This window comes from Sinomonas sp. ASV322 (assembly GCF_030908245.1).
In the GTDB taxonomy this organism is placed as follows: Bacteria; Actinomycetota; Actinomycetes; order Actinomycetales; family Micrococcaceae; genus Sinomonas.
Genome location: NZ_JAVFJJ010000004.1, coordinates 338998 through 396668, shown reverse-complemented (window position 1 = coordinate 396668; position 57671 = coordinate 338998). Strand labels below are relative to the sequence as shown.

Below are 57671 nucleotides of genomic sequence, written 5' to 3'. Positions count from 1 at the left end.
CTCCGCGTGCAGCGCGCAGACCTCCTCGCGCAGCCTCGCGATCTCGGCCTCGAGCGTGGTCCTGGTCATGACGTGGCTCCCTTCAGGGCAACTGCGCGTTTCAGGTCGATGGCCTCGGCGGCGGCCCGCTCGACCGCCAGGCCCGCACGGTACTGCTCGAGGTACGACGCGAAGCCCGCGACGTCGTCGTCGTTCGGGTCTGCCGTCTCGACGGCAAAGGCGCCGAACACGCGCCGGGACAGCCAGGCGCCAAGGCCGGAGCCCCCGCCGCCTGCTGCCTGGGCGGCCGTGAGGTAGGCGGCGAGCACCGCGATCCCCCACGCGCCACCCTCCGAGGCGGTCTCGGCAACCGACACGGGCGCGTCCAGCGCGCCGGCGAGGAGCCGCTGCGCGACCCCGGCGGTGCGGAACAGGCCCCCGTGCGCGTACATCCGGTCAAGGCCGACCCCCTCGTCCGCGAGCACCCGCATCCCCAGGGCGAGGGTTCCGACGACGCCGTAGAGCTGTGCACGGACGAAGTTGGCCAGGGTCAGGCGGCTGTCCGGCGTCCTCACCACGAGGGGGCGGCCGCGCTCGAGGCCCGTGATCGGCTCGCCGGCCAGGTAGTTGTAGGCAAGGAGTCCTCCGGCGTCGGGCTCGCCGTCGAGCGCCTCGGAGAACAGCAAGGTGTAGACCGCATCGGCGTCCACGGGCGAGCCGGCGATGGCCGCGAAGCGGTGGAAGAGCCCGGCCCAGGCCGCGAGCTCGCTCGCGCCGTTGTTGCAGTGAACCATGGCCACCGGATCCCCCGCCGGGGTCGTGACCACGTCCAGCTCGTGGTGGACGGCGGCGAGCGGGCGCTCGAGCACGACCATCGCGAAGATGCTCGTTCCGGCGGAGACGTTTCCCGTGCGGGGCGCGACCGAGTTGGTCGCGACCATGCCGGTTCCGGCGTCGCCCTCCGGCGGGCACAGCGAGACACCCGAGCGGAGCGCGCCCGTCGGGTCCAGCAGGAGCGCGCCCTCGGGGGTGAGCTCGCCAGCCGGCTGTCCCGCGCCGAGCACCTCGGGGAGCAGGTCCAGCAGCTTGGGCACCCGCCCAGCGCTCACCTCGTCGTAACGGGCGACCAGCTCGGCGTCGTAGGACTTGGTGTCCGGATCGATCGGGAACATTCCCGAGGCGTCCCCGACGCCCAGGACCTTCCGGCCCGTGAGGCGCCAGTGGACGTAGCCGGCCAGCGTCGTGCAGAAGCGGACGCGGGCCACGTGCGGCTCGGCGTCGATCACAGACTGGTGCAGATGCGCGATCGACCAGCGCAACGGGATATTCACCCCGAACAGCCCGGTGAGCTCGGAGGCGGCCGGCCCGGTGCTGGTGTTCCGCCACGTGCGGAACGGGACGAGCAGCCCGCCGTCGGCATCGAACGCGAGATAGCCATGCATCATGGCCGAGACCCCGATCGCGCCGAAGGCCTCCGGGCGCACCCCGTGGCGGCGCTCGGCGTCCCTGACAAGGCCCGCGTAGGCAGCTTGCAGGCCGGACCAGACCGACTCCAGCGAATACGTCCAGACCCCCTCGCCGAACTCGTTCTCCCACTCGTGGCTGCCCACTGCCAGCACGAGGGAGGGATCGTCGACGTCGACGAGGCACGCCTTGATGCGCGTCGACCCCAACTCGATACCCAGCGCTGTGCGGGCTTCCAGGATCGCGCTGCGGGCGGGCGCCGGCTCTGGCGTCATGTCGATGTTCCTCACGTGGTTGGCTCGATGTGACCGGTCACATCGTTGCCCCAATGTATGCCGCAACCATCACAGGTGGCAAGGGTCAGGCGGACTCGCGCACGATCAGCGCCGGCGGAACCGGCTCGGCGAACGCGAGCTCGCGACCCTCGACCATTGCCACGAGGCGGGCGACGGTGCGGCGGCCGAGCTCGGCGAAGTCCTGCCGCACCGTCGTCAGCGGCGGCGCGAAGAACGCGGCCTCGGGAATGTCATCAAAGCCGACGACGGCGAGGTCCCCCGGAACGCTGCGGCCCGCGCGTCGTGCGGCGTGCAGCACCCCCAACGCCATCTGGTCATTCGAGGAGAAGACCGCCGTAATAGTCCGGTCTGCGAGGAACTCGGCAGCGATCTCGGCGCCCGAGGCCGCCGTCCAGTCGCCCGCGCGCGAGACGATCGCCCCGGCTCCGGCGACCTCGCACTCGAGGAGGAACCCCGCGCGACGGGCCCGCGCCTCGGCCCAATCCAGCGGCCCGCACACGTGCAGGATCCGAGCGTGGCCCCGGCCCATAAGGTGCCGGACCGCGAGCCGCGCCCCCTCAACCTGGTCCACGACGAGGCCAGCCTCCTCGCCCGTGCCGGCGCCGTGCAGCTCGACAGCGGGCACGGCGAAGTGCACCGACAACATGGCATCCTGCACACGCTGCTGCGGCGCGATCACCACAATCCCGTCGACGGATTGGTCCATGAGGTGGTCGAGGGCTGCGAGAATCTCCTCCTTCTCGGCGGTGAACGCATGCGCGACGGTCACAAAGTAGCCGGAATCCCGCGCGGCGTTCTCCACCGCGTCCAAGCTCGAGGCCGGCCCATACAGCGCCGACGCCGACGACGCGAGGACCCCGATGGTCCTCGAACGCGCCGTCGTGAGCATGCGCGCGGCCCGGTTCGGGCGGAACTCAAGCTCAGCCATCGCCGCCAATACCCGCTCGCGGGTCTCGGGTCGGATGCTCGGCGAGTCGTTCAGCACCCGCGAGACCGTCTGCCGCGAGACACCTGCTGCCGCCGCGACCTCCCGGACCCCAGGAAGGCGCGCAGAGGATGCCGATTCAGCCATGGCCACCACTCTAATTCCCCCTCCCAACCAAGAAGGCTCGTGTCCTGTGGGTACCATGTGCTTCAAGGCTAGGAGGTTACAGTGGCCACGCTGCGCGATGTCGCGGCCTTGGCGGGGGTGTCCGTCAAGACCGTTTCTAACGTTGTCAACGGTTTCGAGTTCGTCCGCCCGAGCACCCGCGAGAAGGTGAACGCCGCTATCGCCGAGCTCGGCTACCAGCCGAACCTCGTAGCCAGAAACCTGCGAGCTGGGAAAACCGGTGTGATCGGACTCGCCGTGCCGGAGCTGAGGTTCAGCTACTTCGCGGAGCTTGCGGGCGCCGTCCTCGATGCCGCTCGACGGCGAGAATACGTGGTCCTCATCGAGCAGACCGGCGGTGAGCGATCGGCCGAGATCGAGCTGCTTCACGGATCACGCATTTCCATGATGGACGGCCTGCTGTTCTCGCCCTTGGGGCTGTCTGGCGACGATGTGCGGGAGCTCGAGGTGGACTATCCGCTCGTCCTTCTCGGGGAGCGAATCTTCAACGGCCCAACCGACCACGTCGCCATCCAGAACGTCGAAGGAGCGGCGCTGGCAGTGCGGCACCTCTTGGCTTCCGGACGAAGGCGGATTGCAGTACTCGGCGCACACGAGGGCGAGAAGATCGGTTCGGCGGCCCTCCGGCTCGGCGGATACCGGAGTGCATTGGAGCAGGCAGGTGTCCCCTTCGACCCGAGCCTGGTCGTGTACCGGGAAGGCTGGCATCGAACAGACGGGGCCGAGGCCATGCAGGAGCTCATCGGGCGCAACGTTCAGTTCGATGCCGTTTTCGCCCTCAACGATGAGCTGGGCCTCGGCGCACTGCGCACGCTGTTCCACTCGGGCAGGCGCGTCCCCGAGGACGTGGCGGTCGTCGGCTTCGACAATGTCACGGAGGCGCAGTTCGCCATGCCGAGCCTCGCGACCGTCGACCCCAATAGGGCCAAGATCGCCCAGATCGCCGTCGATGCCCTCCTCGAGAGGATCGCCTGGCGCGGCAAGGAAGACGATCCCAGTCCGCGCGCCTTCGAAGTCCCGGCGACGCTCGTGGCGCGGGAGTCCGCGCCTGCCGCGGTCCGCAGCGCCGTCGCCTGAGATTCTCCGTTGACGCATGTGATCGGGGTCTCTATACTCCAATTTACAACGTTGTATTTCTATCGTTGTAAAGATTCGCTCCGGTCGGTGTCCCGATCGACCCCAGAGAGGCATTCAATGAAGAAACTCCTTGCAACGCTCGCGGTGTCGGCCGTGGGCACGGCCCTGGCACTGACGGGCTGCTCGAACTCCTCAACGGCAGCCGATACGTCCGGCCCCGTCACCCTCACCTTCTGGCACGGATACACCGAGGCAGATGGCAAGGTCCTCGACCAGATCGTGGCCGACTTCAACAAGTCCCAGGACAAGATCAAGATCACGACGACGACGAAGCCGTGGGCGGTGATCGGCGACACCCTGCTCACGTCCCTTTCCGCGAAGAACGGGCCCGACATCGTGGCGCTTCCGGCCGAGAACCTCCCCGTGTACGCGTCAAAGGGAGCGCTGCAGAAGCTCGACGATTACTACTCGTCCTCTGCCCAGAACGCGTCGCTCAACCCGCGCGCGGTGGAGATGGAGAAGATCGGCGGCGACTACTACGGCGTGCCCACCGGCTTCGTGCCGCTGTCGGTGGTCTACAACAAGACTCTGTTCCAGAAGGCCGGAATCGCAGCCTTCCCCACGACGTGGGATGAGTGGGTCGCGGACGCGAAGAAGCTGACCGTCGGTGCGGACAGCGGGACGCCCCAGCAGTACGGGCTCGCGCTTCCCGATCACGCGACCGTGGGCAACGGGGTCTGGGCCAGCCTGTTCTACGGCAACGGCGGCGCGATCGTCGACGGGAACAAGTCGGTGCTCGACTCTCAGGCCAACCAGCAGACTCTCGCCTACTGGGCCAAGGCGGTGCACGACGGCAAGATCTCGCCCACCGGCCTCGACGGGATCGCCTCGGACAAGCTGTTCTCCTCCGGCAAGGCGGCCATGGAGATCGGCGGTCCGTGGATGGCCAGCGTGGCGAAAGAGAACAACATCGACTACGGCATCGCGGCCATCCCGGCGGGGCCGAAGGGCCCGGCCGCCTCGGCCATCGGGATCTCGGCGGCTGTGACCTCCCAGGCCGATGCGGCGAAGAAGGCGGCGGCGGAGAAGTTCTTCGACTACTTCTTCTCGAAGGACAATGCGACCAAGTGGTCGCTCGGCTCCGGCTGGCCCGCCCTGCGGACTGACGTACCGTCGTCGGCCGTCTCCTCGAACCCCGTCGTGGCCTCCCTCACGGACATCGTCGGCACCGCGCGTCCCCTGCTCCCCGGCGTCGCCGACAGCACCGATGTGCTGACCGCGGTAGACGAGGCGACGCAGAAGGCCCTCAGCGGAGGGGATCCGGCCGCCCTGCTCAAGACCGCCTCGCAGTCCGTCCAGCAGGCCCTCGGCAAGTAAGTCAGAGGTGGCCGCCGCCTGGGCGGCGGCCACCTCTCACAGAAGGAACACCCAACATGACCGCAACCACCCGTGAGCGAGCCCCCTATCGGGCACCGGCCCCGCTCGGCGGACGCCCCCTTCGCCGGCGCGGCCTGGCTGCCAAGGCATTCCTGTTCATGCTCCCGGCCCTGGTCATCCTCGTCGCCTTCGTGTTCTGGCCGATGGCCTCTGCCCTGCGGCTCTCGTTCACCAACGCCTCCGGATTCGGGATCGAGGAATGGGTAGGCCTCAGCAACTACGCGAGGATCTTCACGGACCAGCGCATCCTGGCCACGCTCGGCAACACGGCGCTGTACACGGTGCTGTTCACCCCGACGGCCTTGGTGGCGGCGCTGGCCCTCGCGCTCCTGCTGAACAACCGGCTGCTGATCGCCCGCGGATTCTTCCGCACGGCCCTCTTCCTGCCCTTCGTCGTATCGCTCGCCGTCGCAGCGTTCGCGTGGACGTACCTGCTCGACCCGCAAGTCGGCCTCCTCACCTACTGGCTGCGCGCACTCGGCATCCAGATCGGCAACGTCCTGCAGGACCCCGTGCTCGCCATGCCGACTGTGGTGGCAGTGGCCATCTGGAAGAGCTTTGGCTTCTACATGGTGATCTTCATCGCCGGCCTCCAGGAAATCCCCGAGTCTCTCTACGAGGCCGCGACCATCGACGGCGCGGGGCCTTGGCGGCGATTCACCCACGTCACGCTCCCGCAGCTGAGCAACACGCTTGCGTTCGTGGTGATCTTCGCGATGATCGCCGCGCTGCAGGCCTTTGACCAGATCTACGTGATGACAGGCGGCGGCCCCTACCGAAGCACACAGTCTGTCGTGATGGAGCTCTACCAGGAGGGCTTCAAGAAGCTCGACTTGGGCATGGCCTCCGCGCTGTCCTATGTGCTGCTCGCCGCCACCCTCATCCTGAGCCTCATCCAGTTCCGCTTCTTCGGACGTCGCGAGAAGGACACCCTCTGATGACCACCTCCACCACAGCTGCCGGACGCCCCCGGTCGGGCCGCACCCTGTCGCGCTGGCTGCTCGCCGCGGCCGTGCTGTTGCTCACCGCGATCGTGCTTCTGCCGGTGGCCATCATCGCCTTCACCGCATTCAAGCCGACAGCAGAGATCAATGCCTTTCCGCCGACCCTCATGCCAACAGGCTGGACACTGGCGAACTTCACCCGCATCTTCACCGACCTGCCCTTCGGACGACTGTTCCTCAACAGCTTCCTGTTCGCGGGCGGAGTGACGTTGTTCGCCCTCGCCTTCGACTCGCTCGCGGCCTATGCCCTGGCCCGGCTCGACTTCCGCGGCAATCGGTTCATTCTGGTGGCCATCGTCGCCAGCCTCATGATCCCCTTCCAAGCCACCCTCATCCCGGTCTACCAGCTCGTGGCACAGCTGGGCTGGGTCAACACCTTCGCAGGGCTGATCATCCCCCGGGCGGCGGACGCCTTCGGCATCTTCTTCCTCCGCCAGTTCTTCGTCTCGCTGCCGCGGGACCTGGACAACGCTGCGCGCATCGACGGTGCGAGCGAATTCCGAGTCTTCCGCAGCATCATCCTGCCCAACGCTGTGCCGGCGCTCCTCACCTTGGCGATCTTCACTTTCGTGAACAACTGGAACGACCTCCTCTGGCCCCTCGTGTTCACCACGACCCCGGACATGGGCACCATCACCTCCGGACTGACTCTCCTCACGGGACCCGGCGGGATCATCCCGTACGGCACCATGATGGCCGGATCCCTCATCGCGGTCCTGCCGCTGGCCGTGATGTTCCTGATCATGCAGCGCCGCTTCATCGAGTCGGTCGCGACGACGGGGCTGAAGTGACCGCGGCTCCGCGCTGGTTCGAGGACGGGCGCCTGCACTTCGCCCTCGGGATCGAGGACACCTTCGTGCCGCAGTCCCGGAAGGGCGAGCGGGCGATCGACGAGTACGAGCTGACCGAGCACTACGAACGTTTCGCCGAGGACTTCTCCTTGGCCGCCGAGTGCGGCGCCGAGCTCCTGCGCTGGGGCGTGCCCTGGTACCGGATCGCACCCGAGCCGGGACGATGGGACTGGTCCTGGACCGACCGCGCCGTCGACGCCCTCCTCGCGAACGGCCTCAGGCCCATCATCGACCTTCTCCACTACGGCACGCCCCTCTGGCTCGAGGGCGAGTTCTCCAACAAGGACTACCCGCACCACGCCGCCGAGTTCGCCCAACGCTTCGCCGCGCGGTACGCCGACCGCATCACGGACTACACCCCGGTCAACGAGCCCGTGATCCATGCCCTCTTCTCGGGCGAGTACGGCTACTGGCCCCCGTACCTCCACGGCGCAGGCGGGTTCGCCGAGATCGCCGCCAACCTCGCCCGAGGGTTTGTCCGCAGCCAGCAGGCCATCGCGCACGCCGTGGGGCAGCGGGCGGCATTCGTCCACGTCGACGCCGCGATGAGCTTCGTCGGCGACGACGAGGCCCCCGAGCACAGGGAAGAGGCAACGAGGCTCAGGCACCAGGTTCATCTGGTCGAGGACCTCGTCACCGGCATGGTGGATGACCGGCACCCGCTCCGACGACGCCTGATGCCCGCCGTCGACGACGACGAGCTCGAATGGTTCAGCTCGAATGCCGTGCATCCAGACGTGATGGGGGTCAACTACTACCCCCGGCATTCCACCGAACTGTTCGAACCGGGGGTTCGCCATGCCGGCGGATTCGCCGACCCACGCCCTGCGGTCGACCGCGGCACGCGTGGGCTCCAAGACGCCGTCGCCCTCTACTCCGAACGCTATGGGGCACCGGTCATGATCACCGAAACGTGCGTCACCGGGTCCGTGACCGAGCGGCTCCGCTGGTTGGACGAGTCGGTGGCGCTTGCCGATCGGATCCGCGCCGACGGAACCCCCTTGGTCGGCTACACGTGGTGGCCGCTCTTTGACATGTACGAGTGGACCTGGCGGCACAGCGGCCGGCCACGCGCCGATCACCTGCTCACCATGGGCCTGTATGACCTGACCGAGAGCCCCGACGGACTCCTGCGGGTGCGCAACCCGGTTGCCGACCGGTACCGGCACCACGCCTCCCTGCACAGAACAACGACCAACTGACGGAAGACGCATGCCCACTGCACACCTCACACTCCGACCCCAAGCCCTCATCGGGGCTATCAACCCCCGCATCTACGGCTCGTTCATCGAGCACCTCGGACGCGCCGTCTACGACGGGATCTACGAGCCGGGCCACCCGCTCGCCGACGCCGCAGGGTTTCGAACCGACGTCATCGAGCTCGTCAAAGAGCTCGGCGTCTCAGCCATCCGCTACCCAGGAGGGAACTTCGTCTCGGGGTTCAAATGGGAAGACAGCGTCGGACCCGCCTCAGAGCGCCCCACGCGGCTCGACTTGGCATGGCACTCCACCGAGACCAACCAGGTCGGCCTGCACGAATTCCACGACTGGCTGGAGCGCGTAGGCAGCGAGCTGATGCTTGCGCTCAACCTCGGAACCCGCGGAACCGCCGAAGCGCTCGAACTCCTCGAATACGCCAACCTCGATGCGGGCACCGCCCTCGCCGAGCGGCGCATCGCCAATGGCCGCACCGAACCGCTCGACGTCAGAATGTGGTGCCTGGGCAATGAAATGGACGGGCCCTGGCAGCTAGGGCACCGCTCCGCCGACGACTATGGCAAGCTCGCCGCCCAAACGGCGCACGCCATGAAGCAGTTCGACCCCGACCTCGAACTCGTCGTCTGCGGCTCCTCGAGCTCGTCGATGCCGACCTTCGCCGAGTGGGAGCGCGTGGTGCTCTCCCACGCCTATGACGTCGTGGACTACATCTCCTGCCACGCCTACTACGAAAACACCGGCGATCTCGGCTCGTTCCTCGCCTCCGGCGTCGACATGGACAGGTTCATCCGGAGCGTCATCGCGACGGCCGACCAGGTCAAGGCCGTCCGCGGCAGCACCAAGACGATCAACATCTCCTTCGACGAGTGGAACATCTGGTACAACACACGGTTCGAGAACGTCGACAAAATCCAGGGCGTGCGCAACTGGCCCAAGGCCCCGCGCCTGCTCGAGGACGTCTATACCGTCTCTGATGCGGTCGTGTTCGGCAGCCTCCTCATCACCCTCCTCAAGCACGCCGACCGCGTCACCAGCGCCTCGCTCGCCCAGCTGGTAAATGTGATCGCGCCGATCATGACCGAGCCCGGCGGGCCCTCGTGGCGGCAGACGACGTTCTTCCCCTTCGCCGCAACGTCGGCCCACGCCCGCGGCGTCGCCCTCGACGTCGCCACGGTCAGCGACACCTACGGGACCGGCCGCTTCGGCGACGTCCCCCTTGTGGACGCCGTCGCGACTCACGACTCGACCGTCGGCCGCTACGCGGTCTACGCCGTCAACCGCAGTATGGACGGCCCCACAGAGCTGACGGTGGACCTCTCGACGCTCCCCGACGAAGCGGAAGGGCTCGCGGTGTCCGCGCGCGTGCTCAGCGACCCCGACCTCGATGCCGCCAACACCCTCGACGACCCGGAACGAGTCGTACTCCGGACCCTTCCCGTCGTCCGCGACGGCGCAACCCTGCGCGTGACGCTCCCCGCGGTCTCCTGGACCGAGATCCTGCTGGAACCCTGAGCGCGGGCCACGAGCCGACGTCGCGACAGCCCACGGGCGATCCTCCCATGGGCACCCATCAAGAGAGGACACAAGCATGGTTCCACCCCGCACCACCGCTTTGCGCACGCCCTCACCACGCCAACGCCAGCGCCTGCGCGCCGTCGTGGCGGCCGCGGCGACGGCGTTCGGGCTGATCGCCTCCGTGGTGACTGCCCTCCCCGCCCACGCCGTCACCACAGGCAATGGCTCGCTCGTGTACTCGCCCGCGGCCGGTACGTCGTTCAACCCGGAAGGCGGCCGGGCGGCCGGAACCACGTACGCCAAGAACGTCGTCCTGAAGCACAGCGGCGGCGCCAACGGCACCCAGATCGTGACATTCGACCAGCTCGTCCTGAACAGCAGCAACCAGCAGGTCTACCCGATCTACCGCAGCACGGACAACGGCACGACCTGGTCGCACATCACCGACGTCATCCCGAACAACACCTTCTCCCTGCTCAACCGCACGTCTCAGCCGTTCCTGTTCGAGGTCCCGCAGCAGACCGGCAATCTCGCTGCCGGGACCCTGCTGCTGGCCGGCAACGTCATGCCTCAGGACCGCTCCAGCACCCGGCTCGTCGTCTACAAGAGCACGGACCAAGGATCCACCTGGTCGTACCTGAGCACCATCGATACGGGCGGCCCGGCCGTGTATGACCCCTCGCCCACCTCGACGACCACCGCTGTCTGGGAGCCTTCTCTCGCCGTCGACGGACAGGGAGGCCTCGTCGCCTACTTCTCCGACGAACGCCAGAAGGCCAGCGGGGTGCTGCAGGCCGTCGCCTACCACCGCTCCACCGACGGCGGCGCCACCTGGGGCTCCGAAGTGAATGTCTCAGCACCCCCGAACCTCTCTGACCGACCCGGCATGATCACCGTCACCAACCTGCCCGACGGTCGCTACCTTGCCACGTTCGAAGTGGTCAACAGGCCATCCCAGACCCAGAACACCGCCCCCGTCTACTACAAGACCTCCCCGGACGGCCTCAGCTGGTCTCCGTCGACGAGCATTGGAACACAGATCACCCTGGCCAACGGCCGGGGCATCGGTTCCTCGCCCTACGTCAAATGGGTACCCACAGGAGGGCCGAAGGGCATGGTCGTTGTCGCCTCGAAGTGGGCGTTGAACAGCACGGGCGCGATCGACGGCGGACAGGACTTCTACGTCAACTACAACCTCGGCGATGGTCCATGGGAGCGCCTGCCCATGGCTGTGACCTACGACAGCGCCGACACGGAGGGCGGCACGTTCAGCGGCTTCGCCCAGAGCATCGATTACTCGGCGGACGGGCGCACGCTCTACCAAGCGACCAACGTCGAGAACCCAACCACGACGTACAACGACATCCGGGTCGGTTCCATCCCCCTGGACGCGCAGCAGTACGAGGCCGAGAACGCCTTGCGCACGGCAGACACCTCGATCGTCACGGACACGCATGCTTCCAACGGCGGCAAAGTCGGGAACATCAACAACCCAACCAGCTCCGTGACCTTCGCCGTCCGGGTCCCCAGCGCCGGCAGCTACATGCTCAACGTCCGCTACGACAACGGCACCGGTGCGACCTCGACCCACAACGTCTCCGTCAACGGGGGTGCCCCATCGGTGGTCACCTACGCCCCGACCGTGAACTGGGGCCGCTTCCAATGGGCCCAGTTGCCCGTCACCCTCAACGCCGGCGCCAACACCATAGCCTTCAGCAAGGGCACCGAGTACGCCGAGCTTGACGTCCTCCACGTCTACCAGCCGGGCACTGCGCTTGACCCCCAGTTCCGCCTCGTGAACCAGAACAGCGGCAAATATCTCGAGATAACGAGCGCCTTGACCACGGACGGCGCAACGGCCGGGCAATGGGGCAACACGGGCAACGCCTGCCAGATCTGGAACGTCCACGCTGTCCCCCAGGGCGTCCAGCTCTACAACGACAACAGCGGAAAGCTTCTGGAGATCCCCAATGCCCAGACGGCCGACGGCATCCAAGCCGACCAATGGGGCCCGACGGGGAACCTCACCCAAGTGTGGAACCCGGCCACCTCGAGCGGCACATGGACCTTCACCAACGCCAATAGCGGCAAATTCCTGGAAATAAAGTTCGCATCTACCGCCGACGGCGCTGCCGCAGACCAATGGGGCCCGACCGGAAACCTCACCCAGCAGTGGCGGCTCGTCCGGGAGGGGATCCAATAGTCCGAAGGGATTGGTGGCCTGGCGGCCGCTATCCCCCGAATTCAGCGCTCCTGAATCCGGCGGAATACCGTCGTTGCGAAGCAGCTTGAGGGAGCATCCCATCGCCTGTCTCTTCGGTGGACGTTCTGGGAATCTATTCCAAACAGCGATCCCTTGAAAACACTGGGATCGTGGCCCTTGCGCAGGCGCGAGAGGACTCGAAATCGGGGCGGAACAGGCCTGGAGTGCCCGATACGTTAGAGAATGAGAAAGATTCATCGATGCCGTGCTCCGGCCGGCGCCGGGGACAGTGGGTGCTCGCCGCCCTTATCCGCGAGCTCCGGCTCGACCCTGGCCAGGCCGCCCATCGGGACAGTCTGGCTGGGCAGGCCTCACCGGGCCCGAGCTCGCGAACACCGCCATCCTGAGAAGGTGGCCGCCCCGAGGGACGATCTCCGGGAAGCGCGATGGGCTTTCCAAGATCACCGGGCTCGGTGCCTGAAACCGCATGAGCCGGTCCCAAACCCGCATCTCGCCACCGACGATTTGCACCGAACCAGCGCATCACCTAACAACAAACGGCAGAAGGAGACTCGCAGCCAACAACCGGCCGGGGCCGAAGGGGACCCCGACTCTCGCCTGGCCTCATTTCACGAGGCTCGACACAACACTCGTGTCAAGACAATGTCACCATGTGTGCACAACGCGACCAGCGCTAGCCGGTGGTTTCGTCGGGCGACCGTCCCGTGCGTCCAGAATTATCCGGCACAGCAGGAATGTGAGAAAAGGCGGGTCTCGTTCCCCCTATTGAGCCGCCGCTCATAGGCAGATGCCCTGCATCCAACGTGGTCGGCCCGTGTCTTGTCACGGCTAGCGCTGTGAGGGCGGCGGCGGTCAGTGCGAGTGCCGTGATGCGTAATGTGAAATCTGTCAGGCCGGAGGACAGAAGGGCGAGCGCAGCGAATCGGAGCCAGAGATCGCCGCCGATCTGTCGGCGCGTCGATCGTAAGGCAAGGATCACCACGAGCAGCCCGAGACCCACACCAACAACGCCATACTCCACGCCCCACTGCAGGATCTCGTTGTGGGCGTAAGTTGTGATCCGCGCGCCGGGGACCGCGGGGGTGAAGGGCGCTGGCGCGGGTCCCTCGCCCAGCAGCGGTTGGTCGGCAATGCGCCGCAGAGCCTCCCCCCAGAGGTCAGGCCGGTCCTCGTGCTGCCCACCAGCGGTCCGCCAGACCACCACCGCCGCGGCTGCGGCGAAGCCTGCCGCTCCGAGCAAGGCGCGTTTCCAGCCTGCGTGGGCAGCGATGTAGCCGATGAGAAGGACGGATGCGATCAGAATGGCCGTGCGACTGCTGGTTGCCAGGAGCGCAACGGCCTGCAGCAGCAGCGCCGCCACAGGCAACCACCCTCCGTGCCGGTCGGCCTCGCGCGCGGTGAGAACGGAGGTCACGACGAGCAGCATGCCGAGCCCGTTGGCGGAGCCGAGCAGCGCGCCGGCACGAGGCGATAGGGACAACTCGGTCGAAAGAGTCATAGCGAGCTCCCCGAGCGCGATCATCGACTGGAGACATCCCACAATGATCAGTCCGGTGACCAGCGTGTCTCGTTCTCGAGCGCCCATCCGGCCGACCACGAGGGCTATGAGGGCCGCGATCACGACAAGCAGCGGCACCCGAACGGTCTCAAGGGTCCACCCCGTCCGGAGTAGGCCGACGATCACCAGCCAGCACAGGAGCGCTGCGAATGCCGCCCACAGCACCACCCCCCGACGCGGCCACGCCCGACCCGCGATCAGCGCGACGACGAGCAGACCGAGAACGACGACAAGGTCCCGCAGGCTGGTCCCTCCCCTTGAGGCAACGGCCCACGCGAGCGCAGCCAGCAGCAGATATGGAGTCACGTCGCCTAGTCGTCCTGACTCCCGTCGGCCAGCTCGTCGGCCTCGCTCTCGTCGGCCTGCTGGCCGTCCGAGGTGACTTTCCCCGCCTTCAGCTTCTTCCATCCCGCCACCAGTGCGAGGACGCCGACCGCGAGACCCACGAAAGGCGCGACGTACTTCACCGGCACCTGAAGGATGTCCCAGAACGAAGGGGGCGGTGGGGGTGGTTCGGTCGCCCGCGCTGACGCCATCTTCGGTACTGTCTGCTTGAGGTGTTGAGCCGCGGCCTGGCCCTCGACCGTCGCAGTGAAGACGAGGTCCACTTGTCCCGGCGCGTCCGAGATCACGATCCACCGACGGGTGATGCTTTGCTGAACGGATGCGGTCGATGAGCGTACTGCGGTGGGGGTCGGGGACGCCTCGACGATCCTCACGGCAGAGGAGTGCTCGCCCGCCGCCAAGCCGATGTCGGCATTCACCGTCTCGGCGTGACCAGCCAAGGACATGGATGCGCCGACATCGTACTTCTGACCGACGATCATCTCCTCGGGAACGTCCGTCTTCATGGCGGCGGCGGCCGCGAGCACCTCGTCGAAGTCGTGCTGGACGGGGTTGACATCGACGGTCACCGGGATCGGCTTGTTGATGTTGAGCAGTCCGGGAACCACTTGGCCCTCGACGACCACAGTGGGAAGGATCTTGAGGATGAGTGTTTGCGCGCCGGCGACGAGGGGCGTCACATCCCACGTCCAGGTGAGCGCGTACCCCCCGCTAGGACGGTGGGTGCCGGCATCGAGGAACTGGCGGGACGCGGACGTCGGCTTGATATCGAAGGTTCCCTCAGTCTGCGCCGCGAGTGTGGCCTCGTTGCTCCATGCCACCTTGACCGTCGGCAGGTTAGGTGAAGACGTGGCGTAGATGACGGTGGCCCTGAAGGTGGCGGTTTCAAATTGCGTAATCGGCTCTGAGTCGAACCTGGCGTCGAGGCCGGCGTCGGTGATTGCGTCTTTGACGGTACGGGCGTCCGGCCCCGGATACACCTGCGCGTAAAGGGGAGATCCGATGGGCCATGCCAGCGCCAGCATCGTGACGGCCGCGACGACCGCGGCGGCACGGATGCCGGTGACTCTCCGAGATTCCCCGTTCATCGCCGCTCCTCGAAAGCCATTGCCGCGCGGGAACTAGCGCCCCAGGATACTCCTCTGGGTCATCGATGGTCCACGGCTGACCAAATCCAGAGGTCCTTGAGGTCCGGTGCGGGGGTCGCCGTCGGCGCCACAGACGCGGTTGCGCCCACACAAGAACGCCTAACAGTTGACCGAGGACTCCTTCTCCAGCCAGACTCTGGTCGAAACCAAATCACAAGCTCCAACCAAGGTACTGGCAACAGTGGAAGTTTTCCCACGTCAAACAGCGATGGGACCGTCTCATCGACCGTCCCATCGCCTGTCTTTTGGGTGGAGGTAAGGGGACTCGAGCCGCCTCGCCCACCCCGGAAACACGCCGAAAACCCCGGAAACACGCGGAAGTCACTAGGTCCGCCCAGCCCTGATCAGGCCCGTTTCGGCCCGACCTGTGGACGCCGTCCACACAGCACACACCGGCACGAGCCCGGCACACCCAATCTCGGGTCGGCGCATGGCCCGTCCACCCGACCCCAGGATCGGGAGTCACCACCCAGTCTCGGCCGTGCCCTCACGGGGAATGCCCTCAGGCAGCTGACCTCACATGGCGTCCGGAGCGACCCCCAGATGACATCCCGATGCATCAGGGGTTCTACGCTCAGTACTTGGGAGGCCCGACGGGAGAGGTGATCTCCTCGGTCAGTCGCGCGCCGCGAAACCGCCAGTTGAGCCACAGGGTGGACTCGACGTCCCAGTAGGTTGGCGGGATGGTTGTGTTGCCCTCTACGTCGAGCCAGATCCCTTGGTAGGCGACAACCGTTTGGGCTGTCATATGGACGGCGTCCCAATCATGCGCGGCCCTTGCCCAGTCTGGGTATAGATAGGAACCCTCAAGGAGGGGGTAATCAAGGATGAAGCGTGCCCACGCTGTGGCTCCGGTGATTTCTAGCACTCGAGCATCAGGGTCGGGTGCGAGGTCCCAGACCTTCCAAGGCATGGGGAAGAGTGACGATCCGCGGTTGACTTCCAAATAGGCGCGCCACATGCTCCAGCGTTCCCATGCCCTCGTTGAGGTAAAGAGGCCGAGCCCAAACGGCTTGGTCGACGGCCGGGCAGCTCCGTGCTCGTCAGCTCTATCGAAACGCTGGAGTGCAGGCGTTTCGATCCGAGGCGGGAGGCCGAGATGAGACGGGCGGCCTGTGGCGATCCACTGCTGCGCCGATGCGTCGAGCGGCCCGAGGACGGTCTGGGGAGCAGATATGCGGAGGCGCCGAAGGAGGCGCGACTCCGCTAGAGCCGCGTCCGCTTCCTCGGGCAAGGCGTGCGGTTCGCCGCCGAGCTTCCACGGGCCGGGGGCGGTAATCGAGCCCATGATGCTCACAAAACGGAGAACATCTTGGGGAACGCCGGGTCTGGAGAATACGGGCGACCCTTGAGCGGCGGCATCAAGGGTAGATATCCGCTCGCGCAGCACACGGAGACCAAAACCCGTCAACGCGCCCCTTCCTGCCCATATTCCGGCCGGGTGCCGGTCGCCTTGAAAGCCAAGGCTACGGCACCCGGCCCGACGTTAGATCTCGGTTATGCGCAGGTGATAGTAACGACTGGGCTCTGGACGTTGAGCGTTTGCGGAGGCATCACGATTCCCAGAACGATGTACGCGCAGGCTCCAATGGCCACGGCGATGCCGCCAGCGAGCACCACGAGCGCATCTTGCCGCGGAAGGCCAGGCCGACAGTGGTTGCGATCAGGCCGCCCAGCATGCTCTTGAAAAGGGTCGAAAGGTTGAGCCGCAGAGGCGAAAAAAGCAGTCTGACTCCCCCGACTCGGGGGCAGACACCCCTTGGGGTTCCGGCCCAGGGGCCGGTTCAGGAAATCCGAGGGGTCACGGCAGACAATGGACGAGCAGAGTTCATCCACATCGAAGCGTCACAACGAGGATCAGTCAGCGGGCCGTTTGGGTATCGTATCTGCGTAGGGTCCTGATGCCGAAGATTCCTAAGACGGGCTTCAGCCAGATGAACTCGCGGTGCGGTTCTGGATGGATTGGGGAGACTGATGTCAATTGGCTCGGTCTGTGTGGGGCGATGGTACGCCGGGAAGCTGGGAGGCGGGCTGGTTTGCCTCGGGCTCATCGCCGATATTGCGGGAATTCTAATCCTCGCCATTGGCAAGTCGATTGGACACTACAGCGCGGCCTACCTTAGCTGGAACCTATTTTTCATTTTTGCCTTCTACGTCCCGGCCGGCGGTGCAGCGGGCCTGGCGGTTGCGGGCGCGGCGTGGCTTGCCAGTCGGGCCGTGCCAACCGGCGCCCCTCGCGGAGTCAGGGCCACTGCCATCGGTCTGGCGGCTGCCGCGTCCCAGGCGGCTTTGACCTACGCATTCGTCAGCTTGCTCCCACTGGGAATGGATCCCTGGGTGACCGCCGTTGCTGCCGGGCTGGTAGTGGGGGCAGTGTTCGGCTGGTTCTCGTTCTGGCGTTTCGGTCCACCTGCGTCTGAGGTCATCGCTACATCTCGTGCGCCTGTACCGGACCGGGCCTTGGGCACTGCAAGGGGCCACTCGCAGAGCCGGCCAAATCGCGGCGACGCCGCGGCGGCGAAGTCGGCTGGGCCGGGACTGTTCCGTCTGGTGAGAGAGGACCGGGTGGTGGGGCGCTTCGTTTCCAAGTACGCGGTGTTCTCCGGGCGAACCAGGAGGGAGGAGTACTGGGGCTGGCTGATGGTCAACTTCGTTGTCTGGACGTTGGGTGTTCTGCTCGGATCTGGGCTCGGCGGCGAAGGGGCAGCGGCAGTTGTCAGCATCCTGCTCTTTGCTTGGTTCGCCGCGACGATTGTGCCACACCTTGCTCTCACGGTCCGACGACTCCATGATGCGAATCTCAGCGGGTGGTTCGTGCTCCTGTATCTCGTCCCCATTCCGCTCATCGGCGGTCTCTCCTTACTCGCGTTGACGGCGTTGCCGTCGAAACCACTTGGGGTACGCTTCGACCGGCCGAAAGCCTCTTAGCGCGTCGAACCTGGTCGGATGCGTCAAGCCGGTGGTGGCCGTGTTGACGTAGAACCAATCCCGCGCCGCCAACTCGTCTCCGAGACCGGTGACTCTTAAGACAAGAGCTGGGCTACATGGAACTGGACAGGCGAGGGGGCCGAGCTCGTCTTCCAGGTCCTCACCGAGCGCGAGGAGAAGGCCTCCGTGGCGAGCGCGTCGAACTCCAGCTTCGCCGAGTGGACCCGCACCTTCACCGACCCACGCCTCTGCGCAGCCATTGTCGACCGGCTCACGTTCAAGGGCACCAACATCGAAACCGGCACCGACTCCTACCGACTCAACCAGACCAGGGCCAGCACCTCCTGAGTGCTTATGCAATGCCAAGGGGGTCTCGTGCGGCCCCTATAGCGCTGGGAGACGAGCACCGCGAACAGTCAGAGGGCGTGAAGCTCCGAGCGCAGCTCATCGTTTACTCGGTAGGCCTCGACCTCGGCATTCGAGAGAATTGTGTCGATACACTTTGCGGAGCCGCCTACGAGCACTGACCGCGAGTAGATGTCGGCGCCGACACACCATGCGTGATCTTCTGGCCACCAGCGGACTGCGCGGCGGTTGCCTGGGGGCATACCGATCGAATTTGAAGCGCTGAAGACTGAACCACGGAAGATGGACATGCGCCGGCTGGGTGGGAACACAGCCGTCGTCATTGTCGGCACTGGGATCCCGGCGTAGCCAACCCAGAACGCAAAGAAGCAGCTATCTGCTGTGCTCGTGTGGAGAGAGACGGCTCCGGCAAGTGCCGAAGCTGTGAGGAAGTCCAACGAGCCCATGGGCGGCTCTCCGAACTCCGGATCTCCCCTTCGTGCAATCGCATCCCACGGCGTCCCTGCTGAGACGTCAAAGCCTGCCTCGGCTGCGTAGGCGCTCCACCGATGCCGTCTGCCTCGGCCATCGACTACCGGCGGGAAGACCCGCGCATAGGCGAAATAGTCAGAGGGGACGACGCGGCCAATCGCAGTATCGGATGTGTGAAGTCTCTGGGCGAGCCAGTCGCCCGCTGTGCCGTCAACCTCGCGGAGCTCCGGGTCATCTTTGTGGTTCACGATACCAATCCCATCACCCAGGCAGCCGTGCACGGTGGGGCGCATGCGCGCCCTGAGTGCGGGGCGGATCGAGATAAGCGGCACGCAAGACTGCCACGCGCGCCCGCGGCCTGATCGTTGCCATCCGTCCCCCTCCGGTCGCGCCGTACGGGGACGATCCTAGCCAGTCTCGTCCACAGAATCTGGGTCTCGTCCACACAAAAGAAAAGAGGCCCGGAATTCCGGGCCTCTACGGGTGGAGGTAAGGGGATTCGAACCCCTGACCTTCTGCATGCCATGCAGACGCGCTACCAACTGCGCCATACCCCCGTGGAGCTGAGGGGATTCGAACCCCTGACCCCCTGCATGCCATGCAGGTGCGCTACCAGCTGCGCCACAGCCCCAGGATCGCCCGCGAGATCAGAGGAAACAACCCTCTCCCGTCGGAGCAACTCGTCTATCTTAGACCGCGCGGCCCACGCCGCACAAATCGACCAGCCCCCAGACACAGCCGCAGAGGGCCCCAGAACGGCCCCCAAAGCTCAGCCCTCGACCACCGCAACCGGCACAAGCAAGGTACCCGCATTGTGCTCCCCGAGCCGCCACCGAGAACGCCCGTCAGACCCAGCAAAACGCCGAGGGGATCGTTCCTCCAGAACGGACCAGTTGCAGTTCGACAGCCCCGACAAAGCGCCCCACAGCTCATACGGGAGCCCCAGCAGCTCGGCAAGGGCAACGCGGATCGCCCCACCGTGGCTCACCACAACGAGCGTGCCAGTCTCCCCCATCGAGGCAAGCGCCCGAGAGACGGCAGCACGCGTCCGCGCAGCGACGTCGAGCCGTGTCTCGGCACCGCCTGCGGGCACCTGGACGTCCCCGTCCTCCCAGCGCGAGAGCTCCTCGCCGTCGACGCCCCGGATCTCGTCGAACGTCAGCCCCTGCCAGCGCCCCGCATTGGTCTCCCGCAGGCCCGGATCCAAGGCGACGGGCAGCCCGGTCTCGGCGGCGAGGGCATCCGCCGTCGACCGCGTACGCTCGAGGTCGGACGAGACGATGGCCGTCGGCCCCATGGCGGCCAGCAGGCGCGCGGCGTGCTTCGCCTGCCGCACGCCGTCGTCATTGAGCGGGACGTCCGTCTGCCCTTGGAAGCGGCCCGCCGCGTTCCAGTCGGTGCGGCCGTGCCGCCAGAAGACGATCCTCCGGTGCCCCACCGCGGCTCAGCCGACCGCCGTGGCCGCGGCGCCGGGCTCCTCGAGCCCGAGGTCCACCACGGGGCAGTCCTTCCAGAGCCGCTCGAGGGCGTAGAAGGCCCGGTCCTCGTCGTGCATGACGTGGATGACCATGTCGCCGTAATCAAGAAGGACCCACCGGCCCTCGGTGCGCCCCTCACGGCGGACGGGGCGGCGATCGAGTTTGATGAGCTCGTCCTCGATGTTGTCGACGATCGAGTTGACCTGGCGTTCGGTCGGCGCCGAAGCGATGACGAAGAGGTCGGTGATCGCGAGCCGCTCGCTCACGTCCATCGCCACGATATTCTCCGCCAGCTTGTCCGCCGCGGCCTTGGCGGCCACCTTGGCGGACTCGACGACGGCTTCAGTTGCGCTCACACATGCTCCTAGATGTCTTGGTATTCCGCGCCGCGGGCTATCTGCCGAGCAGCACGATGAGGACGGCCACAACGAGGGCCACGATGCCGAGGGCGCCGATGGAAAGGAAGAAAAGCCGCTCCCGATTCACGCGCGAGGTCTGCGGCCGCAGCGGCTCAAGGCCGTGGGCCGAGGCCGCCGCAATCGGGGCGGCCTCCGACGCCGCGGTGCGACCCCGGCCGCGCTGCTCTGGCGTCCTGTCCGTCACGACGGGGACGTGCGTCGTGGTCGGGGGCTTCATGACCGGGTGCGGGAGCCCCGGAACCTTCATGAATTCGAGCGGCGTCACCATCGCGAGGTTGTTCGCCGACGTCGGCGCTGGCCCGGCCTTGCGGGTCGCCTCGGCGTCGCGCTTCGTCTCCTCGGCGAGCCGCTGACGCGCCTGGGCGCGCCGGCTCAGGATCGCCTCACGCTCCGCGACCGCGACCTGCTGCTTGAGCACCTCTGGGTCGACGGCGTCGCCCTCGCCTCGCGGCCCCGCCCCCGGAACCGCCTGATTCTTCGCCTGCCCCTTGAGCGCCTCGCGCGCGGCCGCGATCTGCTCGTGGCTCAGCCGGCTGAAGGAACCCGTCTCGGGCCCCAGCACAGGCGACCCGTCCGGGGCCTGGCGCACCGGTGCGCGCCGGACCGGCGCAGGTCGCCCGGGCGCCTGCACGCCGTTGCCGGGAGCGGACGACGGCGGGGCCTCGCCCGGGAGCGGCCCCGGCCCTTCCTGAGGGGGCGCCGCCGGGACGACGGGGAGGGCCTGAGCCGGGATATCGCCGGACGCCGGCGCGCGCTGCGGGAGCGGAGGCACTCCGGCCTCTGGGGCCAACTCCTGCTCCTGCACCTCCCATTCGCCACCGGGAGCCTGAGTCTGCTGGCGCAGCGACCGACGGCTCGGGAACTGAGCCGCGTGCTCCTTCTCGGCGAGCTCGCGCAAGACCCGATGCGCCTCGCGGTCGCGAGCGCGCACCTGCGAGGTGCGTTCAGCCCGAACGGAATCGGGTGGAACGTCGAGCGCGCGGCGAGCCCGGATACGCCCCGTCTCCGTGCTCACGGCCGGGCCACCGTCACGCGCGGCGGACTTACCCGAGCGCACCGCGGGCGCGCCTTGGAGCGCAGCCGCCTCGCGCGAGGGGGCCGCCGATCCCTCGAGAACGTCCGGCCCGCCGTCTCCACGGGCCTCGGCCGACGCCCGCGCCTCTTCCTCCGCGCGCGACTGGGCAGGGGTCAGCCCGAGTCGCTCGTCGGCGCGGGCAGCCTGCGCGAGGCGCCGTTCGCGACGGCTCGTCATGGGCTTCTCTTCGTTGTTCATAAATCTGTTCACCCCGCCGCTGAGGTGCTGCCGGTGTCTCCGAGCCCCCGACGCAGCCCCTCAGCGGGGGCCAAGTGGACGACGTCGGCCGCGCCCTGCGCATCCGCGCCGTCGCTGTACAGGCCGTACTTCGCGATGTACTGCACCACGCCGTCGGGCACGAGGTACCACACGGGCTCACGCGCGGCCACGCGCGCACGACAGTCCGTGGACGATATCGCCATGGCAGGCACCTCGAGGAGGCTCACTTCCGCGCGGCTCAGATCGGGCAGCTCATGGCCCGGCCGAGTCACGCCGACGAAGTGGGCCAGAGCCCACAGCTCGTCGACGTCCTTCCACGAGACGATCTGCGCCATGGCGTCCGCACCCGTAATGAAGTACAGGTCCGCCTCGGGGCGCTCGGCCCTGAGGTCGCGGAGGGTGTCGATCGTGTACGTGGGCCCGGGGCGCTCGATGTCGACCCGGCTCACGGTGAACCGCGGATTCGACGCCGTCGCAATGACGGTCATGAGATAGCGGTGCTCCGCGAGGCTCACGCGCCGGCTGGACTTCTGCCACGGCTCGCCGGTCGGCACGAAGACCACTTCGTCGAGCCCGAACTTCGACGCGACCTCGCTCGCCGCCACGAGGTGCCCATGGTGGATCGGGTCGAAGGTCCCACCCATCACACCGAGGCGGACGCGCCGCCCTCCGGGCACCTGCACTGGTTCGGCCAAGGGTCAGTGGCTCGCAGCGCCCTGATGGCGGTCGTGCTTGTTGGGGTGCTGTCGGTGGGGATCCGCGTGCTCTTCCGTGGCCGAGTGGCGGCGGCCGAGGTTCGTGTACGAGAGCGTGACGAACATGAGGATCACGAAGATCGCGAAGAGCACACCGCCGACGACGAACGGCGGCGCAATGGTGGGCGCGGGGTCCTCGTGTCCCGCGGCCTCGGCGCTGACCGTGAGCGCGGTCGACATGAGTACTGCCAGCATGGTTACCCCTTAAAAACCTTGGATCCTTGCGATCACTGGGTGATCTCTTCTTCCGCTCATCCTACCCCGGCACTGCAGCCGTTCGAGGCTCGCCGCGCGTGCTAGCCGCGCACCTGGCCCTCGCCCTGCACGATCCACTTCGTCGTCGTGAGCTCGGTCAGTCCCATGGGCCCGCGAGCATGCAGCTTCTGGGTCGAAATGCCCACCTCGGCGCCGAGCCCGAGCTCTCCGCCATCCGTGAAGCGGGTCGACGCGTTGACAATCACGGCCGCCGAATCGATCTCGGCGATAAAGCGCTCCGCATTGCGGAGGTCGTTTGTGATGATCGCCTCAGTGTGCCCGGTGCTCCACCGCCGGATGTGCTCGAGCGCCTCGTCGAGGGAATCGACCGTCGCCACGGCGAGGTCGAGGTCCATGTACTCGGTCGCCCAGTCGTAGTCGGTCGCCGGAGTTCCCGCGATGCCTTCGGGGAGGGCGCCCAGGGTGCGTCCGTCGACGTGGAGCCGCACGCCGCGCTCGGCGAGGGCGCGGGCGACGGCGGGCAGCACCGTGCTCTTCGAATGCACCAGGAGCGTCTCGACCGTGTTGCACACGCTCGGGCGCTGGGTCTTGGCGTTGAGCAGGATCTCGACGGCCATGTCCTCGTCCGCCGACTCGTCGACGAAGATGTGGACGTTGCCCTCGCCGGTCTCGATGACCGGCACGGTCGAGTTGAGCACAACGTTCTGGATGAGCTCGCGCCCGCCGCGCGGAATGAGCACGTCGACGCGGCCGCGGGCCTTCATGAGCACCTCAGCGCCTGCGCGGCCGTACTCGTCGATCGTCTGGACCGCATCCGCAGGCAGCCCGACGTCCACGAGCGTGTCGCGCAGGATCGCGACGAGCTCGCGGTTGGTGTGCGCGGCGGCGCTCCCGCCACGGAGGATGACGGCGTTGCCGCTCTTGAGCGCGAGACCGGCGATATCGACGGTCACATTGGGCCGAGCCTCGTAGATCGCCGCCACGACACCCATCGGGACGTTGATCTGGCGCATGCGCAGTCCATTGGGAAGCGTCTGCCCCCGGACCACCGTCCCGACCGGATCCGGCAGCCCCGCGAGATTCTCGAGCGCCGCGACGAGGCCGTCGATGCGCGCGGGCGTGAGGGCCAGGCGGTCGAGCAGGGCCTTCGAGGTCCCGTTCCGCCGCCCGGACTCGAGGTCCTGCTCGTTCGCGGCGAGGATGCGGGACTCGTGCTCCTTGAGCGCGGCGCCGATGGCGAGCAGCGCGCGGTCCTTCCACGCGCGGTTGGCGCGGGCGACGGCGCGCGACGCCACGCGGGCACGGTCGCCGACCGCGAGCACGGCGGCCTCGACGTCGGCCGGCTGGGCGGCCGGGAGTTCGGCCTCCTGCGCGGCGGCGTGGGCGGTCTCGTGGTGGGCGACGGTGTCAGTCATGCCTTCCAGTCTACGAGCTAGAGGAGCACGAGGTCGTCTGTGTGAACGACCACACGCTCATACTCGGGTCCGAGCTCGCGCCCGAGGTCCATCGTGGAGCGGCCGAGCATCGCGGGGAGCTCGTCCGCCGAGAAGTTGACGATCCCGCGCGCGACGACGTGCCCCGCCTGATCCGCGATCTCGACCGGGTCGCCGGCCTCGAATTCGCCGTGCACCGCCGTGATGCCCGCCGGGAGCAGCGAACGGTGACGCTGGGCAACGGCCCTCACGGCGCCGTCGTCGACCGTCAGGGTTCCCCTCGTCGCGGCGAGGTGCGCAAGCCACAGGAGCCGCACGGGCTTCCGCCGACCGCTCACGCTGAACCACGTGCCCACGTCCTCGCCCGCGAGGGCGCGTGCGGCGGCCGCGGTCGACGTCACGAGCGCGGGGATCCCCGAGCCCGCGGCGATGCTTGCGGCCTCGATCTTCGTGGACATGCCTCCCGTGCCGACGCCGGCCGCGCCGGTCGTCCCGATCCGGACGCCGTCGAGGTCCTGCGAGCCGCCCACGTGCGGAATCCGCTCGCCGCCCTCGGACGGCGGGCCGGTGTAGACGGAGTCCACGTCGGAGAGGAGCACGAGCGCGTCGGCGTGCACGAGGTGCGCGACGAGCGCGGCAAGCCGGTCGTTGTCGCCGAAGCGGATCTCGTGGGTCGCGACGGTGTCGTTCTCATTCACGACGGGCACGACGCCGAGGTTGAGGAGCTTCTCGAGCGCGCGGTGGGCGTTCTTGTACTGGGTGCGGCGCACGAGGTCGTCCGCCGTGAGGAGGACCTGGCTCACCGTGACGCCGTGGGCGCCGAAGGCCTGCGTGTAGCGCGCCATGAGGAGCCCTTGGCCGACGCTCGCGGCCGCCTGCTGGGTCGCGAGATCCCGCGGGCGCTTCGCGAGGCCGAGCGGCGCGAGCCCCGCCGCGATGGCCCCAGAGGAGACGAGGACGATCTCGGTCCCCGCGTTCGCCCGCTCGGCGAGCGTGTCGACGAGCGCCGCGAGCGACTGCTCCGAGATGCCCCCGCGGATGGTCGTGAGGGACGACGAGCCGACCTTGACGACGATCCGGCGCGCCTCCGGCAGCCATTCACGGCCGCGCTCCCCCAGGTCGACCGCCACGTCAGCCTTCGACGTCGTCATCGCCGTATTCATCGCCGCTGGCTTCCTCCTCGGACGCGAGGTCAGGCGCCCATTCCTTCCGGCGGCTGGACTCGGTCCAGATCCCGGCGCGGCGCTCGGCCTCGAGTTCGTCGCGGGCGGCGGCGCGCGCCGCCTTGCGGTCGTCATACTCCTCGCGCTTTTGGGCGCGCGTGGGCCGGCTCCAGTCCGCGAAGCGCACGTCGGTGCCGCGCGGGCCAGCGAGGAGCTCGGCACCCGCCATCATGGTCGGCTCCCAGTCGAAGACGACGGCGTCGTCGTCGCCGATCACCACCGTGTCCCCGGCCTTGGCGCCCACCTTGAAGAGCTCGTCTTCGACGCCGAGCCGATTCAGCCGATCGCTCAGGTAGCCGACGGCCTCCTCATTCGTGAAGTCGGTCTGCTTGACCCAGCGCTCGGGCTTCTCGCCGAGGACGCGGAAGAGCGGTTCGAGGTTCCGCTGCTCGCGGCGGATGGTGAACTCGGTCTTGTTCACGGCGCGCGGGCGGAGGACCGTGGGGGCAACCGTGGGCGGCGCGAGCTTGAGGCCCTCGCGGGCCTTCAGCACGATCTCCGCCATCGCGAAGCCCAGGTTCCGGAGGCCCTCGTGGCTCGTGGCCGAGACCTCGAACACGCGGTACCCGCGGGCCTCGAGCTCGGGCCGGACCATCTCGGCCATGGCCTTGCCGTCCGGGAGGTCGACCTTGTTGAGCGCGACGAGCCGGGGGCGCTCGTTGAGCGGGACGATCTCGCCGTCGGGGCCCGCGAAGCTCATGTCGACCTCGTACTTCGCGAGCTCGCGCTCGATGATGTCGAGATCGTCCATCGGGTTGCGGTCCGACTCGAGCGATCCGCAGTCGAGGACGTGCACGATCGCGGCGCAGCGCTCGACGTGCCGGAGGAAGTCGTGCCCGAGGCCCCGCCCCTCACTCGCGCCCTCGATGAGGCCCGGCACGTCGGCGATCGTGAAGCGCACGTCGCCGGCCTGGACGACGCCGAGGTTGGGGACGAGCGTCGTGAACGGGTAGTCGGCGATCTTCGGCCGGGCGGCGGACATCGCCGCGATGAGGCTCGACTTGCCCGCGGAGGGGAAGCCGACGAGCGCGACGTCCGCGATGGACTTGAGCTCGAGCACGATGTCCCGCTCGTCGCCCTCGATCCCGAGGAGCGCGAACCCTGGCGCCTTGCGCTTCGCGGTCGCGAGCGCGGCGTTGCCGAGGCCGCCCTGGCCGCCGGCCGCGGCGACGAACTCGGCGCCCTCGCCCACGAGATCGGCGAGCAGCTCGCCGTTGCGCGACTTGACGACTGTTCCGTCAGGAACCGGGAGGACGAGCGTCTCCCCCCTGTGGCCGGCGCGCCAGTCGCCCATCCCCGGCCCGCCGTTCTGCGCGTTCCGGTGCGGCGAATGGTGGTAGTCGAGGAGCGTCGTCGTCTGGGAGGAAACCCGGAGGATGACGTCGCCGCCGTTGCCGCCGTTGCCGCCGTCGGGCCCGCCGAGCGGCTTGAACTTCTCCCGCTTGACGGACACGCACCCGTGGCCGCCATGGCCTCCGGACACATGCAGCACCACGCGGTCGACGAAGCTCGCCACGCCATTCTCCTTACGCCGGGGTCATCCCCGATTCTAGTTCGCGCGCCCCGGCGTGCCGGGGCGCCGCCGCCCGGGAAACGGGCAGTCACGGTGAAAAAACAGGTGGAGCGGGCCACTGGCCCGCTCCACCGAAAAACATTTGGTCCGGACTCGCCGGGCCACCCAGACTACTGGGCGGCGACGATGTCCACGACGCGGCGGCCACGACGCGCGCCGAACTGCACGGCGCCGGCCTCAAGGGCGAACAGGGTGTCGTCCTTGCCACGGCCAACGCCGTTGCCCGGGTGGAAGTGGGTGCCGCGCTGGCGGACGAGGATCTCGCCGGCCTTGACGGTCTGGCCGCCGAAGCGCTTGACGCCGAGGCGCTGCGCGTTCGAGTCGCGGCCGTTGCGGGTGGAGCTTGCGCCCTTCTTATGTGCCATGAGCTGTGCCTACCTTGGAATCTGTTGGGTTGGTGAAGTCCGGGGGAACCGAGATCAGGCGTTGATGCCGGTGATCTTGACCTTGGTCAGGTCCTGACGGTGGCCCTGGCGCTTCTTGTAGCCCGTCTTGTTCTTGTACTTCTGGATGACGATCTTCGGGCCACGGAGGTCCTCGAGGATCTCAGCCGTGACCTTGACCTTGGCCAGCTCCGCGGAGGCGGAGGTGACCTTGTCGCCGTCGACCAGCAGAAGGGCAGGCAGCTCGATGGTGCTGCCGGCTTCACCGGCGACGCGGTTGAGCGTCACGAAATCTCCGACAGAAACCTTTTCCTGACGGCCGCCGGCGCGGACAATCGCGTACACCACTGGGGAACTCACTTCTCTCGACGATATTACTGAAAGCTCTTGCGCATGGCGCCCCGCGCTGCTGCACTTGCAGCGGCCCGGAAACGCTCGACTGTGCTTCTTGCCGTGAGCCCGCGAGGGGATTCCCTGGGAGCAAAACCCAGTGGTAGGCGTAAGCACCGAGGATCTAGACTACGCCAATCCTCCACCCGGCCGCAAATAAGCGGAACACCGCAGTCAAAACAGCTGCCGTGGACCCCCAAAGCCGGGAAGCACGCTGAACTAGTCTAGCCCACGCGGAGTCAGGCTGCGGTCAGGCGTACTTCGACGGCGCGTCGAAGAAGTCGCGCTCGTAGACGGTCGACTGCCGGAACGCGTCCGCCATCGCGGCCCGGTCCGCGGCCGACGCCGAACGCCCCGCCCGATCGGTGTACCGGATGGCGCGTCGCGTCGACTCGGCGAAGGCCTCGTCCGCGTATGTCTCGATCCACGCGCCGTACGGATGCGCGCCCGCGTCCGGGTTCGCGGCGACGCGCGCGACGTGCCGGCGATGCAATTCCTCCCCCACAGCCGCGTAGATCCAGTAGCACGGGAGCACGGCGGCCGCGAGGACCGCGTAGCTGCCCATCGAGGACGCCGCGAGCAGATGATCGAGGTACGCCTTCGTCACGGGACCGAGCGAGAGCGCCTCGCCCGTCGGGAGCGGGTGCGCCGAGAGCCACGTGCGGTGCAGCTCGGCCTCGACGATGAGGCAAACCTGGGCGGAATTGGCCCAGAACGCCTGTTCCTCCTCGGTGGGCGCGAGGGCGCTGGCGCGGGCGAGGGCCCGCGAGAAGCCGTTGAGGTACTGGGCGTCCTGCGCGAGGTAGTACGCAAATTGGCTCTCCGGCAGCGACCCGGTGTCGAGCTGCGCGATGAACGCGAGCGCGTCGATCTCCGCGCGGACCTTCGCGGTCGCGTCCCACAGGCCCGCCGCGAACTCTCCGTCCGCGAGCGGCACGCTTCCCTCGGCGTGATGGAAGTGGTGCACGGGCCCGTGGCCGGAACCGACCTCGAGCTCGTCGGAGGCCGCGAGGGCGCCGCGCAGCCACTCCTTGACCACCCGGAGCGATGCCTCCCAATCGCCCGTGCGAGCCTGCATGGTCGCCATCGCGGACGAGAGCGAGCAGCCCGTTCCGTGGGTATTGCGGGTCTGGACCCGCTCCCCGGGGATCTCGACGATCCGGGGTGCCCCGCCGTCGTCGTCCGTCAGCACGAGCGCGTCGGGGCAGCCCGCCTCCGCGAGGTGGCCGCCCTTGACCAGGACGGACGCCCCGGTCCGCTCGGAGAGCCGGACGCCCTGCGCGAGAGCGTCCGCCCACGTCGGGGCGGTCGGCTCGTCGAGGAGCACGCCGAGCTCGGGCAGGTTCGGCGTCACGAGGTCCGCCTGGCGGAGGAGGCCCCGCAGGGCCTCGGCCGCGTCGTCGGCGAGGAGCCGGTCCCCGCTCGTGGCAACCATGACGGGATCGAGGACGACGACGCCGGGCCGGAACTGCGCGAGCCACTCGCCGACAGTCCTGATCACCTCGGCATCGGCCAGCATGCCGATCTTGACGGCGTCGATCGCGATATCCGAGGACACGGCCTCGAGCTGGGCCCTGAGGAACGAAGCAGGCGGCGTGTGCACGCCCGTGACGCCCTGAGTGTTCTGCGCCGTGAGGGCCGTGATGGCCGCCATGCCGTAGCCGCCCATCGCCGCGATGCTCTTCAGGTCGGCCTGGATGCCCGCCCCGCCCGACGGATCGGAGCCGGCAATGCTCAGGACTCGGGGGATGCGCCGTGCCATGCTCACAGCTCCGAGGCGGGGACGCCGACGCCGAGGATGAGCGGCTCGTCGCCCTCGGGCTTGGCCTGCGGCGGCGCGGACTGGGCCGACGCCGTGCGCGTGCGGCCGCCGACGGCGCCCTCGGACTCTTCGACGCGGGTCACCTCGGCGGACCCTTGACCGCTTCGGGCGCCGCGGCTGCGGCGACGCTTCCCCGGGTGTTCCTCGCCCGAGTGCCGCTCTCCCGTGAGCTCGTCGAACGCGTGGCTCAGCGCGTCAAGGCTCAGGGCCGACCCCGAACGCAGCGCGGACGGCGCGCGCTCCCCCGTCGGCAGCTCGATGCGCTCGCCGCCGATGGTCAGCACGGCCGCGGCCTCGTGGCGCGGTTCCTCGTGGGGCTCAACCTCGGCTGCGCGCGTCTCGAAAACCGGCCCGGGGTGGGCTGGCTCGTGCTCGACCGCGTGCGCGATCTCGTCGTCGTGCACGTGCGCCGCGTGCGCGGCGGCCGCAACCGCCGCGAACGCCGCGCGCGTCGCCTGGGCACGCGCCTGCTTCTCGGGCGACTCGGGTTCGGGCGCGGGATGCTCGTGCGTCACAATCGCAGTCTGCTCGCTCGGGCCCCTCCCCCGACGACGGCGCCGCTCGCCGCGTGCGGCCGCCTGCTGGCCGTCCCCGCGCAGCGGCTGGTGCTCAGACGTCGAGCCCTGGGGCCGGCCCTTCTCGACGGGCTCCTCGTGCGTGATGACGCCGCGGCCGCCACACACCTCGCACGTCTCGCTGAAGACCTCGAGCAGGCCCGTTCCCATCCGCTTGCGCGTCATCTGGACGAGGCCGAGCGACGTGACCTCGGCGACCTGGTGCTTGGTCCGGTCCCGGCCGAGGCATTCGACAAGGCGCCGGAGCACGAGATCGCGGTTCGACTCGAGCACCATGTCGATGAAGTCGATGACGATGATGCCGCCGATGTCGCGTAGGCGGAGCTGGCGGACGATCTCCTCGGCGGCCTCGAGGTTGTTCTTCGTGACGGTCTCTTCGAGGTTGCCCCCCGAACCCGTGAACTTGCCCGTGTTGACGTCGATGACCGTCATGGCCTCGGTGCGGTCGATCACGAGCGATCCGCCGGACGGGAGGAAGACCTTGCGGTCGAGCGCCTTGTGGATCTGCTCGTCGACGCGCCACTCGGCGAAGACGTCCGCCTCGCCCTGGTACTTCTCGAGCCGGCCGAGGAGGTCCGGAGCGACGTACGTCACGTAGGCCTCGATCGTGTCCCACGCGTCGTCGCCGCTCACGATGAGCTTCGAGAAGTCCTCGTTGAAGACGTCGCGGACCACCTTGATCGTGAGATCGGGCTCGGCGTAGAGGAGCTCAGGCGCGAGGACCTTCGTCGACGACGCCTGGTTCTGGATCGCCTCCCACTGCGCGCGCAGGCGGTTGATGTCGTGCGTGAGCTCTTCCTCGCTCGCGCCCTCGGCCGCCGTGCGGACGATGACGCCCGCGTCGGCCGGGAGGCGATCCTTGAGGATCCGCTTGAGCCGGTTGCGCTCGACGTCGGGGAGCTTGCGGGAGATGCCCGTCATCGATCCGCCCGGGACGTACACGAGGTAACGGCCAGGCAGCGAGATCTGGCTCGTGAGCCGTGCGCCCTTGTGGCCCACGGGATCCTTCGTGACCTGGACGAGGACCGAGTCGCCGGACTTGAGCGCGTTCTCGATGCGGCGCGGGGCACCGTCGAGGCCGGCCGCGTCCCAGTTGACCTCGCCCGCGTAGAGCACGGCGTTGCGGCCGCGCCCGATGTCGACGAACGCCGCCTCCATCGACGGAAGGACGTTCTGGACCTTCCCGAGGTACACGTTGCCGATGAGCGAGTCCTGCTGGGTCTTCGACACGAAATGCTCGGCGAGAACGCCGTCCTCGAGGACCGCGATCTGGATGCGGTCCTCGTTCTGGCGCACAACCATCTGGCGGTCCACCGACTCGCGGCGGGCAAGGAACTCGGCCTCCGTGATCACGTGACGGCGGCGGCCCGACTCGCGGGATTCGCGGCGCCGCTGCTTCTTGGCCTCGAGGCGCGTCGAGCCCTTGACGCTCTGCACGCGATTGCTCGCACCCTCAGACGGGGTGCGCGGAGCGCGAACCCGCGTGACCGTTCCCGGCGGATCGTCGTCGAAGCCGCCCTCGAGTTCGAGATCCACCTCTCCGCGGCGGCGCCGACGGCGGCGGCGCGACGTGACCTCTTCGGACTCCTCCTCGGCAGCTTCTCCCTCGAGGCCCTCCTCGGCGCTTCCCTCGACGCCTTCCTCGGCACGCACGCGACCGCGGCGCCCGCGGCTGCGACGCCGGCGCCGCGAGCCGACGGCCTCGTCGTCGTCCTCGTCCTCAGCTTCATCGCTCGCCTCGACCGGGGCCGGGCGGGCGATCACGCTCAGGTCCGGCGCCTGGAAGATCATCGAGGTCGGCGACAGAGGCTCGCTGAAGAGCGCTGCGAACGGGCTCACGGCGACCTCGGCCGCAGCCTCGTTTCCGGGCTCTTCCACGCTTTCCGCGGCGAGGGCCTCGTCCTCGTGCGCCTGCTCCGCACGAGCGACCTCGACGGGAGCGGCCGCGGCGGGTGCCTCGGCGGCCCTCGAAGGGGCGGCCGGCGCGGCTGCCTGCGGCTCTGCTGCCGGCTGCTCTGCTTGGCTCTCGGCTGCCGCCTCCGCCGCGACGCGCGGTCCAGCGGCACGACGGCGCCCGCGCACCGAACTCTTGGCGCGCGACACCGGTGCCGTCTCAGGAGCCTCCTCCCCGAGGGGGAGGGTCGGGGCAGCGGCGGCCGACTTCGAGTCGGCCTGGGCGGCCGCGGCGCGGGCGGACGTACGTCGCCCACGCGGTGCCTTCCTTGTTACCGACTCCTCGCCGGGCGCGTCCGAGCCCGCGGCAGCCGCCGTCGTGCTCGCCGTCTCGTCGACGGGCGCCGCAGCGGACGAGACCTCCTCGGCCGCCGATTCGGCGGCCGGCTCGACGGGTTCGGCCTTCTTGCGGCTCCGGCTCACCCGCTTCTTCTTGGGCGCCTCGTCCGGAGCCGCGCCGTCACGGGCCGCTACGGCCTCGTGTGCCTCAGAGGCGACCGCTTCGGCGGGCACAGCGTCGGCCGTGGCCGTCGCCTTCGCGCGCCGGGGCGCCTTGCGGGCCTTGGGCGCTGCCTCGTCGTCGCGACGTTCCGGGCTTTCCTGGGCCTGCTGATCAATGTCCATTTTTGAGTACTCCACAAGCCGCCCTCAGCACCGCCACATCCGGCACCGGGACGGCACCACGTGCCGGCACCCGCAGGCGCCGACGAAGTCGACCCTGTACCCGAACGGCTGCGGCTCCGCCGACCGTTCGAGCCGATGCCGCGCGGACCCGCGGCCTCTCCGGCCGGCAAGGTGCCGCGGCCCAGCGGGCGGCTTCGAGCGATCGCTCCTCGCGCCCGGCGTTGGACCGGCGGTCTTCATCGCGGTACATCGGACCAGCCGCCGCATGTGGATCGGCGTCCGGCCATCTGCATTGTCTCACACGGAGGCTCGCCGACTGCCTTTCAGCCAGCTTGCGTTCAGATGCGCGACCTAGAATCGGGACAGCATCGAGGAAGGAACCCGGGAACATGACGAAGGCCGACGCCTCCGCCCAGATTCATCACGGAACGCCAGGAGAGGCGGGCCCTGCGATGACGCGTACGTACCCATATGCCTGGCTCCTGCTCGTCACGAGCATCGTCGGCTGGCTCGCGTCCGGCGAGCTCGTCCTCGAGAAGCTTGCCAAGCTCGCCGACCCACGCCACACGACGATCTGCGACGTCAACCCGTGGATCTCGTGCGGCGAAGTCATGAACACGTGGCAGAGCTCGGCGTTCGGCTTTCCGAACATGTTCATCGGGATCGTCGCCTTCGCGATCACGACGACGACGGCGATGGCGCTCCTGGCGGGCGCCCGGTTCGGCCGCTGGTACTGGGCAGGGCTCCAGATCGGGGTGACGCTCGGATTCGCCTTCATCGTGTGGCTCTGGAGCCAGGCGCTGTACTCGATCGGGATCCTGTGCCCCCTGTGCATGATCGTCTGGGCGATGATGATCCCGATGTTCGTGTGGACCACGATCCGCAACCTCCAGCACGGCGTGATTCCCGCGCCCGCGGGCCTCGTCCGAACGCTCGGCGACTGGGGCTGGGTCATCGTGGCCGTCCTCTACGTCGGCGTCATCGCATCGATCTTCTTCCGCTTCCTGCCCCTCTTCGTGCCGTCGACCATGTGAGCGTTGCGGAGGCCCACCCAAGCTGGAAGCGGACGACGACGGCCCCGGCCTTCCGAGGGAAGGCCGGGGCCGCTATGCACGGGCGCGTCAGTTGGCGAACCAGATGCCGATCTCTCGCTCCGCGGACTCGACCGAGTCGGAGCCGTGGACGAGGTTCTGCTGGACCTTGAGACCCCAGTCGCGGCCGAAGTCCCCGCGGATCGTGCCGGGGGCCGCCGTCGTCGGATCGGTTGCGCCGGCAAGCGCCCGGAAGCCCTCGATGACGCGCTCGCCCTCGAAGACGGCGGCGACCACGGGGCCGCTCAGCATGAAGTCGAGGAGCGGCTCGTAGAACGGCTTGCCCGCGTGCTCGGCGTAATGGGCTTCAAGCTGCTCGCGCTTCGCGGTGAGCAGGTTGAGCTGGGCGAGCCGGTAGCCCTTGGCTTCGACGCGCGCGAGGATCGCGCCGGCGAGACCGCGGGACACGCCGTCCGGCTTGACGAGGACGAGGGTGCGCTCTGCGCTCACGGTGGCTCCTAGGAATCGGGGCTGAAGTTCGCGACCAGTCTACTTAAGTCGCGGCCTCTCCCCCCGGTTCGTGACCGCCCTCGTCTGGGTGCGTGCGCTCCCATTCGGCCTGCTCGCGGTCGCGCTGCACGTTTTCACGATCGAGCCGGGCACCCGTGCGGATCGCGTACCACCACGCGAGCGCGGTGAGCGCCCCGACCACGAACATCATGGGCTCGATAAAGCCGAGCGCAATGAGCACGAGCTGGAGGATCCAGCCGAGCCCCATGCCCCACGGCTTTCGCACGACGGCGCACGCGAGGACGAGGACGAGGATCAGCCCGAACCCCACCCCGAGCACGAGGCCCGCACCCAGGTCGCGGCCCCTCAGCCCGAACACGGCGAGAGTGGCAAACAGCGCGACGAACGCCTCCGTGAGCAGGACAATCGACGCAAATTGAACGCGGATCGAGCGCCGCTTGCGCGGCATGCCCGGCCGCCACTCGCGCTGGGCCTTCGTGAGGCGGGCCATCAGAGGGCGCCCCTTCCGAGCAGGATGCGGGCTTCGCCGACCACGGTGATCGACCCCGTGATGAGCACGCCGCCCCCGAAGTCGCCCACGTCGTCGGCGCGCTCGACCGCGTAGGCGATCGCGTCGTCGAGCTTCTCCTCAGTGTGGACGGCTTCCTCGGCGAACCCGAGATCGAGCGCGAGCTCGGCGAGCTCGTCGGCGGGGATGGCCCGCGGGGACGTCGACTGCGTGAAGCAGAACTCGACCGGCACGTCGGCGAGGGCCTCGTCGAGCGTGCGGAGGATCTCCTCGGCATCCTTCTCGCGCAGCACCCCGAGGACGACGACGAGCCGGGTGAAGTCGAAAGCCTCCGTGAGCGCCTCGGCACTCACGCGGATGCCCCCGGGGTTGTGGGCCGCGTCGACGATGATCGTCGGGGACGTGCGCACCACTTCGAGCCGGCCCGGCGACGTGACACCGGCAAACGCCTCGCGCAGGATCTCGACGTCGAGCTCGCGCTCTCCCCCGCCGAAGAAGGCTTCGAGGGCTGCGATGGCGACGGCGGCGTTCTCCGCCTGATGCGCCCCGTGCAGGGGAACCGTGAGGTCGTCGTAGCGGCCCGCGAGCCCTTGGACGGTCACGATCTGACCGCCCACGGCGAGCGTCCGGCTCTCGACGCCGAACTCGACGCCCTCGAACCGGTATTCGACGCCGACCTCGCGCGCCTTCTCGAGGAGCACCTGGGCCGCCTCGGGCGGCTGGGCGGCGCTCACGAGGAACCCGCCCGGCTTGATGATCCCGGCCTTCTCCCGCGCGATGTCCGCCGTCGTCTCGCCCAGCAGGTCCGTGTGGTCGAGCGAGATCGGCGTGACAACCGAGACCACGCCGTCGCCCACGTTCGTCGCGTCAGTGATCCCGCCGAGGCCCACCTCGATGACCGCGACGTCGACCGGCTCGTCCGCGAAGATCGCGAAGCCGAGGATCGTCACACACTCGAAGTATGTGAGCCGCGGCTGGCCCGCGGCCCCGAGCTCGGCGTCGACGATGCCGAGATACGGCGTGATCTCATTCCAGATCCGCACGAACGTCGAATCCGCGACCGGCTCGCCGTCGATGCTGATCCGCTCGGTCACCCGGCTCAGGTGCGGGCTCGTGTAGCGGCCCGTACGGAGGCCGTGGGCACGGAGCCCCGCCTCGATCATCCGCGCCGTCGACGTCTTGCCGTTCGTGCCGGTGATATGCACGATCGGGAACGCCTTGTTGGGCTCGCCGAGCACGTCCATCGCCCTGAACAGGGGAGCCAGGCGCGGCTCGATCTTGTTCTCGGGGGCGCGGCCGAGGAGCTCGGCGTAGACCTCCTCGACGGTGGTCGGCACGCTGTTCAACTCAGTCACCGGGTGGCCTCCTCGGCTGGCTCGACGCGCTCGACGAGTGCGCTGGGCTCGACATCGGCCTCGTTGAGCTCAAGCTCGACGCTCAGCGTCTCGCTCTTGAGGAGCTCCGAGTGCGTGAGGGCGGCCTCGATCATGGCCGGCCGCGCCGTGAGGCTCGTCCTGATCCGGTCGCTCACGTTGAGGTCGGCCTCCTTGCGCGCCTGCTGGATCACCCGGACGAGGTCACGGGCCAGGCCCTCGGCCTCGAGCTCGGGGGTGACCTCGGTGTCGAGCACCACGAATCCGCCTCCGGGCAGCATCGCGACGGCGCTCGAGCCGCCGGCCTTCGCCGAGTCGACGACCGTCTCGAGTGCGTACTCGTGAGGCTCGAGGGCGATGCCGCCGGCGGTCACGAGACCGTCGCCGTCCACGGACCAGTCGCCGGACTTCGAGCCCTTGATGGCCTGCTGGACATTCTTGCCGAGGCGCGGGCCGGCCGCGCGGGCGTTGACCACAAGCTTCTGCTCGATGCCGAACTCCTCGGGCGAGGCGTGTTCGGTATCGAGAAGCCGCACCGACTTCAGGTTGAGCTCGTCGGCGATGACCGACTCGGACCCCGCGAGCGCCCCGGCCCCGGGCACGACGACGGTCATGGCCCTGAGCGGGAGGCGCACACGGAGCTTCGCGGCCTTGCGCAGCGACGATCCGGCCGAGCACACGGCCTGCGTGCGGTCCATCTGCTCGACGAGCGCAGGCTCGTCCGCGAACAGCGAGGCATCCGGCCAGTCCGTGAGGTGCACGGATCGGCCGCCTGTGAGGCCACGCCACATCTCCTCGGCGATGAGCGGCAGGAGTGGAGCGGCCACACGGCACACGGCTTCGAGGGCCGTGTACAGCGCGTCGAACGCGTCCACGTCCTCGTCGAAGAAGCGCTGTCGGCTCCGGCGCACGTACCAGTTCGTGAGCATGTCGAGGTATTCGCGCAGGAGCTCGCACGCGTTCGAGATGTCGTACGCGTCGAGGTGTCCCCGCATGCCCGCGACGAGACGGCCCGTCTCGGCGAGCAGGTACCGGTCTAGGGCGTCCGTGTAGCCGTCGTAGCGCAGCTTGGCGTCGTAGCCGCCGGGGCTCCCGTCGCTGCGCCCTGCACTCGTTGCGGCGTTCGCATAGAGCGTGAAGAAGCTGTACACGTTCCACAGCGGGAGGATCACCTGGCGCACGCCGTCGCGGATGCCCTGCTCGGTGACGATGAGATTGCCGCCGCGCAGGATCGGGCTCGCCATGAGGAACCAGCGCATCGCATCCGAGCCGTCGCGGTCGAGCACCTCGGAGACGTCCGGGTAATTCTGGAGGCTCTTGGACATCTTCTGTCCGTCCGAGCCGAGCACGATCCCGTGGCTGATGACGTTTCGGAACGCGGGCCTGTCGAACAGGGCGGTCGCGAGGATGTGGAGCGTGTAGAACCAGCCCCGGGTCTGGCCGATGTACTCGACGATGAAGTCGCCTGGGTTGTGCGTCTCGAACCAGCCCTGGTTCTCCATGGGGTAATGCACCTGGGCGTACGGCATCGACCCGGAGTCGAACCACACGTCGAGCACATCGGGAACGCGGCGCATCGTGGACTTCCCCGTGGGGTCGTCCGGATTGGGGCGCGTGAGCTCGTCGATGAACGGCCGATGGAGATCGGGCTGGCCCTCGTGGTTGAGCGGAAGCCGGCCGAAGTCGCGCTCGAGCTCGGCGAGCGAGCCGTAGACGTCCATGCGCGGATAGTCCGGGTTGTCCGATACCCACACAGGGATCGGCGAGCCCCAGTAGCGGTTGCGGCTGATCGACCAGTCCCGCGCGTTCTCGAGCCACTTGCCGAACTGGCCGTGCTTGACGTTTCCGGGGATCCAGGTGATCTGCTCGTTGAGCTCGATCATGCGGTCCTTGATCTTCGTCACCTCGACGAACCAGCTTGAGACGGCACGGTAGATGAGCGGGTTGCGGCAGCGCCAGCAGTGCGGGTAGCTGTGCACGTAGCTCGCCTGCTTGACGAGCCGGCCCTGCTCGCGCAGCACGCGCGTGATGGGCTTGTTGGCCTCGAAGACCTGGAGGCCGGCGATGTCCGCAAGGGGCCCGCCATCAGCGGAGGCGAACAGAGGGAGGAACTTCGCGCCGTCGTCCACGGAAAGGATCACGGGGATGCCCGCGGCCTCGCACACCTTCTGGTCGTCCTCGCCGTAAGCGGGGGCCTGGTGGACGATGCCCGTGCCGTCCGTCGTCGTCACGTAGTCCGCGACGAGGATCTGCCATGCCTTGTCGGTGCCCCACTTCTCGGCGTCCGCGAAGTAGTCCCACAGCGGCTCGTAGCGGATGCCGTCGAGCTCGGAGCCGAGGAACGTGCGTTCGACGGCGGCAGCTGCTGCGTCGGCAGCAGACACAGTGGCGGCGCTCACCTCGCGGTCTTCGTAGCCCAGGTCCTTCGCGTAGCTCGGGAGGAGGTCCTCGGCGAGGAGGAAGCGGGCGTCGGCCGGGACGTCGGATGCGCGCACTCCACCGGGCCCAGCAGGCACGACGGCGTAGCGCACCTCGGGCCCGACCGCGAGGGCTTCGTTGGTCGGAAGGGTCCAGGGCGTCGTCGTCCACGCGAGCGCGAGGACGCCAGCGAGCGCCTTCGACGCCTCGGATTCGCCGGCCAGCAGAGGAAAAGTCACGGTGACCGTCTGGTCCTGGCGGTCCTTGTAGACGTCGTCGTCCATGCGCAGCTCGTGGTTGGAGAGCGGCGTCTCGTCCTTCCAGCAGTACGGCAGCACGCGGTAGCCGCTGTACGTGAGCCCCTTCTCGTGCAGGGTCTTGAAGGCCCAGATCACGGACTCCATGTACTCGACGTTGAGCGTCTTGTAGTCGTTCTCGAAGTCCACCCAGCGGGCCTGGCGCTTGACGTACGCCTCCCACTCGTGGGTGAACTTGAGCACCGACGCGCGGCACGCGTCGTTGAACTTGTCGATGCCCATCCGGTCGATGTGGGCCTTGTCGCTCATGCCGAGCTGCTTCATCGCCTCGAGCTCGGCCGGAAGGCCATGGGTGTCCCAGCCGAAGCGGCGCTCGACGCGCTTGCCACGCTGCGTCTGGTAGCGCGCCACGAGGTCTTTCGCGTAGCCCGTGAGCAGGTGGCCGTAGTGAGGGAGGCCGTTCGCGAACGGCGGGCCGTCGTAGAACACGAATTCGCCGGAGCCGTCGTGGCCCGCGTCGCGCTGGTCGATCGAAGCCTGGAACGTGCCGTCCTCGTCCCAGTACTTGAGCACGCGTTCCTCGAGCTCGGGGAAGCGCACTGAGGTGGAAGCGGCCTGTTCAGGGTTCTGCGCGGTGGTGGCCTTGGGGTACACGCTCACGGAAGTCCTTGGCTGTTGGGCTATCGGACGCGAGGACGGCGTTCGCCCGGATCTGCCGGGCGGCACCGCGGTACCACCTCGCTTGCCCGCCCGCCGCGCTGTGTGCACGGCGATCGAGCCTCTCGTGAGGGCTGTGACGGGCCTGCCCGTCCGGTTCTACTGAGCCGCTCCCCCACTCGGGAGGCGCACGCTGTTCTTCCGGAAGCTCGCCGGTGATGGCCGGGTCAACGCTTTGCGAACAGTTTACCCTTCTGCGGACCGTTCCCGGTCAGCCCCGGCGGATGAGCTTGTGGGTCGCGGCCTGGGCGACAGGCCGGATCACGATCTCGTCGAGGTTCACATGGTGCGGCGCGGTCACGGCATACCGGACGACGTCGGCCACGTCCTCCGCCGTGAGGGGCTTCTCGACCCCCGCGTAGACCTTCTCGGCGGCCACCGCGTCCCCGCCGAGCCGCCTGAGCGCGAACTCCTCGGTCTTGACGAGCCCGGGCAAGACCTCGATGACGCGCACGTTGTGCTCGGCCTCTTCGAGCCGGAGCGCCTGCGTCATGCCATGTTCGGCATACTTCGCGGCGTTGTATCCCCCGCCGCCCTCGTACGCGTCGATCCCCGCGGTGGACGTGAGGTTGAGCACGGTCCCCTCGCCGTGGGCGCGGAGCATGGGCAGGAACGCACGCGTGATCTTCATCGTGCCGAGCACGTTGACGCGCAGCATCCACTCCCAGTCCTCGGTCTTCGCGTCGGCGAGCCAGTCCCGGCCGCGCGCGCCGCCCGCGATGTTGACGAGGGTGTCGACGCCTCCTCTGGCCTCGACCGCCGCGAGGAGGCGAGCGACGTCGTCGTCCTCGGCGATGTCTGCCGCGACGGCCACCGCTCCGGTCTCCGCCGCGAGCCGCTCGAGGCGGTCTGCGCGGCGGGCCACCGCATACACGCGCCAGCCCTCGCCGGCGAGGGCCCGAACCGTCGCCTCGCCGATGCCAGTGCTCGCGCCCGTGACGACGGCGGCACGTGCGCCCGGGCCGCCGGGCTGAGGAGAAGCAGGATTGAGCTGGGTTGCGTCCGAGGTCATGTGCCCAAACTACCGCGCCCGCTGCAAGAGCACGTCACGCAGGACGACCGCCTGATTGTGCTGCTCGTCGTGCGCGGAGTACACGAGGTCCACCGCGTCGTGCTCCGAGACGGCGGCCTCGAGCTCGGCAAACGCCGTCGACCCGTCCAGCTCCGCGCGGTAGCGGCTCGCGAACTCATCGAAGCGTGCGGGGTCGTGGCCGAACCACTTGCGCAGCTCCGTCGTCGGGCCGACCTCCCTGAGCCACAAGTCGACGCCTGCCCTCTCCTTGCTCAGGCCTCTCGGCCACACCCGGTCGACGAGAATCCGGAACGTCCCTGCGGGCGAAGGCTCGTAGACGCGACGCACGCTGACTGTGCCCATGGGCCAATGGTTGGGATTCATACGTAGAATTGCAACCATGCCTGAAGCGAACCTCACGGGTACAGACACGCCCGATTCAGCCCGATCCCGCCCCGCGGCCCCCAGCGCCCCCGCCACCCAAGTCCCCGAGAAGCCAGCCCTCGAGGGTCTCGAGGCCAAGCTCACCGAGCGGTGGCTCGCCGAGGGCACGTACCGGTACGAGCCGAAAACGAGCCGGGACCAGGTCTACTCGATCGACACTCCCCCGCCGACGGCCTCGGGATCGCTTCACGTGGGCCACATGTTCTCCTTCACCCAGACGGACCTTCTGGCCCGCTACCAGCGCATGACGGGCAAGAACGTCTTCTACCCGATGGGCTGGGACGACAACGGCCTCCCGACGGAGCGCCGTGTCCAGAACTACTTCGGCGTCCGCTGCGACCCGAGCATCCCGTACAACGCGGACTACCGCCCTCCCGCCCAGCCCGCGAAGAACCAGCGCGACTTCGACGTCGTCTCGCGCCGCAACTTCATCGAGCTCTGCGAGGAGCTCGCGGTCGAGGACGAGAAGGTCTTCGAGCACCTCTTCAAGACGCTCGGCCTCTCGGTCGACTGGGACATGACGTACCGGACGATCGACGACACGTCCCGCGCGGTGTCCCAGCGAGCCTTCCTGCGCAACCTCGCCGAGGGCGACGCGTACCTGGCCGAGGCGCCCACGCTGTGGGACGTCACGTTCCGCACGGCAGTGGCTCAGGCCGAGCTCGAGGACCGCGAGGTGCCCGGCGCTTACTACCGCTACGCCTTCACGGCCGACGACGGCCAGCAGGTTCACATCGAGACGACCCGTCCCGAGCTGCTCGCCGCGTGCGCCGCGCTCGTGGCCCATCCGGACGACGAGCGGTACAAGCCGCTCTTCGGCACGACCGTGCGCTCGCCGCTGTTCGGCGTCGGGGTCGAGATCAAGGCCCACCCGCTCGCGAAGCCGGACAAGGGCTCGGGCATCGCGATGGTCTGCACGTTCGGCGACCTCACGGACGTGACGTGGTGGCGCGAGCTCCAGCTCCCGACGCGCTCGATCATCGGCCGCGACGGCCGCATCCAGGCCGAGACGCCGGAGTGGATCACGGCGGAGGAAGGCCGCGAGGCCTACGCCGAGATCGCGGGCAAGACCGCGTTCTCCGCCAAGGAGGCGGTCGTTGCGCTGCTGGCCGATCGCGGCCTCCTCGACGGAGAGCCGAAGAAGATCATGCACCCCGTGAACTTCTACGAGAAGGGCGACAAGCCCCTCGAGGTCGTGACGAGCCGCCAGTGGTACGTCCGCAACGGCGGCCGCGACGCTGACCGGCGCGAGCGCCTCCTCGAGCGCGGCCGCGAGTTCGCATGGCATCCCGCCTTCATGCGCTCGCGCTACGAGAACTGGGTCGAGGGCCTCAACGGAGACTGGCTCGTCTCGCGCCAGCGTTTCTTCGGCGTGCCGATCCCGGTGTGGTACCGCCTCGACGAGGGCGGGAACCCCGACTACGAAAACCCGATCACCCCCGACGACGCCGCGCTCCCCGTGGACCCCGTCGCCGAGCCGGCCCCGGGCTTCGACGAGTCGCAGCGCGATCAGCCGGGCGGCTTCACAGGCGACCCAGATGTGCTCGACACATGGGCGACGTCGTCGCTCACCCCTCAGATCGTCGGCCGCTGGAGCCGCGACGACGAGTTCTTCGCGAATGTCTTCCCGTTCGACCTGCGCCCCCAGGCACACGAGATCATCCGCACGTGGCTGTTCTCGACGGCCGTCCGCGCCGACGCGCTGCACGGCTGCGCGCCGTGGAAGAACGCCGCCATCTCCGGCTGGGTCCTCGACCCTGATCGGAAGAAGATGTCGAAGTCGAAGGGCAACGTCGTCGTCCCCACGGACATCCTCGAGGAGTACGGTGCTGACGCCGTCCGCTACTGGGCCGCCTCCGCGAGGCTCGGCTCGGACACGGCGTTCGAGGTCGCACAGATGAAGATCGGCCGTCGCCTCGCGATCAAGATCCTCAACGCGTCGAAGTTCGTCCTCGGGCTCGGGGCAACGGAGGCGAACGTGCTCCGCGATCCGGCCGATCCCGTCCTCGTGAACCCGCTCGACCGCGCGCTGCTCGCACAGCTCGCCGACGTCGTCGCACAGGCCGGCTCGGCGTTCGCCGCCTACGATCCCGCGAAGGCCCTCCAGCTCACGGAGTCGTTCTTCTGGCAGTTCACAGACGACTACGTCGAGCTCGTCAAGGACCGCGCCTACGGCGCCCAAGGGGAGGCTCAGCAGGCCTCCGTGCTCGCGGCCCTCGCGACGACGCTCGACGCGCTCCTGCGCCTCTTCGCGCCGATCCTGCCGTTCGCCACGGACGAGGTGTGGACCTGGTGGCGCCAGGGCTCGGTCCACCGCGCGGCGTGGCCCCAGGCCCTCCAGGTCGAGGGCGATACCAGCATGCTCGCAACCGTGGGCCAAGCGCTCTCGGGCATCCGCAAAGCCAAGTCGGAGGCCAAGGTCAAGCAGCGCACCGAGGTACTCTCCGCGACTGTCTCCGCGCCGTCGGCACAGATCGCCCAGCTCAGAGGTGGCCTCGGCGACCTTCAGGCCGCCGCCAACGCGCGCGAGATCGTCCTCGATGATTCCGCCGAGGAGCTGGACGTTTCCGACGTGGAGCTCGCGGCGGTCGACGCCTAGTACCGCCCGATTTCGGGCAAAGGGGAAGCCCCATCAGCGTTCTCGCGTTGGTGGGGCTTCGACTTTTCGGCTGCTCGGTGACGGCTCGCAGTCTGGTGGAATCCTCTGCATCCAGGTCTTACCGCGTCGTCACGTACGGTCAGCTGCCGGCTTTGCCTGAGGCTGCGTCAACAGCTGTCACTGGATCTTTGGTTTCCACGTCCTCCTCCTTTCGGAGGAGGTATCTATCATTGTGGTCCGCCTCACAGGCGGTCGCAAGGCCTTCGGCATAAGAACACCAAGGTAATTCGCGCCCTGCCTCAGCGCCGCCGCAGCCGCCACGGCGGGCGCCCGAACCTCTCCTCAGACCGCGTTCGGCCGCTCCGTCCGGGTGCGCTTGATCTCGAAGAAATGGGGGTAGCCGGCGAGAGTCACGGAGGCGTCCCAGATCTGCCCCGCCTCGCCCCCCTTGGGGACTCGCGTCATGACCGGCCCGAAGAAGGCCGTCCCGTTGAGGGCGACAATCGGCGTTCCGACGTCCTGGCCCACGAGTTCGATGCCGGCCCTGTGGCTCGCGCGCAGCTGCGAATCGAACTCGTCCGAATCCGCGTACTGTGCGAGATCTGCCGGAAGGCCCACCGATTCGAGGGCCCGCTCGATCACCTCGGGCCGACCCTTCACGCCCTCATCGTGGATGAGGCCGCCCATCGCGTCATACAGAGGCTTGATCCATTCGGCCCCGTGGAGCTCGGACGCGGCGATGATGACTCGCACCGGCCCCCAGTTCTCATCCATGGCCCGCTGATAGTCATGATCGAGCTCGCGGCCCTCGTTGAGCACCGAAAGGCTCATGACATGCCATTCGGTCTCGATGTCCCGCACCTTCTCGACCTCGCCGATCCAGCGCGAGGTCACCCACGCGAAAGGGCATGCGGGGTCGAACCAGAAGTCTGCCTTGCTCGTGGTGCTCTCAGCGACGTCGCTCATGATCGTCTCCTCATCAGGGGGCCGGTGTCGTCACACGCCATCGTATCGACCGCACCGAATAGGGGCGCAAATTGGGATCCCATTTGGGCGGAAACTGGGATCCCAAATTCGGACACTTTTGGTATTCCAATTGCCTTTGGAATACCAACACTCCCACCATGTGAAAATAAGATTCCTTGTTGTGGAATTGTCGAAGTTCCCCTACCGTAGAACTACCGATTACGTGAGGCAGCTCACCCGAGCTGCTCGCACCAACGAGATTGGCAGTTCATGTCCCCCTCACTCTTCAGCGCGCCGAAGGCGAGTTCGGCGCGCACCGGGAAGCGACGGCAGCGTGGCCGTGTTCCCGGGGTCCGGATCGCCCGCAGGGCCCATCTTCGAACGGCCGTCTGCGGCCGCCGGTCTGGGTTCTCGCCACAAGCTTTGGGCAACGGGCGTTCCCTCGCAGCATGCCGTGCAACCCCCGCCGTCGGGCTCCACGATCGTGGCTGCCCGCGGCGGCATGCGCTGCAATCGGCTGAATCCGGCCGACGTCCTTCCCACCTGCTGCGGTTTTCGCCGTCACCGATCTAGGAGCATTGTGTTGTCCCAAGTTTCCAAGAATGCGACCGAGGGTCACAGTGCCCCCGCCGTCCGTCCGCGCGGAAAGGCTCGCTGGAGCATTGCCCTCCTCATGGGCTTTGGAATTCTCATCAACTACGTCGATCGCCTTTCCATCTCCGTCACGCAGAAGCCCCTGACGCACGACTTCGGCCTCACCGCGACGGAATTCGGCATCCTGTCGTCCGCATTCCTCTGGTCGTACGCGATCATGCAGATCCCCTCGGGCATGCTGCTCGACCGCTTCGGCGTGAAGAAGATCTGGGGCGCGAGCGCCGTCCTCTGGACCGTGGCCTCGGTCCTGACGGCGGTTGCCTCCGGCGCGTGGATCATCGTCGTCGCCCGCGTGCTCCTCGGCGTCGCCGAAGCTCCCGCGTTCCCCGGCGCCATGAAGGCGACCGGCCTGTGGTTCCCGCGGCACGAGCGCGGCCTGTGCACCGCCATCTTCGACAGCGGCACGCGCCTCGCCAACGTCCTCGGTCTCCCGCTCATCGCCTTCACGGTCGCCACGTGGGGCTGGCGCGAGGCGTTCTGGGTCCAGGCCGCCCTCTCCGTGATCTTCCTGCTCGCGTTCCTGTGGCGCTACACGGGCCCGAAGGCCCGCCTCGCCAAGGGCCGGATGACGCACGAGGAATACAGCTACATCGTCGATGGCGGCGCGTCGAGCGAAGACCTTCGCCCATCAAGCGAATGGTCCACGGTCGCCTACCTCCTCCGGCAGCGCAAGGTCTGGGGCCTCGCACTCGGTCTGGCCGGTGCCGGCTACACCCTCTGGATGCTCCTCACCTGGCTTCCCGGCTACATGCAGACGAGCATGAACCAGAGCATCCTCCAGAGCGGCATCTACGCTGCGGTTCCCGCCCTCGCGATGTTCGTCTCCGAGCTCACGATCGGCGGCTGGTGGGTCGACCGCGTCATCGGCCGGGGCGCGAACCCCGACAAGGTCCGCAAGGGCATCCTCGTGGCCGGCATGATCGTGGCGCTCTTCACCGTCGGCGCGGCGTTCAGCAACAGCCCGGTCGTCGCCATCATCTGGATCGCGATCGGCAGCGCGGGCATCGCGCTCGTCTACGTCACGAGCAACTCGCTCCCGGCGCTCATCGCACCCGAGGGCAGCGCAGGCTCGCTGGCCGCGATCGTGAACTGCGTCAACCTCCTCGCTGGCGTCGTCGCCCCGATCGTCACGGGCTTCATCGTCGACGTCACGGGCCACTTCTTCTACGCCTTCATCATCGGCGGCGTCGCGCTCATCGGAGGCCTCGCCTCCTACCTCCTGCTCATGGGCAAGATCGAGCCGATCCCCGCCCGCGAGCTCGTCAAGGCCGACGCCGACTGACCACCGGCCGGCAGGCCGCGGCGTCGACCGCGTAGCACAAAGCGCAAAGGGCCCGGCGAAATGCCGGGCCCTTTGCGCTGCGTGCGGCGTTCCCCTACGCGGACTTCGTGCGGCGCTTCGCGACGACGCTGTGCGGAATGAGCGTCGGCTGCTCGTGGCGAACGACGACGTCGCGCGTCACCACGACGCCGGCCACGTCGTCCCGGCTCGGGAGGTCGAACATGACGGGGAGGAGGACTTCCTCCATGATGGCCCGCAGGCCGCGGGCGCCCGTCCCGCGTTCAAGCGCGAGGTCCGCGATCGCCTCGAGGGCGTCGTCCTCGAAATGCAGCTCGACCGCGTCCAGCTGGAACATCTTCTGGTACTGCTTGACGAGGGCGTTCTTCGGCTCGGTCAGAATCTGCATGAGAGCCGGCCGATCGAGGTTCTCGACGGTCGTGATGACCGGGAGGCGGCCGATGAATTCGGGGATGAGGCCGAACTTGAGCAGGTCCTCGGGCATGACGTCCGCATACGTGCTCTCGTGCTTCGTGATCGAGCTGAGCGGAACGCCGAAGCCGATGCCCTTCTTGCCCGCCCGCTGCCCGATGATCTCCTCGAGGCCCGCGAACGCCCCCGCGACGATGAAGAGCACGTTCGTCGTGTCGATCTGGATGAATTCCTGGTGCGGGTGCTTGCGCCCGCCCTGCGGCGGCACCGACGCCACCGTCCCCTCGAGGATCTTGAGGAGCGCCTGCTGGACGCCCTCGCCCGAGACGTCCCGTGTGATCGACGGGTTCTCGCTCTTGCGCGAGATCTTGTCGATCTCGTCGATGTAGATGATGCCCTGCTCGGCCTTCTTGACGTCGTAGTCGGCGGCCTGGATGAGCTTGAGCAGGATGTTCTCGACGTCTTCGCCGACGTAGCCCGCTTCGGTGAGGGCCGTTGCGTCGGCGACCGCGAACGGGACGTTGAGCCGCCGCGCGAGAGTCTGGGCCAGGTACGTCTTGCCGCACCCGGTGGGGCCGATCAGGAGGATGTTCGACTTGGCGATCTCGACGTCGTCGTGCCCGTGGCCTTCCGCAAGCGAGCCGGACTTGGAGCCGTGCCCCGCCTGGATGCGCTTGTAGTGGTTGTAGACCGCGACGGCGAGAGCACGCTTCGCGGGCTCCTGCCCGACGACGTACTCCTGGAGGAAATCGAAGATCTCGCGGGGCTTCGGGAGCTCGAAGCTTCCCAGGTCCGAAACCTCGGCGAGCTCTTCCTCGATGATCTCGTTGCAGAGCTCGATGCACTCGTCGCAGATGTAGACCCCAGGGCCCGCGATGAGCTTCCGAACCTGCTTCTGGCTCTTCCCGCAGAACGAGCACTTCAGCAGATCCGCGCTCTCACCAATCCGAGCCATTCGTCGAATCCCTTCGTGTAGGGGCAGAAGCCGTGACCACTCCACTGTAGGACACGGGACCGACAGCGTACCGAAGCCAAACGCCGGTGCCGCCGAACATTTCTCGGCGGCACCGGCGGTTCGGCGACGTGCGCCTCCGGGGCGGTCAGCGCGCGATAGCGCTCTGACGGATCTTGCGTGACTCGAGAACCTCATCGACGAGCCCGTAGACCTGCGCCTCCGGGGCCGTCAAGAAGAGGTCGCGCTCGATGTCGCGGCTGATCTCCTCAGGCGTCTTGTTCGTGTGCTTGGCCCACGTGTGCTCGAGCCACTCGCGCATGCGCAGGACCTCGCGGGCCTGGATCTCGAGATCGGTCGCCTGGCCACCCTGGCCGCCCGAGAGCGACGGCTGGTGGATCATGACGGTCGAGTTCGGCAGCGCGAGCCGCTTCCCCGGCGTCCCAGCCGCGAGGATGACCGCGGCGGCCGATGCCGCCATGCCGAGGCACACCGTCTGGATCTCGGGCCGGATGAACTGCATCGTGTCGTAGATGGCGGTCATGGCCGTGAACGAGCCGCCCGGCGAGTTGATGTACATCGTGATGTCGCGGTCCGGGTCGTTCGCCTCGAGGACCAGAAGCTGGGCCATGATGTCGTCAGCCGACGCATCGTCGACCTGGACGCCCATGAAGATGATGCGGTCCTCGAAGAGCTTCGTGTACGGGTCCTGGCGCTTGAAGCCGTACGGGGTCCGCTCCTCGAACTGGGGCAGAATGTAGCGGCTCGTGGGCAGGCTGCCCGGATTGACGCCCATGTTGTAGTTCATGTGTGCTCCTTTGTCGCCCTGGACGCCTACTGGTGGTTGCTTTCGGTTCCGCCGCCGCCGGCCACGTGGCCCGCGCGCTCGGCGATCTTGTCGAAGAAGCCGTACGCGAGCGCTTCCTCGGCGGTGAACCACTTGTCGCGGTCGTTGTCCTTGAGGATCGTATCGATCGTCTGGCCGGTCTGCTCGGCCGTGAGCTCGGCCATGACCTGCTTCATGTGCAGGATGAGCTCGGCCTGGATCTTGATGTCCGAGGCCGTGCCGCCGATGCCGCCCGAAGGCTGATGCATGAGGATGCGCGCGTGCGGGGTCGCGTAGCGCTTGCCCTTGGTCCCGGACGAGAGGAGGAACTGGCCCATCGAGGCGGCAAGGCCGGTCGCGACGGTCACGACGTCGTTGGGGATGTACTGCATCGTGTCGTAGATCGCCATGCCTGCCGTGACGGAGCCGCCCGGCGAATTAATGTACAGGTAGATGTCCTTCTCGGGATCCTCGGCCGAGAGCAGGAGGAGCTGCGAGCAGATCGTATTCGCGTTGTCGTCCCGGACCTCGGATCCGAGCCAGATGATGCGCTCCTTGAGGAGGCGCTGATAGATGAAGTCCTGGCCGTTGCCTGTGGGCTGGTCGGCCAGACGCGGCGTGCTCTCCTGCTGCATGGTGCGATACCTCTCGATCTGCTGCAAAGACTGGTTGCTGCTACAGGGACAGTAGCCCGTTTCGCCCGGTCTTTGTTCCGCGCGCCGCCACTGTTCGCTTTAGGCGCATGCGGGCTTGGGGGCGCCTCATGCAGCGGCCTTCGTCCGGGGCCGCCCACCGCGAGCGGACACGAAAAGAGGCCGCCGTCCGCGCCTCTCGGCGTGGTCGGCGGCCTCCTTGCAGAAGCGATCAGGCTTCTTTAGAACGTGGCTGCGGCCGGATCGTCGCTCGGGATGACCTCGGCGGCGACCTCCTCGCCCGACTCCTCCTCGACGGCCGGACGCACGAACTCGGTGAGGTCGACGGCCTTGCCCTCGGAGTCGGTCACCTCGGCCTTGCCGAGGACGACGGCGAGCGCCTTCCGGCGGCGCACCTCGCCGACCATCATCGGGACCTGGCCCGACTGGTCCATGATCTGCGCGAACTGGTTCGGATCCATGCCGTACTGCGACGCGGTCGAGATGAGGTACTCGATGAGCTCGCTCTGCGAGACGCCGATCTCCTCCTTGTCGGCGATCGCGTCGAGGATGACCTCGTTCTTGAAGGCACGCTCGGTGTTGGCCTTGACCTCGGCCCGGTGCTCGTCAGTGTCGTGGTCCTCCGCTGCCGCGTGGCCGCCGGCCTCGGGGTTGAAGTGAGCGTCAACCTGCTCCGAGATGACGGAGTCCGGAACGGGGACCTCGACGAGTTCGACGAGCTTGTCGAGCACCTTGTCGCGGGCCTCGATCCCCTGCTGGGCGACCTTGGAGTCAGCGGCCTGCTTCGCGAGGTCCTCGCGGAGCTCGGTGATCGTGTCGAACTCCGACGCGAGCTGCGCGAAGTCGTCGTCGGCCTCGGGAAGCTCGCGCTCCTTGACTGCCGTGACCTTGACCGTCACCTGGGCGTTCTCGCCCGCGTGCTCGCCACCGGCGAGCTTCGTCTCGAAGATCGCCTCCTCGTCCGCGCTCAGGCCGGTCACGGCCTCGTCGAGGCCCTCGAGCATCGTGCCCGAGCCCACCTGGTAGGAGAGTGCCGACGCCGAGTCGACCTCCTCGCCGTCGACCTTCGCCGTGAGGTCGATCGTGAGGAAGTCATCGGCCTGCGCGGGACGCTCGACCGGCTTGAGCGTGCCGAAGCGCGAGCGGAGGTCGTTGAGCGCCTTCTCGACGTCGTCGTCGGACGCCTCGGCGGCCTCGACGTCGACCTTGATGCCCTCGTACTCGGGGAGCTCGATCTCAGGACGGACGTCGACCTCGACGCTGAACGTGAGCTGGCCCTCGGTCGCGGACGGGTCGGGAACCTCGGTGATCTCGACCTCGGGGCGCGACAGCGGGCGGATGCCAGTCTCGGAAACTGCCTCCTGGTACCAGCCGTTGAGGCCGTCGTTGATGGCGGTCTCGAGGACGTAGCCACGGCCGACGCGCTGGTCGATGACGCGGGACGGAACCTTGCCCTTGCGGAAGCCGGGCACCTGGATCTGCTCGGCAACCTGCTTGTACGCCGCGTCGATGGCGGGCTTGAGCTCGTCGAACGGAACCTCGACGTTGAGCTTGACGCGGGTGGGGGTGAGATTCTCGGCGGCGCTCTTCACAGCGTGGCACTCCTGGATGGTCTGGTTGAGGGTTGCCGCGTTGGCTGGCTTGCCGACCGCGGAACTGTCGGGATGACAGGATTTGAACCTGCGACTTCCTGCTCCCAAAGCAGGCGCTCTAGCCAAGCTGAGCTACACCCCGTCTCTGGTGCACAGACCACAATACAGGGCAGTACTGCGGCGGTGCACATCGCGCAGACGGCAGTGGGCCCCTCCGCGAGGGGAGGGGCCCACTGTGCGCCACAAGGCGATGGAGCGGCCGACGGGAATCGAACCCGCGTATCGAGTTTGGAAGACTAGCGCTCTACCATTGAGCTACGGCCGCACGGCTATCCCACTAAATCGAACAGGCGGATCTGTGTCAAATTCACGCCTGGCACGAGGGGCACCAATACAGCTTGCGGCCGGCTTCGTCGGCGAGCCGGACGTCCTCGCCGCACACCCGACAGGGGCGCCCGTGGCGCTTGTAGACGTAGTGGGCATGCTCAGGGTCAGGCAGGGCGTGGGACCCACGCGGCCAGAGCTCGGGGTCCGTTGTGACAATCCGGCCGTCCCGGACGCCGTTCCGCATCGCGGCGACGGCGTCGTCCCACAGGGCGAACGCGCGCTCCGTCCCCACTTCGGCGCCGGGGAGCGCCGGGTCGAGGCGGGAGCGGAAGAGCAGCTCGGCCCGGTAGACGTTGCCGATGCCCGCGACGACGGCCTGATCCATGAGCAGCCGCGCGACCGGCGTACGACGGCGCAGGATCCGGCGCGCGAACTCCTCGCCGGCCGCTCGGGCATCCTCGTGAGCGTCCAGCGGATCCGGGCCGAGGCGGGCTAGCACGGCGTCGACCTCGGGCTCGGTCGCGACCGCGCACACGCTCGCGCCGCGCAGGTCCGCCCACCCGTGATCGGAGGCGAGGCGAACCCTGACGGCCCTGACGGGAGCCGGCGGCCCCGCATAGGCCGCTGCGCCGTCGTCGCCCGTGCCGTCGTCGCCCGTTCCGCCGTCGCGCGCTCCGACGTCGCCCGTTCCGCCGTCGCGCGCTCCGCCCGTCGTGGGAACAGCACCCGTCGCGGGAACAGCTCCTGGCAGCTCGCGCTCCCCCACGCGCCGCGGGGCACCGATGCTCGAGGCGCCCGCGAAGGTCTTATCGCCGCCGAAGTCCCACGCCCCGTAGAGGCCGAGGTGCACGTGCAGGTAGAGCTCGCCCTCGAAGCGCAGGAACAGCTGCTTCCCGTGGGCCCGTACGGACTGGAGAACGCGCCCGTCGAGCAGCGCGGCACCGTCCGCGAAGCGCCCCTGCGGGCTGCTCACGGCAAGCTGCTCCCCCGCGAAGACGTCCGCGAACTGCCGCGCAAGGCGGTGGACGGAGTGACCCTCAGGCATGAGCCAGGCCTCGACGAGGTCTTAGTCGACGATTTCGCCGGTCGACTCGTAGGTCGCGATCTTGCCGATGCGGCGGACGTGGCGCTCATCGTGGCTGAACGGCTCGTCGAGGAACGCCTCAATGAGCTTCGTGGCCTCGTCGACGCTGTGCTGGCGGCCGCCGACGGCCACGACGTTGGCATCGTTGTGCTCCCGTGCGAGCCGCGCCGTGTCGAGGTTCCAGACGAGCGCCGCACGAACGCCCCTGACCTTGTTGGCCGCGATCTGCTCGCCGTTGCCGGATCCGCCGAGGACGATTCCGAGGGCCTCCACGCCGGCCTCCTGGTCCGCGACGACCGCGAGGGCGGCACGGATGCAGAACGAGGGGTAGTCGTCGAGCGGATCGTACGCCGTGGGGCCATGGTCGGTCACGTCGTAGCCCAGCGCCCCGAGGTGGCTCACCAGATGGGCGCTCAGTTCCATGCCGGCATGATCGGTGGCGATGTGGACGCGGGGCTTGGTCACGGGGTTCCTCTCGATGGGCGGGACGGCCGCGTCAAGCCTACTTGGCGGGGGCGCCGCCGAGCACGTCTGCGACGTGCTCCGCGATCGCCGGGTCCTTCGCCGAGAAGACGTAGCGGCTGCCGTCACGGCACAGCACATCCACGGCCTCACCGCTCGACACGAGCGCCGAGACCACCTTTCCGCGGTGCCGGTAGCCCCACCCGCCATAGGCGCGGGCGACAACGGCGCCGTAGCCCGCCCGCAGGACATCGGGCGTCCTGATCCGGGCCACTCGCACGAGGCCCATGAAGGCCAGGGTGACCCTCTCCGGCTCGACGCTCACGCGGAGGATGAGCATCGAGGCCGCCACGAGGCCTACGAGGGCGATCGCGAGCGAAAGCCACGCGGAGAGAAGAAGCGCGAGGAGCGAGAGCTGCGAACCGACGACCGCGAGCATGACGAAGACGGACGAGCGCGCATGCGCCCAGAACACGAAGGTGTCACGGGCGCGCTCTGGTTCCAGCACATCGAGAAGCGCCTGTTCGTCCCTCGGGCTCCATCGCTCGTCGGGTTTGAACGCCATGAACATGACGACTGAGAACGCGACGGTGGCGCCACTGCCCGACGCGAGGACGATCGGGTCCGGATGGGTCATGTGCGCGTCCTTCACCCCGACCTGGCCCATGAGTCCCGCCGCCAGAACGGTCACGAGGAACATCGACATGCCGACGCCGCCCGCCATGAAGATCTTGCGGGACACGGCAGGCCGCGACTGGATCCCCGCCTGGAGGCACAGGGCGATGCCGACGACGACCACAAGCAGCCCCCCGCCCGCGAGGTAGCCCGCGAACGGCACAAAGGCCCGGCCACCGTCGGCGTCCCACAACCACGCGACGGGCTCAGGAACCTGCCCCCGGAACGTGAACGCCGCGAGCACGAAGCCCGCGGCGAGGAGCGTGGGAAAGCCGATGGCAAAACGGACGGCCTTCCTGTCCCACAGTCCTTCTCGGCCGCCTTCCCGCTCGCCCATGCATCAAAGCTAACTCAGCGGATGGGCGGCACGCGTCACACGGCGGAGCCCACTTGCACGCCCCCCGAACTGAAAGAATAATTTCAAACTGCGTGCGGCGCGCCCAGCGCCGACGAGGAAGTGTGCAGGGAGGCGCGCATGCCAGGGACGAACCTGACCCGGTCGGAAGCAGTCGAGCGGGCGAAGGCCGTGCTCCGTGTGGAGAGCTACGACGTCGAGCTGGACCTGACGAAGGGAGAGCGCGTCTTCGGTTCACGCACGACAGTCGTCTTCGACGCGGTCCCCGGCTCGCACACTTTCATCGACGCCATCACGGACGGCGTCCTGTCCGTTACCCTCAACGGCACCTCACTGGATCCGGCCGAGGTCTCCGACGGCGTCAGGATCCAGCTCCCGGGCCTCGCCGCGCACAACGAACTCGTGATCGACGCCGAGGCCCCGTACATGAACACCGGCGAAGGACTGCATCGCTTCGTCGACCCCGCCGACGGCGAGGTGTACCTCTACACGCAGTTCGAGGTCCCCGACTCGCGGCGCATGTTCGCGGTGTTCGAGCAGCCGGACCTCAAGGCCGCGTTCCGCTTCAGTGTCACCGCCCCGGCGCACTGGGCCGTCATCTCGAACTCGCCCACGCCAGAGGCACGGCCCGCGGAGCCGCGCGACGACGTCGCACGTTCGGTGTGGACCTTCGAGCCGACGCCGCGCATCCCGAGCTACATCACGGCGCTCATCGCGGGCCCGTACGAATCGGTGCGGGATGAGGTGGTCAACTCGGCCGGTCGGACGATCCCGCTCGGGATCTTCGCCCGAAAGTCGCTCATGCAATACCTCGACGCGGAGAACATCTTCGACACGACGAAGCGCGGCTTCGCCTTCTTCGAGGAGCAGTTCGGCTGCGAATACCCGTTCGCGAAGTACGACCAGCTCTTCGTGCCCGAATTCAACGCCGGCGCGATGGAGAACGCCGGTGCCGTCACGATCCTCGAAAGCTACGTCTTCCGCTCCAAGCCAACTCAGGCCACCGTCGAGCGCCGCGCCATCACCGTGCTCCACGAGCTCGCCCACATGTGGTTCGGGGACTACGTGACGATGCGCTGGTGGGACGATCTCTGGCTCAACGAGTCGTTCGCCGAATACATGTCCCACCTGGCGGCCGTGCGCACGCCGGACTTCGGGCACGCGTGGACGACCTTCGCGTCCGTCGAGAAGTCGTGGGCGTACCGCCAGGACCAGCTCCCGACGACGCACCCCATCTTCGCCGACATCAACGACCTCGCCGACGTCGAGGTCAACTTCGACGGCATCACGTACGCGAAGGGCGCGTCCGTGCTCAAGCAGCTCGTTGCCTGGGTGGGCCAGGAACAGTTCATGGCGGGCGTGCGTGCCTATTTCGGCAAGCACGCGTGGAGCAACACGGTGCTCGCAGACCTGCTCGCCGAGCTCGAGGCCGCGAGCGGGCGCGACCTGTCATCGTGGGGCCGGCTGTGGCTTGAGACCGCGGGCGTGAACACGCTCGCACCTGAGATCGAGACCGACGGCAACGGGACCATCACGGCCTTCGCGATCCGCCAGAGCGCTTCGCCGGAGCAGCCGACGCTCCGCCAGCACCGACTCGCGATCGGCTTCTACAACCGTGGAGCCGACGGGCGGCTCGTCCGCACCCATCGCGAGGAGCTGGACGTCGAAGGCGAGCTGACGAGCGTGCCGGCCCTCGTCGGCCTCGCCCGCCCCGAACTCATCCTCCTCAACGACGACGACCTCGCCTACGCCAAGGTGCGCCTCGACCCCGTGTCCCTCGTGACCGTGACCGCGAGCCTCCATGACATCGCCGAGAGCCTCCCGCGCGCTCTCGTGTGGGGTTCCTCCTGGGACGGCGCACGCGACGGCGAGACCCCGGCTCGCTCCTACGTCGAGCTCGTGCTCGCCAACATCGGCGCGGAATCCGACTCGTCGGTCGTCCAGACGCTCTTGCGCCAGCTCGCGACGACGCTCGACTTCTACGTCGCTGCTGAAGCCCAGCCCGCCGTCAAGGCCGCTACCGCGGACCGCCTGTGGGCCCTCGCCCTGAGTGCCGAGCCCGGTTCCGACTCCCAGCTCCAGTTCGTCCGCGCCTTCTCGTCGATCGCGGCCTCCGCCGCCCACCTCGACGCGATCGAGGGCCTCCTCGACGGAAGCACGGCTGCGCCCGGGCTCGACATCGACCAGGACCTCCGGTGGGAGCTCCTCGCGTCCCTCGCGGCCGGCGGGCGCATCGGGCAAGGGCGGATCGACAACGAGCTCGCGCGCGACAACACCTCGAGCGGCCAGTGCGCCGCTGCACTTGCGGCCGCGGCCCTGCCCACCGCGGAGGCCAAGGCCGAGGCGTGGCGGAAGATCGTGGAAACTGGCGAGCTCTCGAACGCCATCCAGGCCGCGGCCATCAACGGGTTCGTGCGCGTGCAGGAAGCGAGCCTTATCGCCCCCTACGCGGAACGGTACTTCGAGGCCGTTCCGGGCATCGTCGCCCACCGGACGCACGCGCTCGCCCAGCAGATCGTCGTCGGCCTCTACCCCGCCCGGCAGACAACCCAGGCGACGCTCGAGCGGACGGACGCGTTCATCGCGTCCCTGCCCGAGGACCAGGGCGCCCTGCGGCGGATGATGCTCGAGAACCGCGACGGCGTGGCGCGCGCACTCCGCGCCCAGGCCGCGGACCGGTAGCCATGGCCGTCGACGGGCACCACTACAGGGTCACCGTGACGTGGACCGGGAACCGGGGAACCGGGACGTCGGGATACCGCGACTACAGTCGGGACCACGACATCGCGCTGCCGGGCCTCCCGGTCCTGCCCGGTTCCTCGGACCCGGCCTTCCGCGGCGACAGGGAACGCTACAACCCAGAGCAGCTGCTCCTCACGGCGCTCTCCCAATGCCACATGCTCTCGTACCTGCACGTCGCGGTGAACCATGGGGTGGTCGTCACGGCCTACACCGACGAGGCCGAGGGGACGATGCGGCTCAACCGGGACGGGAGCGGCGAGTTCACCGAGGTCGTGCTGCGTCCGCGCGTCGGGCTTGCCGACGAGTCGCAGCGTGAGCTGGCTGACAGCCTGCATGAGGAGGCGCACCATCTGTGCTTCATTGCGCGCTCCGTGAACTTCCCCGTTCGGAACGTTCCCGCGACCCCGTGACCCATGGATCCTCGCTAGGGTAGAAGGGCCTGCCACCCTCACCCACCCCGCCACCCTCACCCACCCTGCCGCCCCGACCCACCCCACCCCGCCCCCTGAGGAGGCTTCCGAGAGTGCTGTCTGCCCTCCAGCCGTCCCTGTCCGCTCACCTCATCGCGTCGTCGCCGGCCCCGACGCCCTCCGCGCCCCAGTCTCCGCTGGCTACGCCCCTCACGTCTGCCGAGCTCAATTCGGCGGTGACA

Annotated in this window: 47 protein-coding genes, 4 tRNA genes and 1 pseudogene (2 of these 52 only partly in view); 15 read left to right on the top strand and 37 right to left on the bottom strand. The window is 68.1% G+C overall.

Translation table 11 applies throughout. From position 1 onward, the window contains the following. The 3 genes from RBS12_RS08595 to RBS12_RS08585 form a co-directional block, all read right to left on the bottom strand. On the bottom strand, nucleotides 1-69 hold the beginning of the coding sequence (locus RBS12_RS08595; protein WP_307965643.1) for an L-ribulose-5-phosphate 4-epimerase. 654 nt of this gene lie to the left of the window's left edge; 69 of the gene's 723 nt are visible here — the first part of the coding sequence; its start codon is at nucleotides 67-69; its stop codon lies off the left edge, out of view. Further along, entirely contained in the window at nucleotides 66-1718 is a 1653-nt protein-coding gene (locus tag RBS12_RS08590; RefSeq protein WP_307965642.1) for an FGGY-family carbohydrate kinase, read from the bottom strand. The genes RBS12_RS08595 and RBS12_RS08590 overlap by 4 nt, the downstream gene beginning before the upstream one ends. Before the next feature lie 85 nt (nucleotides 1719-1803). Beyond that, nucleotides 1804-2811 carry a LacI family DNA-binding transcriptional regulator gene (locus RBS12_RS08585; RefSeq protein ID WP_307965641.1) on the bottom strand — a complete coding sequence of 336 codons (1008 nt, stop codon included), beginning with the start codon at nucleotides 2809-2811 and terminating at the stop codon, nucleotides 1804-1806. 81 nt (nucleotides 2812-2892) lie between these two features. On the opposite strand from RBS12_RS08585, the gene RBS12_RS08580 reads away from it, so the two are divergent. From RBS12_RS08580 to RBS12_RS08550, 7 genes are all read left to right on the top strand, one after another. Then, nucleotides 2893-3927 carry a LacI family DNA-binding transcriptional regulator gene (locus tag RBS12_RS08580; RefSeq protein ID WP_307965640.1) on the top strand — a complete coding sequence of 345 codons (1035 nt, stop codon included), beginning with the start codon at nucleotides 2893-2895 and terminating at the stop codon, nucleotides 3925-3927. A gap of 117 nt (nucleotides 3928-4044) precedes the next feature. Further along, entirely contained in the window at nucleotides 4045-5304 is a 1260-nt protein-coding gene (locus tag RBS12_RS08575; RefSeq protein WP_307965639.1) for an ABC transporter substrate-binding protein, read from the top strand. Between the two features lie 56 nt (nucleotides 5305-5360). Continuing rightward, the gene (locus tag RBS12_RS08570; RefSeq protein ID WP_307965638.1) at nucleotides 5361-6302 is read left to right on the top strand and encodes a sugar ABC transporter permease; all 942 of its coding nucleotides are present in this window, start codon (nucleotides 5361-5363) and stop codon (nucleotides 6300-6302) included. After that, entirely contained in the window at nucleotides 6302-7159 is an 858-nt protein-coding gene (locus tag RBS12_RS08565; protein WP_307965637.1) for a carbohydrate ABC transporter permease, read from the top strand. The genes RBS12_RS08570 and RBS12_RS08565 overlap by 1 nt, the downstream gene beginning before the upstream one ends. Further along, nucleotides 7156-8421: a family 1 glycosylhydrolase gene (locus RBS12_RS08560; RefSeq protein ID WP_307965636.1), complete on the top strand. Its 1266-nt coding sequence runs from the start codon at nucleotides 7156-7158 to the stop codon at nucleotides 8419-8421. Before RBS12_RS08565 ends, RBS12_RS08560 begins: the two co-directional genes overlap by 4 nt. A gap of 10 nt (nucleotides 8422-8431) precedes the next feature. After that, nucleotides 8432-9949, top strand: coding sequence for an alpha-N-arabinofuranosidase (locus RBS12_RS08555; RefSeq protein WP_307965635.1), 1518 nt, complete (start codon nucleotides 8432-8434; stop codon nucleotides 9947-9949). A gap of 76 nt (nucleotides 9950-10025) precedes the next feature. Next, on the top strand, nucleotides 10026-12155 hold the full coding sequence (locus tag RBS12_RS08550) for an RICIN domain-containing protein (protein WP_307965634.1): 2130 nt from the start codon (nucleotides 10026-10028) through the stop codon (nucleotides 12153-12155). Between the two features lie 694 nt (nucleotides 12156-12849). Here RBS12_RS08550 and RBS12_RS08545 read toward each other — a convergent pair. The 3 genes from RBS12_RS08545 to RBS12_RS08535 form a co-directional block, all read right to left on the bottom strand. Continuing rightward, entirely contained in the window at nucleotides 12850-14040 is a 1191-nt protein-coding gene (locus tag RBS12_RS08545; protein ID WP_307965633.1) for an O-antigen ligase family protein, read from the bottom strand. 5 nt (nucleotides 14041-14045) lie between these two features. After that, entirely contained in the window at nucleotides 14046-15167 is a 1122-nt protein-coding gene (locus tag RBS12_RS08540; RefSeq protein WP_307965632.1) for a hypothetical protein, read from the bottom strand. A gap of 634 nt (nucleotides 15168-15801) precedes the next feature. Then, the gene (locus tag RBS12_RS08535; RefSeq protein WP_307965631.1) at nucleotides 15802-15975 is read right to left on the bottom strand and encodes a hypothetical protein; all 174 of its coding nucleotides are present in this window, start codon (nucleotides 15973-15975) and stop codon (nucleotides 15802-15804) included. Between the two features lie 1226 nt (nucleotides 15976-17201). Between RBS12_RS08535 and RBS12_RS08530 the strand changes: the two genes are divergently transcribed. Both RBS12_RS08530 and RBS12_RS08525 read left to right on the top strand, forming a co-directional pair. Then, nucleotides 17202-18155, top strand: a complete 954-nt coding sequence (locus tag RBS12_RS08530) for a DUF805 domain-containing protein (RefSeq protein ID WP_307965630.1) — start codon at nucleotides 17202-17204, stop codon at nucleotides 18153-18155. Between the two features lie 104 nt (nucleotides 18156-18259). After that, nucleotides 18260-18503 (top strand): annotated as a pseudogene (locus RBS12_RS08525) (ATP-binding protein); the annotation flags it as partial. Between the two features lie 68 nt (nucleotides 18504-18571). Here the strand turns inward: RBS12_RS08525 and RBS12_RS08520 are convergent. The 15 genes from RBS12_RS08520 to RBS12_RS08450 form a co-directional block, all read right to left on the bottom strand. Further along, nucleotides 18572-19240 (bottom strand): hypothetical protein, encoded by a 669-nt coding sequence (locus RBS12_RS08520; RefSeq protein WP_307965629.1) that lies wholly within the window; start codon nucleotides 19238-19240, stop codon nucleotides 18572-18574. A 236-nt stretch (nucleotides 19241-19476) separates the two neighbouring features. Beyond that, nucleotides 19477-19549 (bottom strand) — tRNA-Ala (locus RBS12_RS08515). A gap of 1 nt (nucleotide 19550) precedes the next feature. Then, a tRNA-Ala gene (locus RBS12_RS08510) sits at nucleotides 19551-19623 on the bottom strand. Nucleotides 19624-19761: 138 nt separating this feature from the next. Beyond that, nucleotides 19762-20430: a histidine phosphatase family protein gene (locus RBS12_RS08505; protein ID WP_307965628.1), complete on the bottom strand. Its 669-nt coding sequence runs from the start codon at nucleotides 20428-20430 to the stop codon at nucleotides 19762-19764. 6 nt (nucleotides 20431-20436) lie between these two features. Then, nucleotides 20437-20826: a ribosome silencing factor gene (gene rsfS, locus RBS12_RS08500; RefSeq protein ID WP_307965627.1), complete on the bottom strand. Its 390-nt coding sequence runs from the start codon at nucleotides 20824-20826 to the stop codon at nucleotides 20437-20439. A 37-nt stretch (nucleotides 20827-20863) separates the two neighbouring features. Continuing rightward, entirely contained in the window at nucleotides 20864-22162 is a 1299-nt protein-coding gene (locus RBS12_RS08495; RefSeq protein WP_307965626.1) for a hypothetical protein, read from the bottom strand. Between the two features lie 8 nt (nucleotides 22163-22170). Beyond that, nucleotides 22171-22878 (bottom strand): nicotinate-nucleotide adenylyltransferase, encoded by a 708-nt coding sequence (gene nadD, locus RBS12_RS08490; protein ID WP_307965625.1) that lies wholly within the window; start codon nucleotides 22876-22878, stop codon nucleotides 22171-22173. Nucleotides 22879-22881: 3 nt separating this feature from the next. After that, a complete protein-coding gene (locus RBS12_RS08485) occupies nucleotides 22882-23133 on the bottom strand; it encodes a hypothetical protein (protein WP_307965624.1) in 252 nt (83 codons plus the stop codon). 101 nt (nucleotides 23134-23234) lie between these two features. Further along, complete coding sequence (locus RBS12_RS08480) at nucleotides 23235-24569, bottom strand: glutamate-5-semialdehyde dehydrogenase (RefSeq protein ID WP_307965623.1); 1335 nt, start codon at nucleotides 24567-24569, stop codon at nucleotides 23235-23237. 17 nt (nucleotides 24570-24586) lie between these two features. Next, the gene (gene proB / locus RBS12_RS08475; RefSeq protein WP_307965672.1) at nucleotides 24587-25738 is read right to left on the bottom strand and encodes a glutamate 5-kinase; all 1152 of its coding nucleotides are present in this window, start codon (nucleotides 25736-25738) and stop codon (nucleotides 24587-24589) included. After that, nucleotides 25719-27326 (bottom strand): GTPase ObgE, encoded by a 1608-nt coding sequence (gene obgE, locus RBS12_RS08470; RefSeq protein WP_307965622.1) that lies wholly within the window; start codon nucleotides 27324-27326, stop codon nucleotides 25719-25721. Before obgE ends, proB begins: the two co-directional genes overlap by 20 nt. Nucleotides 27327-27493: 167 nt before the next feature. Then, nucleotides 27494-27748 carry a 50S ribosomal protein L27 gene (rpmA, locus tag RBS12_RS08465; RefSeq protein WP_307965621.1) on the bottom strand — a complete coding sequence of 85 codons (255 nt, stop codon included), beginning with the start codon at nucleotides 27746-27748 and terminating at the stop codon, nucleotides 27494-27496. 54 nt (nucleotides 27749-27802) lie between these two features. Beyond that, nucleotides 27803-28114, bottom strand: a complete 312-nt coding sequence (rplU, locus tag RBS12_RS08460; protein ID WP_307965671.1) for a 50S ribosomal protein L21 — start codon at nucleotides 28112-28114, stop codon at nucleotides 27803-27805. Between the two features lie 292 nt (nucleotides 28115-28406). After that, nucleotides 28407-29918, bottom strand: a complete 1512-nt coding sequence (gene thiD, locus RBS12_RS08455; RefSeq protein WP_307965620.1) for a bifunctional hydroxymethylpyrimidine kinase/phosphomethylpyrimidine kinase — start codon at nucleotides 29916-29918, stop codon at nucleotides 28407-28409. A 2-nt stretch (nucleotides 29919-29920) separates the two neighbouring features. After that, nucleotides 29921-33130, bottom strand: a complete 3210-nt coding sequence (locus RBS12_RS08450) for an Rne/Rng family ribonuclease (protein WP_307965619.1) — start codon at nucleotides 33128-33130, stop codon at nucleotides 29921-29923. Between the two features lie 389 nt (nucleotides 33131-33519). On the opposite strand from RBS12_RS08450, the gene RBS12_RS08445 reads away from it, so the two are divergent. Continuing rightward, complete coding sequence (locus RBS12_RS08445) at nucleotides 33520-34164, top strand: vitamin K epoxide reductase family protein (RefSeq protein ID WP_307965618.1); 645 nt, start codon at nucleotides 33520-33522, stop codon at nucleotides 34162-34164. An 87-nt stretch (nucleotides 34165-34251) separates the two neighbouring features. On the opposite strand, the gene ndk is transcribed toward RBS12_RS08445, so the two are convergent. The 6 genes from ndk to RBS12_RS08415 all read right to left on the bottom strand — a co-directional run bounded on the left by ndk (nucleotide 34252) and on the right by RBS12_RS08415 (nucleotide 41340). Then, nucleotides 34252-34671 (bottom strand): nucleoside-diphosphate kinase, encoded by a 420-nt coding sequence (ndk, locus tag RBS12_RS08440; RefSeq protein ID WP_307965617.1) that lies wholly within the window; start codon nucleotides 34669-34671, stop codon nucleotides 34252-34254. A gap of 43 nt (nucleotides 34672-34714) precedes the next feature. After that, on the bottom strand, nucleotides 34715-35182 hold the full coding sequence (locus RBS12_RS08435; protein WP_307965616.1) for a DUF4233 domain-containing protein: 468 nt from the start codon (nucleotides 35180-35182) through the stop codon (nucleotides 34715-34717). Then, on the bottom strand, nucleotides 35182-36555 hold the full coding sequence (locus RBS12_RS08430; protein ID WP_307965615.1) for a folylpolyglutamate synthase/dihydrofolate synthase family protein: 1374 nt from the start codon (nucleotides 36553-36555) through the stop codon (nucleotides 35182-35184). The genes RBS12_RS08435 and RBS12_RS08430 overlap by 1 nt, the downstream gene beginning before the upstream one ends. Next, nucleotides 36552-39908 carry an isoleucine--tRNA ligase gene (gene ileS, locus RBS12_RS08425; protein ID WP_307965614.1) on the bottom strand — a complete coding sequence of 1119 codons (3357 nt, stop codon included), beginning with the start codon at nucleotides 39906-39908 and terminating at the stop codon, nucleotides 36552-36554. Before ileS ends, RBS12_RS08430 begins: the two co-directional genes overlap by 4 nt. 268 nt (nucleotides 39909-40176) lie before the next feature. Then, nucleotides 40177-40977 (bottom strand): SDR family oxidoreductase, encoded by an 801-nt coding sequence (locus RBS12_RS08420; protein WP_307965613.1) that lies wholly within the window; start codon nucleotides 40975-40977, stop codon nucleotides 40177-40179. 9 nt (nucleotides 40978-40986) lie between these two features. Further along, nucleotides 40987-41340 (bottom strand): DUF488 family protein, encoded by a 354-nt coding sequence (locus RBS12_RS08415; protein ID WP_307965612.1) that lies wholly within the window; start codon nucleotides 41338-41340, stop codon nucleotides 40987-40989. Nucleotides 41341-41377: 37 nt separating this feature from the next. Here RBS12_RS08415 and valS point away from each other — a divergent pair, with 37 nt between their 5' ends. Further along, nucleotides 41378-44020, top strand: coding sequence for a valine--tRNA ligase (valS, locus tag RBS12_RS08410; RefSeq protein ID WP_307965611.1), 2643 nt, complete (start codon nucleotides 41378-41380; stop codon nucleotides 44018-44020). Between the two features lie 342 nt (nucleotides 44021-44362). Here valS and RBS12_RS08405 read toward each other — a convergent pair whose 3' ends face one another. Then, a complete protein-coding gene (locus RBS12_RS08405) occupies nucleotides 44363-44986 on the bottom strand; it encodes a disulfide bond formation protein DsbA (RefSeq protein WP_307965610.1) in 624 nt (207 codons plus the stop codon). 583 nt (nucleotides 44987-45569) lie between these two features. Between RBS12_RS08405 and RBS12_RS08400 the strand changes: the two genes are divergently transcribed. Further along, entirely contained in the window at nucleotides 45570-46922 is a 1353-nt protein-coding gene (locus RBS12_RS08400; protein WP_307965609.1) for an MFS transporter, read from the top strand. A 94-nt stretch (nucleotides 46923-47016) separates the two neighbouring features. Here the strand turns inward: RBS12_RS08400 and clpX are convergent, their stop codons facing one another. The 9 genes from clpX to RBS12_RS08355 all read right to left on the bottom strand — a co-directional run bounded on the left by clpX (nucleotide 47017) and on the right by RBS12_RS08355 (nucleotide 54259). After that, entirely contained in the window at nucleotides 47017-48306 is a 1290-nt protein-coding gene (gene clpX, locus RBS12_RS08395) for an ATP-dependent Clp protease ATP-binding subunit ClpX (protein ID WP_307965608.1), read from the bottom strand. Nucleotides 48307-48451: 145 nt separating this feature from the next. After that, the gene (locus RBS12_RS08390) at nucleotides 48452-49111 is read right to left on the bottom strand and encodes an ATP-dependent Clp protease proteolytic subunit (protein ID WP_307965607.1); all 660 of its coding nucleotides are present in this window, start codon (nucleotides 49109-49111) and stop codon (nucleotides 48452-48454) included. 26 nt (nucleotides 49112-49137) lie between these two features. Beyond that, nucleotides 49138-49764: an ATP-dependent Clp protease proteolytic subunit gene (locus RBS12_RS08385; RefSeq protein WP_307965606.1), complete on the bottom strand. Its 627-nt coding sequence runs from the start codon at nucleotides 49762-49764 to the stop codon at nucleotides 49138-49140. 239 nt (nucleotides 49765-50003) lie between these two features. Further along, complete coding sequence (tig, locus tag RBS12_RS08380; protein WP_307965605.1) at nucleotides 50004-51374, bottom strand: trigger factor; 1371 nt, start codon at nucleotides 51372-51374, stop codon at nucleotides 50004-50006. Nucleotides 51375-51441: 67 nt separating this feature from the next. Next, nucleotides 51442-51516, bottom strand: a tRNA-Pro gene (locus RBS12_RS08375). 109 nt (nucleotides 51517-51625) lie between these two features. After that, nucleotides 51626-51699 (bottom strand) — tRNA-Gly (locus tag RBS12_RS08370). Nucleotides 51700-51741: 42 nt separating this feature from the next. Continuing rightward, nucleotides 51742-52746: a DNA-formamidopyrimidine glycosylase family protein gene (locus RBS12_RS08365; protein WP_307965604.1), complete on the bottom strand. Its 1005-nt coding sequence runs from the start codon at nucleotides 52744-52746 to the stop codon at nucleotides 51742-51744. 21 nt (nucleotides 52747-52767) lie between these two features. Beyond that, the gene (locus tag RBS12_RS08360) at nucleotides 52768-53250 is read right to left on the bottom strand and encodes a ribose-5-phosphate isomerase (RefSeq protein ID WP_307965603.1); all 483 of its coding nucleotides are present in this window, start codon (nucleotides 53248-53250) and stop codon (nucleotides 52768-52770) included. Between the two features lie 37 nt (nucleotides 53251-53287). Continuing rightward, nucleotides 53288-54259 (bottom strand): hypothetical protein, encoded by a 972-nt coding sequence (locus RBS12_RS08355; RefSeq protein WP_307965602.1) that lies wholly within the window; start codon nucleotides 54257-54259, stop codon nucleotides 53288-53290. Nucleotides 54260-54397: 138 nt separating this feature from the next. Here RBS12_RS08355 and pepN point away from each other — a divergent pair, with 138 nt between their 5' ends. The 3 genes from pepN to RBS12_RS08340 all read left to right on the top strand — a co-directional run. Next, nucleotides 54398-56959: an aminopeptidase N gene (gene pepN, locus RBS12_RS08350; protein WP_307965601.1), complete on the top strand. Its 2562-nt coding sequence runs from the start codon at nucleotides 54398-54400 to the stop codon at nucleotides 56957-56959. 2 nt (nucleotides 56960-56961) lie between these two features. Beyond that, nucleotides 56962-57429, top strand: coding sequence for an OsmC family protein (locus RBS12_RS08345; RefSeq protein ID WP_307965600.1), 468 nt, complete (start codon nucleotides 56962-56964; stop codon nucleotides 57427-57429). Nucleotides 57430-57665: 236 nt separating this feature from the next. Further along, on the top strand, nucleotides 57666-57671 hold the 5' end (the start) of the coding sequence (locus tag RBS12_RS08340; RefSeq protein ID WP_307965670.1) for a mechanosensitive ion channel family protein. 645 nt of this gene lie beyond the right edge of the window; the window shows 6 of its 651 coding nt (coding positions 1-6); the start codon lies at nucleotides 57666-57668; its stop codon lies off the right edge, out of view.

Bases quoted from the DNA above. Each gene is read 5' to 3' on its own strand.
- RBS12_RS08590 (WP_307965642.1), bottom strand. From the start codon at position 1,718: ATGACGCCAGAGCCGGCGCCCGCCCGCAGCGCGATCCTGGAAGCCCGC.
- RBS12_RS08585 (WP_307965641.1), bottom strand. From the start codon at position 2,811: ATGGCTGAATCGGCATCCTCTGCGCGCCTTCCTGGGGTCCGGGAGGTC.
- RBS12_RS08575 (WP_307965639.1), top strand. From the start codon at position 4,045: ATGAAGAAACTCCTTGCAACGCTCGCGGTGTCGGCCGTGGGCACGGCC.
- RBS12_RS08570 (WP_307965638.1), top strand. From the start codon at position 5,361: ATGACCGCAACCACCCGTGAGCGAGCCCCCTATCGGGCACCGGCCCCG.
- RBS12_RS08565 (WP_307965637.1), top strand. From the start codon at position 6,302: ATGACCACCTCCACCACAGCTGCCGGACGCCCCCGGTCGGGCCGCACC.
- RBS12_RS08555 (WP_307965635.1), top strand. From the start codon at position 8,432: ATGCCCACTGCACACCTCACACTCCGACCCCAAGCCCTCATCGGGGCT.
- RBS12_RS08550 (WP_307965634.1), top strand. From the start codon at position 10,026: ATGGTTCCACCCCGCACCACCGCTTTGCGCACGCCCTCACCACGCCAA.
- RBS12_RS08540 (WP_307965632.1), bottom strand. From the start codon at position 15,167: ATGAACGGGGAATCTCGGAGAGTCACCGGCATCCGTGCCGCCGCGGTC.
- RBS12_RS08535 (WP_307965631.1), bottom strand. From the start codon at position 15,975: ATGACAGCCCAAACGGTTGTCGCCTACCAAGGGATCTGGCTCGACGTA.
- RBS12_RS08530 (WP_307965630.1), top strand. From the start codon at position 17,202: ATGTCAATTGGCTCGGTCTGTGTGGGGCGATGGTACGCCGGGAAGCTG.
- RBS12_RS08495 (WP_307965626.1), bottom strand. From the start codon at position 22,162: ATGAACAACGAAGAGAAGCCCATGACGAGCCGTCGCGAACGGCGCCTC.
- RBS12_RS08485 (WP_307965624.1), bottom strand. From the start codon at position 23,133: ATGCTGGCAGTACTCATGTCGACCGCGCTCACGGTCAGCGCCGAGGCC.
- RBS12_RS08480 (WP_307965623.1), bottom strand. From the start codon at position 24,569: ATGACTGACACCGTCGCCCACCACGAGACCGCCCACGCCGCCGCGCAG.
- proB (WP_307965672.1), bottom strand. From the start codon at position 25,738: ATGACGACGTCGAAGGCTGACGTGGCGGTCGACCTGGGGGAGCGCGGC.
- rpmA (WP_307965621.1), bottom strand. From the start codon at position 27,748: ATGGCACATAAGAAGGGCGCAAGCTCCACCCGCAACGGCCGCGACTCG.
- thiD (WP_307965620.1), bottom strand. From the start codon at position 29,918: ATGGCACGGCGCATCCCCCGAGTCCTGAGCATTGCCGGCTCCGATCCG.
- RBS12_RS08450 (WP_307965619.1), bottom strand. From the start codon at position 33,130: ATGGACATTGATCAGCAGGCCCAGGAAAGCCCGGAACGTCGCGACGAC.
- RBS12_RS08445 (WP_307965618.1), top strand. From the start codon at position 33,520: ATGACGAAGGCCGACGCCTCCGCCCAGATTCATCACGGAACGCCAGGA.
- RBS12_RS08435 (WP_307965616.1), bottom strand. From the start codon at position 35,182: ATGGCCCGCCTCACGAAGGCCCAGCGCGAGTGGCGGCCGGGCATGCCG.
- RBS12_RS08420 (WP_307965613.1), bottom strand. From the start codon at position 40,977: ATGACCTCGGACGCAACCCAGCTCAATCCTGCTTCTCCTCAGCCCGGC.
- RBS12_RS08415 (WP_307965612.1), bottom strand. From the start codon at position 41,340: ATGGGCACAGTCAGCGTGCGTCGCGTCTACGAGCCTTCGCCCGCAGGG.
- valS (WP_307965611.1), top strand. From the start codon at position 41,378: ATGCCTGAAGCGAACCTCACGGGTACAGACACGCCCGATTCAGCCCGA.
- RBS12_RS08405 (WP_307965610.1), bottom strand. From the start codon at position 44,986: ATGAGCGACGTCGCTGAGAGCACCACGAGCAAGGCAGACTTCTGGTTC.
- clpX (WP_307965608.1), bottom strand. From the start codon at position 48,306: ATGGCTCGGATTGGTGAGAGCGCGGATCTGCTGAAGTGCTCGTTCTGC.
- RBS12_RS08390 (WP_307965607.1), bottom strand. From the start codon at position 49,111: ATGAACTACAACATGGGCGTCAATCCGGGCAGCCTGCCCACGAGCCGC.
- RBS12_RS08385 (WP_307965606.1), bottom strand. From the start codon at position 49,764: ATGCAGCAGGAGAGCACGCCGCGTCTGGCCGACCAGCCCACAGGCAAC.
- RBS12_RS08365 (WP_307965604.1), bottom strand. From the start codon at position 52,746: ATGCCTGAGGGTCACTCCGTCCACCGCCTTGCGCGGCAGTTCGCGGAC.
- RBS12_RS08355 (WP_307965602.1), bottom strand. From the start codon at position 54,259: ATGGGCGAGCGGGAAGGCGGCCGAGAAGGACTGTGGGACAGGAAGGCC.
- pepN (WP_307965601.1), top strand. From the start codon at position 54,398: ATGCCAGGGACGAACCTGACCCGGTCGGAAGCAGTCGAGCGGGCGAAG.
- RBS12_RS08345 (WP_307965600.1), top strand. From the start codon at position 56,962: ATGGCCGTCGACGGGCACCACTACAGGGTCACCGTGACGTGGACCGGG.